The following is a 56949-nucleotide window of genomic DNA, read 5'->3' on the forward strand; positions in this document are numbered from 1 at the left end:
TCGACTTGCATGTATTAGGCACGCCGCCAGCGTTCGTCCTGAGCCAGGATCAAACTCTCCAATAAAGTTTGTTACTGGTTCAAAGCTGGCAAATCTTTTAATGATAGACTCATTAACGCTTTCGCTGTTCAGTTTTCAAAGAGCATAACCGCGCCGTAGCGCAGATTTCTAATTTAACATACCCGAACCACTCTATCAACCGACAATTTCTGCCATCATCTGTTCGAAGTATGTAATGGTGCCGGCGATAGGACTTGAACCCACAACCCCCTGATTACAAGTCAGGTGCTCTACCAATTGAGCTACACCGGCATTTGATTTGTTTTTTCGTTGTGTGCGTTTCGTGTGTGTCCCGCTCACGAGATTTAATATAGCACGTATAAATTTTAAATGCAATAGAAAATCTAAAATAATTTCATTCAAAATAAAAATCGGACGAAAAAAGAGCAGTGGAACAACTCCCCACCGCTCTTTTCTTCTATATATTATCCCGCTCATATTATCCCGCTCGAAAGCCCTCTCCCAACACTTCCTGAGCAGGGCACAAAATAATGAAGGCATCGGGATCCACCGAACGCACCATGATTTTTAGCTTGCTCACTTCACTTTGGCTGACAACTGCCATGAGCACCTTACGCGCGTCTCCAGTATATCCACCAGCACCATCAAGCAAAGTGACACCACGGTCCAAATCATACAAGATGGTTTCTCTCAGCGTATCTGTTTCATTCGAAATGATATAAGCGACTTTGGATGTATTCCAGCCCATCTGAACAATATCAATCGTCTTGCTGGTCACAAACAACGCGATAAGTGCATACAATGCTTTTTCCGGATCGAATACAATCCCCGCAAATAAGATCACTAGTCCATCAAAAACAGCTACACATGCCCCTAAGCTAATTCCTGAATATTTGTGGAGGATCTGCGATGCAATCGAAAAACCGCCCGTCGATCCTCTCCCCCGAAACACGATTCCAATCCCAAGCCCAACCCCGATTCCTCCATAAATACTCGCCAGCAGGAGATTCGTAGTTAACGGCTGCAGGTGACTGGTCAGCATGACGCACAAAGGGAGAACAATCGAACCAACCGCCGCCTTCATACTGTATTGCCGATCGAGAAGTTTAAATCCTAATAGAAACAAAGGAATATTCAATGCCCATTGCACCACTGCTGGAGAAAAACCAAACAAGTTATGCAAAATCGTAGACAGCCCAGAAACTCCCCCAGAAGCAATTTGGTTTGGATTCAGAAACAGATTGAAACTCGTTGCCAATACTAGCGATCCCAGAACCAGCATGCTGTATTCGAGTACTTTTCGCTGCGGACTGTTCATCTGGATTGCGGTTCGTCTTTTTCGTGCCACATGGTTCCACTCCTGACATTATCACGTAAGCAAAATCCGCACATACACTACCATGTTTTGGTGGAAAAGAAAACCCCTATTTGCTCATCCCTCTTATGTAAGATTTACGCATCCCCCAGAAACATGCACGCTAAAGCCATGAGCCGGATAAGATATGAAAAGAAAAAGTTGACTGCACACAAAATAAAAAGGATAATTATAATATAGTAATTATTATAATCTAAGAACGGAGTGACCTGTAATGGATCAGCATATTGTCAGTGTCACACAACAAGTCAAGCATCTAGGAAAAAGATTAACCATTCAAAGAAGAGCCGTACTCCTTCTTATGCTAACCACTCGGCAATACTATACAGCCAAAGACGTTTACCATACATTGAAAAACGAGATGCCAAACATCACGCTCTCAACCGTTTACACCAGCCTGCGCTTTTTCGTAAAAATGGGTATTCTCAAGGAGCATGTTCATCACGACTCCCCCAATCAATTTGAATGTATGGTAACAATGGACGACATTCAGTTGCCAGAGGTCATTTGATTCCTATTCCTTTTCCTCAACGCAAAAAACTCCTGAAATCATCAGGAGTTTTTTTGTATGCCGTCAGCTATTAAAAATCAAAGTTATCCGGGTCTGGACCAACACGGTGATTTTGGTTCAACGCATGAATCATTTCCATGTCTTCTTTCGACAGTTCGAAATCAAATACGGATGCATTCTCGACGATTCGATGCTCTTTGGTCGACTTCGGAATGGTCACGACGCCATTTTGCAAATCCCAGCGTATAATGATTTGGGCAATGGACTTCCCGTATTTTTCTGCAATTCCTTTCAGTACTGGATTGTCCAATAGCTGTCCTTGCATAAGCGGAGACCATGCTTCAAATTGAATCCCTTGCTCCTTGCAGTAGGCACGCAGTTCATCTTGGGACAGGCGCGGATGGAATTCCACTTGGTTGACCATCGGCTTAATCTCAGCGTCTTTAAGCAGTTCCTCTAAATGATGAATGTGGAAATTGCTTACCCCGATGGCTTTTACCATCCCTTTTTTGTACAGCGTCTCCAATGCTCTCCATGCGTCTTTGAACTTTCCTTCTACCGGCCAGTGAATAAGGTACAAGTCCAAGTATTCCAGCCCGAGTTTTTTCAGGCTCGTCTCATATGCAGCCAACGTGGACTCATATCCCAAATCCGCATTCCATACTTTCGAGGTAACAAAAAGATCTTCTCGAGTGATGCCCGCTTCCTTCAAACCTGCACGGATTCCACGGCCAACACCTTCTTCGTTGTTATAAATGGCGGCTGTGTCGATACTGCGGTAGCCGTGCTTGATGGCTGTCTTCACAGCTAGCTCGAGCTCCTCACCTTCCTCTACTTTAAAAACACCCAGACCCAACCAAGGCATTTTCACTCCGTTGTACAGCGTAGTCGTATCTTGCAAATGTTTTGGCATAACTTGTCTCCTCCATCCTGGTTCTCTATGTTAGTATGACTGTTTCCAGTCACCTAATGTGCTTCATGTCGTTTGACAAGTGTTATTATGAGATAGACTAACGAAAAGGAAAAGTACGCACTTTTTTGTATGATAGGCACTAAAAAGTACCTGTCATTCAGGAGGAAATCAACAATGAAGAAGAAGTATAACATATCAGTGGAAGCCACTCTCGAGGTCATCGGCGGTAAATGGAAATGCGTTATTTTGTGTCACCTGACTCACGGAAAAAAACGTACAAGTGAGTTGAAAAGACTGATGCCGGGCATTACGCAGAAGATGCTGACGCAGCAACTGAGAGAACTTGAAGACGATGGCATCATCAACCGGATTATTTACAATCAAGTTCCGCCAAAAGTGGAGTATGAGCTCAGCGAGTACGGCTGGACCTTGAAAAGTATTCTCGATTCGCTCTGCCTATGGGGCGAAAAGCATATCATTAAGGAATACGGCGACAAGTATGCTGTATTGGAAGAAAGTATCTTGAATCAATAAAAGAACAGGAGTAGGTGGAGTGACTTGGGTTTGCGGCAGATCGACGAAGCTTCCAAACAAGCTCTGTCCCTCAACAAATAAAAAAGCTGCCGATCTAATCGACAGCCAAAATGGCGTAGTCATACACAGCTCTTCCCAGTAATCCTAGTGTGTTCAGAGCGGATTGAGCGGTTACATCTTTGGATAAGGCCGTAATGGAAAAGCAGCGATTGTTCGTATACAGCAAGCCTACATCATGCTGTCTGCCCGTATCCCAGCCCGATTTACACGGCAGTTCCCATGCAGGAAAATTGAATTCTTCCTGATTTGGCAATTGGGACGGCAAACCATTACGAACTTGCTGCTTTTTCATAATGGCGATCATCTCTTTACAGGCGCGCTGAGACAGATAACTGCCCGTTGCTATTTGACCTAGCATACTCGCAATATCCCCAGCGGTTATCTTATTGTTTTCTGTGATATCGATTGGATAAATCATCAGCTTTCGTGAATAATAGCTTTGGCGCATTCCCAAATCAATCATGGTCTGTTCGATCTGCGCTTTTCCTACCAAATCAATCAGCATATTTGTCGCCGTATTGTCGCTCTGAATAATCATGAGGGTCACCAAGTCGCGAATCGCAAGCTTCAAGCCTGGAGATAGCGCGTACAAAATCCCCGATCCCCCCACCAGATCCTCTTGGCGTAGAACAAGCTGATCATCCAATCGAAAATGCCCCTGCTCACTTGCCGCGAAAACGGCTGCCATGATCGGCACTTTGATCACACTCTCTGCAATAAACAGCTCGTCCGGTACATGTTCAAAACGGGTTCCTTTAGCTGAGCCCTGTTCCTCCACAACGACACCCCAAGTCCCCTCCGCTTGACCGATAATGGCTGACAACCTTTTTTCCAGCTCCACAGCTTTTCTTCCCTTCTCCCGTTGCTCGTAGTTTCTTGCCGCTCTCCCTTTATCATACTATTCCGAAAACAAATCAGACAAGAGACGGTACCTACTCACAGTTCGTTTATCCATCCTGAACTTGGAAATAATACGTAAGATAAACCTACGGACAAGGTGAGGCATCGTGCAGAACTCCGATAAGATTGGCATTCGCCAATTTGTCATCCTCGTAACATTCATCACCATAGGAGATTCCATCCTGATCTTACCTTCCGTACCTGCGACTGAAGCGCGTCACGATGGATGGCTATCAGGATTGATCGGCATCGTACTGGGGCTGGCCATCGTATACTTGTATTGTGTAGTCGGTCGCATCTACCCCGAACAAACACTGATTGAAAAGAACAAGCTCATATTTGGACGTTGGCTCGGCACGTTCTTTTCTCTCTTCTTTTTGGGGGCTGTGTTAATCAACGGCGCTGTCTATATACGGACGATCGGAGAATTCATGACCACCCATATTATGAAACAAACACCCATTGATGCTGTCATGTTTTTACTCGTTGCCTGCGCAATATACGCTGTTCGATTAGGCCTTGAAACTTTTGCCCGGACCAGCGAAATTTTTTTCCTTTGGTTTGTCTTTACGTTCGTTTCGTTTTTTCTTTTGTTAAGCCCTCAGTTTCAATTCGAGAACCTTTTCCCCTTCTTGGAAAATGGCATTAAGCCCGTCATAAGAGGAGTATTTTCTGTGACCGCTTTTCCCTTCTCGGAGCTGGTTATTTTCCTTATGATTACTCCACTCCTAGATGCAAAACAAAAGCTCACGTCTGCTTTTTTGCGAGGAGCGATATACGGTGGAGTTTGTCTGCTTGCCATCATCTTCTTGTCGCTTTTGGTGCTCGGCCCGGATTTGGTTTCCCGAGAAAACTTTCCGAGCTATTCCCTCGCCAAACGAGTCCAAGTAGGGGAGTTCTTTCAAAGGCAGGAAGCGATGATGGCTCTCATGTGGTTTGTCTCCATTTATTTCAAAGTGGTACTGTATATGTACGGATTTTGCGTGGGTATAAAGCAGCTTCTCCATTTAAAGGAGCACCAGTCGCTCACCTTGCCCATATGCATCTTATTCGTTGCCATCGCGATTATCATCGTTCCAAACGGAGCTTTTTTATATGAAACGTATACGTACTGGCCTTTCTTTGATTTAACAAAAGGGTTCCTGTATCCGTTGATTCTCGTCGTTGGTTACTGGATACGGAAGCAAATGAACAACAAGCCGGCTTCCCTTCAGAAGTAAGGTGTCGGCTTGCTTTATGCTTACAGTAGTTGTTTGATGGCTGCTACTCGCTTCGCATCGACGTATCGGAGAGCCTGTCCTTCTTCTCGTACTGCCGATCCAAAATGAACCTCTTTGACACCCGTACGTTTTACGAGCTCTTCCACATTAGCCAGTGACAATCCACTCCCTGCCAAAATTGTGAGAGGTGTGTTCTCTGTCAGCTTGACGAGCTGCTCAATACAATCCGCTCCCTCGATTGCTGTTTTTTTGCCCCCAGAAGTAAGAATGGTACGGACCTGGGGATATTCCAGAAGAATACGCGTTGCTTCCATTTGATCCACAGCATCATCAAAAGCACGATGGAATGTCACATTCAATGCACCTGACACGCCAAGCAACAGCTCCAATCCCCGTTGATCGAGCCTATTTTCTGGAGTCAGCATGCCAAATACGACACCTGCTGCCCCAAGTTCACGGATGATACGTACATCCTGCCGCATGACCGCAAGTTCCTCAGCCGTATAGCAAAATGATTGGCTATGGGGTCGCACCATGACGTTTACCGGGATGGAAACCGCCTTGACCACTGCGTCAATCAATCCCCAGCTCGGAGTAATGCCTCCCTCCAAAATACCCGAAATGAGCTCCAGCCTGTCAGCTCCGCCCTGCTCCGCACGTTTTGCATCCTCTACTGAAGTCGCAATCACTTCTACTAGCATGATACTTCGCCTCCGTTTTTAGCATTTGTTCAAGACAAAAACTGGCCGTTTCTCCCCGACCACCAACTGATTGTCGTTTTTAATGGCTTTTGGTGCCAACGCATGCAGTCGGTCGATGGTTTCTTGGTTTTCATACTGAATCTGCTCCAAGATCGACGCGATAATAAGCGGCCATACTAATTCAGAGCCATTCAGTACCTTTAGCGAAAAGCTGAGTCTCTCTTTTTTCAAAGCAAAGCCGTATACGCCCATCGCTCCGCCTTTGGCGATTATATTTTCATCCATTAAAAGCGCTGTACAGATGAAGTTGTGACTGGCAATGATTTCGGGACTGCTCGTCATCCAGCCTGTCACTCTCTCTACTGCCTCACGTGTCTCGTGATCCTCGATCAGATCCGGGCAAGCGAGCTTTAGATATGCGATCGCCAGGTTTTTGAGCGGCAACGCAAAAACTGGGAAGCCACAACCATCGACGCTTAGCTGAACCTGTTCTTTTGGATAGTCAGCCAGGTTGGCAAACACCGCCAAGGCCTCCTGTTGGGCTGGATGCTCTGCCTTGTAGTAATCATGAGTGGAATCTCCTTGATCCTTCGACAGTGCCAAATACCCCAAATGCTTTCCTGCACAGTTGTGAAAAAGCCTGCGCTTTTCTATGCCTTGGGACAAGCAAGCAAACTTCGGCTCCTCGTTTAGCGGATAAGTCGGGCAGGTGAGCAATTCGTCTTCCTGAATGCCGGTCTTTCGTAAAATCGACTCCAAGCCTTCCATATGATAGGCTTCACCACGATGGGAGGCCGCAAAGAGTGCTGCTTCGCTGCTGTTCAGTCCGAATTTTTCATCAATTTTACGTTTGGCGATAGGAATGGCTTGAAAGGGCTTAGCTGCGGAGCGCAATAAGGTGATATGGTTCTCATCGCCTGCCCGATAAGCCACCTCTCCTTTTTCATTCACGCCGCACACGATGCCGTTATGTACGTTCTCCAGAATGCCTCCGCGATATTCTTCCACTAAAGGGACATCTCTCATCAAAATCACCCGCTCCACTCCATGTTGATCGATTATGAAAAAAACACTAGCAGTAGCACCCTCCATCCGTCAATCTTTTTCCAAGCGATAATCCCTCCACTTTGGCGTCGATTGTTGTATAATGTCTCAAGGCGCCCATTTGGGTTCCACAAATAAGAAATCCGTGCATCTGCACGGGAGAGGTTCGCGAACTCCCTCTATAAAAAACTAAGCTGGATAACAGTACCTTTCTTTGGTATTGTTATTGTTTTTTTGATGGAAAGTTCAAGAACTCTCTTTCTTCTAATTCAATTAAGAGGAGATGGAGAGCAATGAAAAAGGAAAAAGCCGTTGTTGTCTTTAGCGGAGGTCAGGACAGCACTACCTGCCTGTTTTGGGCCAAAGAGCAATTCGGCGAAGTAGAAACCCTCACATTTGATTACGGGCAGCGACACAAGCTGGAGATCGAGTGCGCCCAGCAAATAGCCGCAGAGCTCGGCGTCAAAAACTCCGTATTGGACATGAGCCTGTTAAACCAGCTCGCGCCCAATGCACTCACCCGCACAGATATTGACATTACCCAGGAAGAAGGCCAATTGCCATCCACGTTCGTCGACGGACGCAACTTGTTGTTCCTTTCCTTTGCGGGCGTTTTCGCCAAGCAACGAGGAGCACGTCACTTGGTAACCGGTGTATGCGAAACGGATTTTAGCGGTTATCCCGATTGCCGTGACGCCTTTATCAAATCACTCAATGTGACATTGAATTTGTCGATGGACTATCCGTTTGTGATTCACACGCCGCTCATGTGGCTGAACAAAGCACAAACGTGGAAGCTGGCGGACGATCTGGGTGCCTTCACCTATATTCGCGAAAATACCCTCACCTGCTATAACGGCATCAAGGGAGACGGCTGCGGCGAATGCCCTGCCTGCCACCTGCGAAAAGCCGGACTGGACACGTATCTTTCCGAGAAAAATCAACCTGGAGAACAAGCCTGATGAGCGCGAACTTTGATTTTCGTATCGTTGATCGCATGCAGGCACTGGGTACCCATATTCAAAAATCACAGCTTCGCTACCATAACAAACGCGTTTTGGTAAGCAAGGAATTTACTTTTGACGCTGCACATCATCTGCACGCTTATGAAGGAAAGTGCAAAAACCTCCACGGCCATACGTACACGGTCGTCTTCGGCATCAGCGGCTTTCCGGACGAGATTGGACTCGTGATCGATTTTGGCGACATCAAGCAAATCTGGAAAGAGCATATCGAAATTTATTTGGATCACCGCTATCTGAATGAGATGCTCCCTCCGATGAATACCACTGCCGAAAACATGGTCGTGTGGATTTTCGAAGAGATGGAAAAACAATTGCAGTCAGATGCCTACCGCGACCGCTACAACGGCGCTCGGGTGGAGTTCGTTCGCCTGTTCGAGACACCGACCAGCTATGCAGAGGCGAGACGGGAGTGGATGGTGGAATGATCCCGGTCTTGGAAATATTCGGCCCTACAATTCAAGGTGAAGGAATGGTTATCGGGCAAAAAACGATGTTTGTGCGAACAGCTGGCTGTGACTATCGTTGCAGCTGGTGTGACTCCGCTTTTACGTGGGATGGATCTGCCCGTGATGAAATCCGGCAAATGTCACCCGAGGCAATCTGGGAGGAGCTCACTCACTTAGGCGGGGACCGTTTTTCCCATGTCACGATCTCCGGGGGAAATCCTGCGCTTTTGGCTGGCATCGGCGAGTTAATCGCCCTGTTGAAGGAGCATGGCATTCGCACAGCAGTCGAAACACAAGGCAGCAAGTGGCAAGCGTGGCTTCCACAGATTGACGACATTACGATTTCGCCGAAGCCGCCTAGTTCCGGGATGGAAACAGATTTTCAAGCGCTTGATCGAATTGTGTACGAGCTGTTGGAACAAAACCATCCAGGACTCAGCCTGAAAGTCGTTGTTTTTGACGACGCCGACTTTGCCTATGCACGCACGATTCATCAGCGTTTTCCAGAGGTGCCTTTCTATTTGCAGCCAGGAAACAGTGATCTGACGGACGCTGATACGCCTCGGCTTCGGGATAAGCTTTTGGAGAGCTTTGAATGGCTGATCGATCAGGCGATGGCGACGCCTGACATGAATGACGCGAAGGTACTTCCCCAACTGCATGCACTTGTCTGGGGCAATAAACGAGGCGTTTAAACGATATTTCACTCTCATGGAAGAAAAGAGGACTGTACTCATATGGCACATCAACATGAACGCGATTTATCCTCCCTCACACTTTTGGGGAATCAAGGGACAACGTACAACTACTCCTATGACCCTAGCGTATTGGAGTCTTTTGACAACAAGCATCCGTACCGCGATTATTTCGTAAAATTCAACTGCCCGGAATTCACCAGCCTGTGCCCGATTACAGGCCAGCCAGACTTTGCGACGATCTATATCAGCTACATTCCTGACATCAAAATGGTAGAGAGCAAGTCGCTCAAGCTGTACTTGTTCAGCTTCCGCAATCACGGCGATTTCCACGAGGATTGCGTGAACGTCATCATGAACGACTTGATCAAACTGATGGACCCGCGCTACATCGAGGTATGGGGCAAGTTCACTCCTCGCGGCGGCATCTCGATCGATCCGTATTGCAACTACGGGAAACCGGAAACGAAGTACGAGGAAATGGCGAGCCATCGGATGATGAATCATGATATGTATCCGGAGAAAGTGGATAATCGGTAGAGTGATCAGGTGATGAGAAAGAAAAAACCCTTATTGTAAATAAGGGTTTTTTCCTTTTCCAATTAGAAATCAAGGTCGTGATCGTTGGTGTGATTCTATTCCTTCTGCTACGGTTTACTGCGGAAGGAGGTGATACTATGACCAAGCATCTGTATTTTTACGCAAGTTTCGAAGATGCAGCGCGACTCAATCGGGAGTTGATTCAGCTGGGCTACAGGAATTATTATCTGGAGCCGCACGAACACCTGGTTGCTTTTGTTTTCGAGCCTGTTACCGAGGTGAGCCACGCCATCTTGAAACACTTGTTTGATGCAGATGATCTGTCACACCTAGAAAACTAACTCTGCAGGGCTGGTGCTCCTCGAAAGGGGCATCAGTTCCTATTCCTTGGTTGCTGCTGTTTTTCAACTTTGATGAGCTGCCTAAGTGCTCCTTTAAAAAAGGGCGCTTTTTGGTAATATTTCTCACCTGAAAATATTGCTAAAATATGGATATGAAGGTAATGTATTATTGGATATCAATAAATTGGAGGTGGTAACATTGAAAAAATTTATCCAAACCACACTTCTCGCGTTATCTGCCATGCTTGTTATTCCGACCAGCGCAATAGCTAGCAGTGCCCAACCACAGTCTACAGAAGCGGTTGCTCCTGTTTCAAAGACCACAGAAGTTTTGAGTTACACTAAATTAGGAAGTAGAAGCTCTGTTGACTCTAAATTGTTCGAGATTGAATCCCCTGGAAACATTACTGTTCATGTAACGCAGAAAAGTAGGCTTTCTTCCATTACACCCAACTTGACCTATCGAATCTTGAGTTTTGGTCCAGATGGTAGTTCTACATTTGGTACTGGACGTTTTGACGGCAACGGGTCCTTTACATTTACAAACACCAAAGAATTACCCGCAGGAAAATACTATATATTGGTTAGGAACAGCGGAATCGGGAGAGCAATGGGAACCGTGTCTGTGACAATTCCTTAAATGTTTGGATTATTTATGGAGGCTTTCGCATATGAAAGCCTCTTTTCTCTACGCAACTAGTTGCTGACGGATACTTACTATCGACACTTAACCACTTAACGATTGTGTTCATCTCTCGTTCATATTCAACGATTACACTTACAAACGTAGTCAAAAGAAAATGATGCAGGAGATGATCTAACATGTTAACAGCGGCTGTCATTTTTATAAATCTCGCTCTACTTGCCTATACGATTGGCGTATGGAGCGAAAGACGTTCTGGAGAACTAAAGCTGAAACACCTTTTCTATTTTGGTTTCGGTTTAGTATTCGATACCGTCGGAACCACTTTTATGAAATTGCTCGCTGAGAGCTCCAGTTTCAATTTGCATGGCATTACTGGGTTGATCGCTCTGATCTTGATGTTCTTCCATACAGTGTGGGCGTGTGTCGTCCTGTGGAAAAAGAAGGAACATCAAATCAGGCAATTCCATAAATTTAGCCTGATCGTATGGCTTTTATGGCTTGTTCCTTATTCCATTGGCTTCGCTTTAAGCTTTATGAAATAGGAATGCTCTCTATTACGCACCGCGCGCGGACAATCTACCCTTACCTCAACCCTCTCAACCGATGAGAGGGTCTTTTGCTTTTCTCGCGGCTGTTCAACCTATCATCAACTTTGCCTACCATTCGACAATATCTCCTAAAGTAATCAGAACGATAATCGTATAAAATGTAATAAATTACTATTTTTAGAAATATAAAACTTTTAGCTACGACTCAATAATCGTTTTCTAAACAACATTCACCATTTCAGAAAGGTTGATGCTCATGTTTAAAAAAGCACTGATTATCCTGTCATTAAGTTCAGTCGTCGTAGTACCCTCTCTAGCCACACAAGTCCAAGGGGCAGCGCTCCCTACACAGGAAAAGGCAACCACCTACGCTTCCAATAAAAAAATCAGAAACGCCACGTATGGTGAAGAAATCTGGGTGTCGCTTACCTCACCTATTCCAGCCGGATGGGTTATCGTTAGAACTTTAGGAACGCAGAACCTGATCAAGAATGTGAACGGTGCTTCTTATGGCACGGAGGTAGAGGTGCTGCTAGCTTCGCCTATCCCAACCGGATGGGTCATGGTTCGAGCCTTTAGAGGATCGAATGTAATCAAGAATATGAACGGTGCTTCTTATGGTACGGAGGTAGAGGTGATGCTCGCCTCGCCTATTCCTGAAGGATGGGTCATGGTTCGAGCCTTTAGAGGATCGAATGTACTCAAGAATATGAACGGTGCTTCGTACGGCACGGAGGTAGAAGTGATGCTCGCTTCGCCTATCCCAAAAGGATGGATCATGGTTCGAACCTATGGAGGATCGAATGTGATCAGAAATGTTAATGATGCTCCTAACGGAACACAGATTGAGGTACTGCAAGCCTCGCCTGTTCCTGAAGGATGGATCATTATCAGTTCAGGTGGAAATTCGAAAGTGATCAGGAAAGTTGGCTAAAACAAAGCGCACATGACATGCATCTAGTCCGCAGGCTGACGTCGAAATGCAATCGGCATCAGCTTGTCGGCTTTTCTTTATTCATAAGTTTCCATCAATCGTGGAATTATAAGGGAAGCAAACGTCCTAAGGAGGCTAATGATGAGCACGTTTTACGAGAAATATGGTGGGGAAGATACGGTCGCAAAAGTAGTGGACTACTTTTATGATTTAGTTTTAGCTGATGACACCGTGAACCACTTTTTCAAAGACACCGATATGGAAAAACAGCGTAAACACCAAACAAAGTTCATCAGCTATGCCCTCGGTGGTCCGAATCAATATTCTGGCCAGTCTATGGCAAAGGCTCACGAAGGGATGAATCTGCAACCCATTCATTTTGATGCTATCGTTAGGCATCTGCGTGATGCCTTGACTCACTTTGGTGTCAGCGAAGAAGATATTGCCGATGCGCTGAGCAAAGTAGCGTCACTACGGGATGATATTTTGTATAAATAACCGAGCGACCAGGTGGATTACGTTCCTCTCAGTGGCCCTTCGTTATCGATTGGCCATTTTTAGTTTGCTCATACACATTTTGTAAAATTCTTAGCAACTCTATTTTCTTCCTTACGTATATGATAGGAGCAATATTTGAACAATGGAGGAAGTTTCGAAAATGGAAGATCAATATTTTGTTGGTTATGGTACATTGGCCCTCATCAACGCCGGACTAGCTCAAGGAAAAAATCGAAGCGGTCTTAACTGGTTTTTTCTCTCTTTATTCCTCGGCCCGATAGCAACACTAATCATTGTAGTCTGGGAAAAATTGCCCGAGCAGAAAGACTTGTCACAGTGAGCATGTTGATAAGGAGGCAGACATGATGCAAATCCGAAATGTACAAGAGCACGATTACCTCAAAGTTATTCCGGTCCTCAACGATTGGTGGGGTGGGCGACAAATGTCTGATATGTTACCCAAGCTGTTTTTTATCCATTTCCAGTCAACGAGCTTTATTGTTGAAGAGAATGGAGAAGTCATCGCTTTCCTCATCGGCTTCTTGTCCCAGACGTTGCCTGGAGAAGCTTACATTCACTTCGTTGGGGTACATCCGGACAAGCGAAAAGATGGGTGGGGACGCGAATTATACCACCATTTCTTTCAAACTGTAAAACAAAAAGGATGCGATACGATTCGATGCATTACCTCTCCTGTTAATAAAGGCTCAATCTCCTTCCACACCAAGTTAGGTTTTGCGGTTGAAAAAGGAGATAAAATGGTGGATGGAATTGCTGTGACCTCAAATTATGATGGAAAAGGAAATGACCGGGTTACTTTTGTTAAGAAGATCTAATCTTATGGCAACCCGTAATCACAGTTCAAATACCCAAAAAAGTAGGTCGTTCACATGCTTAAAGAACTTGGTTTCGGCGCTGTTTTGCAGATTCTCTGTATGATCATAGCGATAACGACGGGGAACATCGATCAAGCAGGCAATTATGCTGAGTACCTTGCATTTGGTCTCCTTACACTAGCTGGATTAATGGTTCTGTCCCCAGTGGCATTTTTGCTGTCATCTTTTCATTTACGTAACCAAAAAGCACCATTTCGCGTACTTATCAATAGCCATACCAAAGTAATCTTTCACGTGGAAGGATGCGGTCTGATTTGAAAAGCGTAAAAGAATTATGGGGCTGGACCAAAACGTTGGGCATCTCCATCTCACTCGCAATGCTGGTTAACATATTTGTCCTCCAACCATTTAAAGTGAATGGACAATCGATGGAGCCCACTTTGCAAAACGATGAACGCATCTATGTGTCGAAATTATCCCACACATTCTCTTATCTCCCTGAGTACAACGATATTGTCGTGGTCGACAGCCGTGTAAACCGGGATCGTACGTTACAAGATGACATCCTTGAAAATCCTTTACTCATGCTCGCCACGGGGAAAAGCGAAGCCAAAACATTCTGGGTAAAACGAGTCATAGGCAAACCCGGCGATACTTTGGAGTTTAAGAACGAGAGCCTGTATCGGAATGGACAGCCGTTAAACGAGCCGTACATAAAAGAAAAGATGGTCAACGTACCTGATGCTAAAATCGTCATACCGGAAAATCATGTGTTTGTGATGGGAGATAATCGTAACAATAGCGATGATAGTAGAGTCATTGGCGTGATTCCACTCGATCATATTATGGGAAAAAAACTGTTTTAATCAGATGAGAGCCTTTTCCAATGAGGAAGGCTCTCAGTTATTGAACGCATAGACGAATGTCCGTTTCGAAACGCCTGACAAACGCATTTACTAGTGATAAATGCATACAAAGGGGCGTTTCTTGATGAGCTCTCGGCACTCTCATTCCTTACGCTTTATTCGATTTGCCGATCGGCCCGGGCATTTTCATGGGTATGACACACTGACAAGCATTTCGGGTCGTCATCGTCACCGAATACGTGGCAGAACGTCACCCCCTCAGGGAATGAGAGATCGGCACGTCCATTACTACGAAGGTACCACTACATTTGATGATGGACATGTGCATCGCTACAGGGGATGGACGGGGCCGCCTATACCGCTGCCGGACGGAAGTCATTACCACGAGTTTTCAGGGCAAACCACCTATGATGACGGGCACACTCATTACTACCGGGGTGTAACCAGCGAGGCCCTATCTTAAGCGAAGAAGGCTGTTCCTCCCCGGAACAGCCTCTCGTTTCCTCTACTTATTTTTCCAACACTGACGCCAACGGACAGTCCAATGTATATAGGTTGCGATACCTTGGATTGTCCTGATACAACTGCTCATGTGTCCCCCGCATCGAGATGACTCCCTGCTCCATAAAAATGACCTCGTCCATTTGCTCTACACCGCTCAAGTGATGAGTCACCCAAATCAATGTTTTCCCGTGCAAGACACGAAAGATCGTTTCCATCAGATCGCGTTCAGTCAACGGATCTAATCCCACCGTCGGCTCATCAAGGAGAACGATCGGCTTGTTTTGCAGCAAAATCCGGGCAAGAGCTATACGCTGCCTTTCTCCGCCAGAGAAGCGCAGACCAGTTTCCTGCATCCGTGTTTGATAACCGTCCGGTAGGGATTCAATCAGCTGATCCAGACCGACTTGAGCTGTCACAGCACGAACCTCTTCATCGGACGCATTGGGCCGACCAAGCCTGATGTTATTGGCTACGGTTGTGTCAAACAAATACGGCTGCTGATTCAGCACGGAAAACAAACTAGCAGAGGCCTCTTCTGATTGGACAGGCTGCCCATTTACTGTCACCTGGCCCGCTTCCGGCTGTATGGCACCTCGAATTAAGTTCAGTATCGTCGATTTGCCAGCTCCGCTGCGACCGAGCAACGCGATTTTGCCCCCTTGAGCCACCTCAAAAGACACGTCCTGCACACTCCAATTGTTGGCTTGTGGGTAGCGAAAATGAACATGATCGAGCTTCAAACTGCCCCCCGCTTGATCTGCCACCTTTTCCTTCTGCGCTTTCACAATGGATTCACGACTACCCTCGATCTCCCGAAGCCGCTTCAGAGACTCCTTGTATTCTGGCATCCGCACAACCGCGTCAGAAATACGGGCAAACGCATCCATCAACGGAAATGCAACCAACCCAATCGCAGCAATCAACGTAACCGGAATCTGATTCGCAGCGGCAAGTCCGCCCGCCCAAATGACCAGTAAGACAATGGCACCACCGATTGCACACTGCGACATCCACTGTACTCGCCATTCTCCGCGTCGAATGGAGTTTTCGATCTCGGCGGCCGTCTTTTGCCGTCTTGTAAACAACTGGAGAAACTGCTGCGTACGACCACTGAGAATCCAGTCACTCATGCCAAAAACAGCATCAGTCAGCTCCCGGTATGCTGCCTGTCTCTCCTGCTTGAACTGACGACTCTTGGCAATGGATGACCACAAGACTACTGCCGGTGCAACAAACAGCAGAAAACCACAGTAAAGCGCCATCAGCAGCGCGAACATCCCGTCCATTCTTCCGAGTGCCACAATACCTGCCCCGTAGAGGAGGACCGCTGAGACGGCTGGCAGCACAAAGCGCAGATAGACATTCTGTAGTTGTTCGATATCATCTGCTAGTACGCCAAGTAAATCTCCCGTGCGAAAACGAGTGCGGAGGAGCTGCGCTTGCGGCTCGATGGCCTGGTACAAACGAACGCGCATACGCGACAACACACGCAAAGCTGCATCGTGTCCAACCAAACGCTCCAGGTACTGAATGACTGCTTTGCTAAAGCCAAAAGCCCGGACAAGTACGATGGGAACATAGACCATTAAGACGTTTTCGGGCTTGAGTGCGGAGCGGGAAATCAAATACCCGGACGTATACAGCAAAGCACCCGCACATGCCACTGCCAAGGTTCCCAGCAAAGCCGCTGCGGCAAACTGCCAGAAAAACTGGCGAAAGTATGGAAGAAACCATCCCTGATTGCCTTCTCGCGCTTCCTTCATCCTTTCTCCCCCTTGGCACCAGCTGTCAACAACCGATAAAATACGCTTTTTTGTGCAACGAGCTGTTCATAGGTACCCGCTTCTACCAGTCGTCCCTGGTCGATTACCCAAATCCAATCCATGTCTCGCATCCAATGTAAACGATGTGTAGCCAAAAATACGCGCCTGTCTCCCAACACCGACAACATGGTCTGTTTGAGCTCCCATTCCGTTTCAATATCTAAGTGAGCGGTCGGCTCATCGAGCAAAACCACTGGTCGATTGCCAAGCAGCGCACGTCCCAATGCAACCCGCTGTGCCTGTCCGCCGCTTAACGTACGTCCCCCTTCGCCAATGATTTCGTCACAGCCATTTGGCAAGCTGTCCATCAGCTCTCCCAGACCGACATCACGTATCACCTGCTTCACCTGTTCCTGCGTCGCTTCCGGCTCATAGAAGCGAATGTTATCCGCCAACGATTGATTGAATAAATACGGATGCTGTGGAATGTAAGCGATTTGCCGCTGCCACTCCTGCTTCGCATCCCCCGTAATGGGTTGCCCATCTACTTGAATCACGCCAGCTTCGGGATCAGAAAAGCCGCCTAGTACTCCGAGGAGGGTTGATTTTCCTGCCCCGCTCGCCCCAACAATGCCCACTCTTCTCCTATTGCTGCCCAATTCCGCAGATATCTCACCCAGTACCTGTCTGCCATCCTCACCGACGACTCGAATATCGGACAAGGTAATCGTTCCATCCCATACACCAGTCAGCGACGTCTGGCTATCCGTCGCCTGTGCTTTCTCTCTTTGTTCATCTGGAGCGCCAGTATCGATAATGGTACGAATAGTTCCCAACGCCTCTTTACCATCTAATGAGGCGTGGTAGTCCGATCCCAGCATCCGTACTGGCAAAAAGTATTCCGGTGCAAGAATCAGGATGACCAATGCCGTTTCAAAGCCAAAGTTTCCTTCAATCAGCCGCAACCCAAGACCGACCGCCACAAACGCAACCGACAGCATGCTGAAGAAGTCGAGTGCCAAAGAAGACAGGAAGGCGACACGCAACGTACGCATCGTAGCGGATCGATATTGATCGCTCACTCTACCGACGGTCTCCCCATGGTCTTTGCTGCGCCCCAAAAATCGGAGCGTCGCAAGCCCGCGAAGCGAATCGGTAAAATGATGAGATAGCATTCGATACGAGCGCCATTGTTTGTCCGCCTGTTTACGCGCCGCCAGACCGAGTACGATAAAAAATCCGACGAGAACAGGCATCGTTACCGTTAGGATCAGTCCAGAAATCACATCTTGCATGTAGACAAATGCCAGAAGCGGAAACGTAACAAAAACCATATCCAGCGTGCGCGGAACAGACAACTCTAGGTAGGTACGTACACGATCTACACCTTCCAGGACAAGCGTAACAAGCTTTCCGCTTCCTTCACTGGCGGCAAAACGTGGACCACGCTCGAACAATCGGGATAGAACACGGCCTTGCAAAGACTCACTGGAAGCTTCAGCAAAACGGCCGGCCACTTTCTTTTGCAGCCAAACGATGGTATGACGAGCGGCTATCATGACCAAAAACAGCGCAAGCGGCTGGTACGCCATCTGGACCGCTTGACCTTCAAACAAGATCGCGATCGACTTCGCCAAAAGCAGTGCCTGACCGATAATCGCCGCACTTTGCAGGAGGGAAAGACCGGCTAGCAGCAGCATAACCGGTCGGATTCCTTGTAATCGGAACAATTCCTTGTCCATTAGTACTCCAAATGATCCTTTTCAGTGACGCGTTTGTGGAAAACGAAGTAGCTCCAAGCCTGATAGGCTAGTACAAACGGTAAAAGCACTGCTGCAACAATGGTCATTGCTTTTAACGTGTATGGACTCGAAGCTGCATTATAGAGGGTCAAATCAAACGCGCTATCAATCGTGCTGACCATCACCCGTGGGAACAAACCGATAAACATAGAGACGAACGTCAGCAGGATCATCGCACCTGTCATCCCGAAAGCCCATCCTTCCCTGCCTTGTCTCAAGAAGTGGCGAGCCAGTACAAAAGCCACAACACCTAAGAGTACGGCTGCTGTCAACAAAACACCCTGGCGCTCAAACAGATCAGTTACCATGAATGTCCACCCTACAAGCACCGCCATGAGAACCGCTTGCATCGGCAACAGCTTCGCTGCCAGCACACGTGATTTTTCACGCAGCTCGCCCACAGTGCGCAGTGAGATGAAGTTGAGTCCGTGCAGCAAGCATAAGCCCGTTACTGTCACTCCTGCCCACAACGAGTATCCATTCACAATGTCCGAGAAGCCCGCAGTCATTTCCATATTCTGATCAATCGGCACCCCCTTCACCAAGCTGGCAAAGACCATTCCGAACAACATCGGCGGTACAAAGCTTCCAATCAGAATCGCTGCGTCCCACGTCTTTTTCCAAGCCTCGCCTTTCCCCTTGCCTCTAAATTCAAATGCCACCCCGCGTCCAATCAAGGCAAGCAGAATCAGCGTAAGCACGAGATAATATCCGCTAAACATCGTGGAATACCACTCTGGAAACGCTGCAAACATCGCACCAGCGGCTGTAATCAACCAAACTTCATTGGCATCCCAGAACGGGCCAATCGTATTGATCAAAACCCGCGTTTGCAAATCATTTCGTGATAGCAGGCGCGTCGCCATGCCGACACCAAAGTCGAAGCCTTCGAGAAAGAAAAATCCGGTAAACAGAACGGCAATGAGCAGGAACCACAGTTCATTAAGCTCCATAACGTTCACCCCTTACACGATCAAATGGATCCTGGAGCTGTAAATCCTCTACTTCCTCATGACTATCCATATCCGGTCCTTTTTTGGCTACACGAGCAAACAGATAAGCCAAGACGCAGAGCAGGATGAGATAAATCGTCGTGAAGGCGATCAGAGAGAACCATACCTCTCCTGTGCTAATGCTTGGCGAAACCGAATCTTCAACACGCAAAAGCCCGAATACCGTCCACGGCTGACGACCTACCTCCGTCATGATCCAACCTGCTGAGTTTGCGATGAATGGTAGTGAGATACCCGCAACCATCAACTGCATGAACCGCTTGTTTGGCTGTTCCAGCTTTTTGCGTAAAGCGAGATATGCCCCGTACAAAGCCAGCAAAATCATGGCACTACCGCCCGCTACCATGATGCGGAAGCTCCAGAAGGTAGTCCGAACTGGTGGAATGTAGTTTCCTGGACCGTAAGTTTTCTCATACTCTGCTTGTAGTTCCAACATGCCCGGTACAGAACCTGAAAGTGAGTTGTACGTCAGAACGCTAAGCAAATAAGGAATTTTTATTTCAAAACCGTTTTCTTGTTTTTCTGGATCAATCGTTGCAAAGACCGTCCAAGGAGCTGGGTCCGAGCTTGTTTCCCACAGTCCTTCACTCGCTGCCATTTTCATCGGTTGGGTAGCAACCAAATACTGTGCCTGACCATGACCGAATTGAGCAATAGCCAGCGAGGAAATCAATGCTACCACGATCGCGATTTTGAAAGATTGTACAAAGAATGTGACGTCTTGTTTTTTCAACAGCTTCCAAGCACTGATACCTGCTACCAAGAAGGCACCTGTCGCAAATGCCGCAAATACGGTATGCGGGAATTCATATAGTAATTGTCCATTGGTAAGGAGAGCGAAGAAATCGACCATCTCTGCACGTCCGTTATTGATAGCAAAGCCGACTGGCTGCTGCATGAACGAGTTGGCTGCCAAAATCCAGAGAGCCGAAAGAATCGTTCCGATGGATACGAGCCATATACATGCGAGATGCACTCCTTTGGACAAACGATCCCAACCAAACACCCATAGTCCAATAAAAGTCGATTCGAGGAAGAATGCTAAGAGGGCCTCAATCGCTAGCGGTGTCCCAAATACGTCGCCGACGAATCGTGAGAAATCAGACCAGTTCATCCCAAATTGGAACTCCTGCATAATCCCTGTCACGATCCCGACCGCAAAATTTATCAGCAAAAAGGTTCCCCAAAACTTGGCCATTTTTTTGTACAAGTCATTCTTTTTTACCACATACATCGTTTCCATAATGGCTACTAATAATGACAGCCCGATGGAAATCGGCACAAAAACAAAGTGAAAGATAGTTGTTATCGCAAATTGAAGTCGTCCCAAATCCACTATATCCATGTACAAGATCCCTTTCTATTCGCGTTTTGGCCTTTATGTACCGGAATTATACCAGTGGGGAAACCAGCATTTATGACGACTTTGTGAAAATAATCACAAATATATGTGAAAAAATTCACAAATGATTCTCTCTCTTGTAACCCCCTTTTCGCATTCATCTTCGTGAGAGAGTTTTTTGTTTTACCCTGTATACTTCCGGTCATGTATCATTGTAGCAGGACTTTTGACCCTAGAGGGTGTCCGATTCGTTACATGATTTTTAACACTCTGTGACTGTTTAGGATTTTCCTATCATCGGCGATTATCGTACGTAGAAAAGTTGGAGAGGAGATTTGATCCTCTTTTTTCATTCCCGAATTCTCAATATATCTTCCTCCACAGCCTTTCAGTCACACTTTTGCTTTTTTAGCAGATTATGAAAATACCCAGACGATCACCGACCTCGAAAAGCATTCGAAGTCGGTTGTGCCTGGGTACGTGGTGAAGTAACAACCGCTTATTTTTTGGCGGATTTCGTTGACAAGGAATCGATGATGTTGCCGATGGTCGCAGCATCAAAGCTCTTCTCTGCCATCTGATACAGCTCGTAAGTAAATCCTTCATGCTCCCAAATCACGATTCCGTTGGCGAAATAAACCTTTTTCCCGCCAATGGTTTCAATCTTGACACCCTCTGTCGTGCTGATGCCGTTTTCGCCACCATTTGAAATCAACAAGGAAATAAACTCTTTCTCTTTTTCATACTGAATTTCTACCATACCCTTGCCATGAACGACCGTGTTTTTATAGGAATAATGCTCTGACAACCATGTCGGTGCGGGAAAGTCCATTTTGCTGGCTGCGCGTGCTTCTTCCAATGTCATCTGTGGGGGGGCCTTGTGTTCTATAGGTATCTCGATTCCTTGGGTATTGGACTGTGCAGCAGGCAGCTCTTTATCGTATTGGGTAATTTCCATGTTCCCGACCTGAAAGCGTGCCAAGATCGTCTGGAGCATTCCTTGGGCAAACGATGTAGTCGAGAATGCACCTAAAAGGCAAACAACAGCAACAGCACTAATTGTGGCAGCTTTCCATTTATTCGTTTTCATATAGATCCCGTCCTTTTTGTTATCAGGTAGTTGTATGTTTCCTGATTCCAATTTGAATTTCAACCGATTGTATATGTTGGCTTTTGGAGTGGCGTCATCCAGCTCCAGATCAGTAAGCAAGTCGGTGAGTTCACGAAAATCGTCTAGATCATGCTTACTCTTCATAACGGAAGCCCCCTTTTTGCAATTCCATCTGCAGCTTTTTCAAGCATCTGTAGAGCACGACGCCAATATTTGAACCACTGACACCAAGAAGTTCTGCGATTTCTGCGTTTTTAAGACCAGCCGCATATTTCATGGCGATGATATTGCGCTCCTTGTCACTCAGCTTCGCCAGTGCTTGAAATAAGGCTTGATGATTATCGTCGCGGATCACGATGTCCTCCGGAGACGACTTCGGCAAGACCAGATTCAGAATCGAATCCAATGAAAAGCTATTTCTTTTTTTCTGTAAGCGAAAGTAATCTGTCACTGCGTTTCTGGCGATCGCAAACAACCAGACCTCAAAGTTTGATTTATCCGGCGAGAAGCTGCTGTATTTTGATATCACCATTTCAAACACATGACTGCATATTTCTTCCGCTGTGTAGTGATTATTGATACGATAGCAAATATATTTGTAGACGCGCTTATAGTACGCACCATAAATTTGGGCAAAAGTTTCGGTCGACATGCTTTCCGCTTGCCTTTCGTGTTCTTCTTTTTGGCAGATGCCTGTGTTCACTTGGGCAATCTCCAACTACTTCTCCTCCCTTCTGGATGGAATAAACAAATTGCGCAATTTGTTTGGATGTGAGCCTCACGATAGTTAATACGGCAAAAGTAGAAATGTATTAACAACGTTTTTCAAGATGGAGGAAATAACGTGTGGATACCCTATGAAGAAACGATGACACGAGCATAACAGGCATATTTGCCATCCATCCTGAATTTGAGGATGATCACGGAGCAATCATTTTAGATAACACAAGTCCTGTCCCTACAGAAGGAACTGCACGCATGTGGATTCTTTTTCCCCATATGTGTAAAGAGGTCCACACAAAAAGAATGGAGCATGGGGTGATCGGATATTTTATGGAAGGTCCGAGAAGGGTAGCTGTAGTCGAAACAATAGAAATAATCGGGTTGCATTCAAACCCTAACTCGTAAACTGCGTTTTGACTTGGAGGGAATCATATGTCTGGATTCATGGAAATTGCAATCGCACTGTTTTTTACGGACAATTCTAGTTCCCTTTTCTAGCAAAAAAAGCAGGCTGTCAACAAATGACATCCTGCTTTTGATTCCGTTATTTACCCCAGTGCGGTGGACGCGTAAACGAAGGTGGCAGCTTGGTGATTGCATCGCCCTTCGCCGCGTTGAGCTGAACCTGCGTGAGAAACAATGTCTCCGTCAAGTTCGCTCCGCTCACATCTGTATCGCGAAAATCTGCACCAATGAGATCAGCTCCCCGCAAATCCGCTCCTCTCAGATCAGCAGCTATCAAATAAGCGCCACGCAAATTGGCACCTCGTAAATCAGCGCCTTTGAGCTTGGCACCGATGAGATCAGCGCCTCGGCCATAGTTTTTTCCTTGCTTGCCCCCTTTGTACTTGGCAACCGCGTCCTTACGTACCAGTTCACTTGTCTGCAACAATAGTTCATTAACTTTTGCTCGATAAAAAGCGATGTCCAGCTTCAGGATGTCTTCAGGATTGCGATCCGTCAGGCGCTGTGTCTCCTCTAACGCTTCCTTCAATGCAGGATGGAGGGACTGGGCAGCTTGCTTGGTCAACGCCTCCGTTATATACCAAAGCAGCTCATGAAGCTGCCACATGATCGGAAATACTTCGTACATTTGCTTCGCTGATCCGGGTTCCTTCCGCCAATCTTGACCGCCATAAGTGACTTGAGACACCTTTTGACCAGCTCCAAAGCAATCGTAGACAGTACAACCACGAAAGCCTATCCCTCTCAGCTTTGTGTGAACACCACACCGGAAGTCTGCCTGTAAGTTGCTACAGGGCTTGCCTGCGTCTTTATTAATGGCAAAGTCAGAGGAAGCAGCAAAAGGCAATGCGACACAGCACAAGCCAAAGCAGCTTTCACAGTCACCTTGAAGATGACCGCGACTATTATCGTCAATAGATTGTATGTGTTCTTGATGCGTAGCCATAAATGATCCTCCTGGAAAAAAACACGATTCTCTCGCATGTGGCGAAAAGAATCGTGCTACTTTTAATTAAATGCGATTTGAGATTCGATCAGGTAATTCCCAAAGACTTCGGCAAAGGCTTCTGCTGTATTATAGCCTTCTTCCAAGGTGTTGTTCGTACCACCGAATTCCAAGAGCAGGGCTCCCTCAGAAATGGACTGATTGTACACCCCGTTCCCCTGATTTGAACCTTTCAGGATAATCCCCCGCGACAAACCGGGATAAGAGACTTCCAGACGGGCGTGCAGCTCTTCCGCCAGCTTTTTGTTGGCCAGATGGTTCGGATTCGCTGTTCCGATTACAAACAGCATCCGGGAATAGGTTTTGCCATTGATCGTGATCGCTACCTTGCTGCGCGGCTCGTCGCTGTCCCGATGAATATCGAAAATGTACTGCAAGTGCGGGCTGGTTGCAGCCGCTGCCGCTACCGCCTTGTACGACTCGGAATAAGACATCGAGTAGCTTTTATTTTGTTCCCTCAATCTCTGAGCGAAATCGTCCTGGCTCGCCATTGCCGAAATGCCTCTTGCTTGCAACAGCTCGCCCAGCCTTTTCCCAACAAGCGTGATGTTGATCTCAGGATCATCTACCGAGCTCCCTTGTTGGTTCCGTGCTACATTTCGCCAAGACTCACGGTTATGGGTGTGATAGATATACACTTTCTCGTTTCCAATCATCCCACTGTTGTACTCGTATGTAGCTCCTGTCGGTGGCAAAGTACCAGCTGGTTGAATCTTCTCTACAATCCACCCCGCGATATAGGCGGTCGAATTGTCTGCCAGCCTGATGATGTACCAGTCTCCTACTGTTTGCACAACCGGGAATACTTGTCCGGGTTGAACGGTTCCGATTATCGCATGATCGGTTGAGGGACCGTTGCGGATGTTAGAATCAGGATTTTTGACGCGAATCTGTAGTTCTTGTATAGAAGAGGGAGGCGGTGTTGTTGGCAAAGTCGCTGGTGCCCCCGGTGTTGAACTCGGCAGTGTTGGAGCTGTCCCAGTCTGTTCCATTGGTTTGAAGATATAGGCATAGGTCCCGTTAAAGTTAATGGTGTACCAACCATTTGCATATCCGTAATGATTGATTGTCATCCCGCCATGGATTTGACCAATGACGGTACCAAGAATATCTGGCTGTGCATAAACTTCATAGCCTTCGGTTAATACGATTGTCCCTTGCCCGAATTCACTCCCTGTATTGGATGGTAGTACAGGAGGGGGCGGTGCTGGAATTGTTGTCGGGTCCGGGATTTGTGCTGGTGCCTGGGGTGGTTTTGGTGGTGGTGCTGTTGTCTCCGTCAAGTAACTGGCTTTCACCCAGCCGTTCTTTTGATCAGACAGCTTAATTTGTGCCCATTCCCCTTGCTTTCTCACTTGCAAAAACACACCGTTTTTGTCGATGATCTGCAAAATTTGTGCAGTGGCATTTGGTTCTGCCCGAACATTCAGCATGTCCACATTGCTTTTGACATATTTGATCTGTGGAACTTCTATCATCTTGACATACTTATTATTGACCCATCCGGTATTGCCGTTCGGCAGCTTTACCTGGGTCCATTCTTTTTGCTGTTTGGTGATTGGCAACCGCGTCGCTTTTTTGAGTGTTGCGACGATCTGGGTAGTTGTACCTGGCTCGCTTCGAATATTTAACTGATCGACCGCCACTTCTACATGGGTGGCCGCTCGCGCAATGGACAGAGGCATCAGCAAAATCAGGAAGAAAACAGCTAGCAAGCTGACATTTACTCGTAAAAGCAAGTTCCTCGTTCCCCTCTGTTTTTTTCGTATTTTTGGAAAATCCAGCTAATAGAAAGAACTTCTCGATTCACCCGTATATTCCTTCATGTTTTGACATCTTTTGCTCTCAAAACAGCAATATCGTCACGCTCATTCTATCTCCTGAAAATAATGACGTTTTTGCTAGAAAAAAGTTACAGAAAAAAGGATGAAGCAAAAAGCTTCACCCTTTCTCTTTCGACTCTATTTCCTTCCTACCATTTCGCTGCCCAAGCTTCTATCTCCACTTTGAGCGAAGGGACAGCCAATGCTGGGACGTAAGACATAGTCATCGCTGGCGGTTTCCCCCCGTGGAACTTCTCCCACACCTGATTAAAATGCCTCCAATCCATTTCCTCGGTTGCCCATATATTGATTTTGATGATATGGTCCGCAGTTACTGACTCACTTTCAAAATTGCGCAGGATGTTCTGTAGCGTGTTTTCTACTTGTTCTTTCATATCTGTCGGCAACTCTCCGTGAAGGTCCATTCCTACTTGCCCAGAAAGCACGAGCAACTCGGCTCCTTTTGGAACGACGGTCAGATGTGTATAGGGTCCCATAGGCGGAGCAACTGTACTTGGATTTTTGCGCTGGACCATGGGCTTCACCTGGTCGGTTTGTTCTTCTTTCACGATCGCCAGTGTTTGATGATCTTCCCACCGGCCATTGATTTTCACGTTTTTCTTGGCAATCCCTTCCTTGTGAAAACCAGCTTTTAGCAGCACCTTAATCGAGCCTATATTATGCGGCATCACGCCTGCTTCCAAGCGGTGAAGACCTAATGTTTCGAACGCATAGTCAACGACGAGCTTTACGGCTTCGGTCATGTAGCCTTTTCCATTATGCTCTTTGTCCAGGAAGTAGCCGATCCAGCAGCTTTGCAGATTCTCTCTTACGACCTCTGAAAGGATGACTTCCCCAATGATTTCATCCTGTCCTTTTTCCGCAACGACAAAGACGTACCCTCTGTCTTCTTCTTTTAAAGCTGTCGCGCTCTTGATCCTGTCGATTTGTCCTTCCAGCGTGTAAAACGCCTCTTCTCTCGTCCCAGTGAAATTTTGAAAGAAGTCTCTGTTTCTCACTTCAAGCGCCAAGAGGCTCTGTGCATCCGATTCCTGTACTAGCCTTACGTAAATGTTCTCTCCGTTTCTTTGCATACAATCCATCTCCCTTTTTCGAAATAAAAAAACACCACAGGAAATCCTGCGGTGCCCAAATAGAAAACCACAGGAATGCGACCTGTGGCGTTTTTCCACTGTATCCTGATGAATCCCACTACATCAAAGGATGGTCGCTATATCCGTTTTTGGACATACTTCTCCCGTGATTTAGCCAGATCAAAGAAAACAGCGGTGGAGTATCCCATTCCTTTTGGCAAAGACATTAATGATCTTTTTTTCATGGGGATACCCTCCTTTCCGCTGTTTTTACGTGCATACCATTTCGATATAGAGACGGTTGTAGCAACAACCGTTACAATTTTAACCCATGAACTACTCCACAAGTATAGCGGCAAATGACGTTCGTGACAACATCCTCTCGCATATCTTATCCCATCCATAGCCTTTGATAAAATTCGCCGTCTTACTCCAACGAAGAGGAATAGATCCATTATTTTGTGGAACAATGAAAAGGAGAGAAGATTGTCATCATTCATAATCCGAGTGCAAGAAAGAAGGGAGCTACCTTTATGACGATTCAACGTTTTGTTCGGGAGTCTCGCACGTTCAAAGCAAGCCATGTGCTGCCCCCGGATACGAACAATCACAATACGCTGTTCGGCGGCAGGCTGATGGCGCATATCGACGATGTTGCTGCAATCTCTGCCATGAAGCATGCCCGGGGACCAGTCGTTACCGCCTCTACTGATTCCGTCGACTTTTTGCAGCCGATCCGGGTGGACAATGAGGTTGCCCTCGAAGCCTTCGTCACATGGACGCATAACACGTCGATGGAGGTCTTTGTCAAAATTGTTGCGGAGGATTTGCTAACGGGCATTCGAACCGTCTGTGCCACATCATTTCTTACGTTCGTCGCGATTGGCGAGGATGGGCGGCCTACCCCCGTGCCCAAGATCGTGCCAGAGACGGAAGAGGAAGTATTCCTGCACAACGGTGCTGACGAGCGAGCTGCGGCACGTAAAATACGTCGCAAGGATAACAAGCATCTCGCGGATATGCTTGGAACCAGACGCCCGTGGGAACCGTGATTGGACACCCCATAAACGAAAAAAAGTCCCTTTCCTTTTAGCAGGAAGGGGACTCTCTTGTGTTTTTAACGCCTTATTCTTTGGAAGCCCACTTGTAATCGACCACGCCTTGATGATCCATGACAACATCTTTTAGCTTCTCATCTTGAACCCAATGTCTGGTATAAAAGTATACCGGAGCAACGGGCATTTCCTCCATCAGGATCGCTTCTGCCTGAGCCAGCAGCTGCTTTCGTTTCTCAGGATCTTTCACCGTCACGGATTGATTCAAAAGCTCTTGATACTTTTTGTTTTCCCATCCGGTATCATTGCTGCTTCCATCCTTCTCCTTGAGCAGCTCCAAATAGTTGCTCGGATCATTGTAATCTGCATGCCAGCCCGTCCGTGCAATCTGATACTTGCCATTCTTTACATCTTCCAAAAACACTTTCCATTCTTGATCATGCAGTGTGACATCCACACCTAGTGTTTGCTTCCACTGCTTTTGAATCATTTCTGCGACCAAGCGATGATGCTCGGACTTGTTATAGGACAAGGTTATTGGCGGGAGCTTTGTCATTCCCAGCTCCTTCATGCCCTCGGCCAGCAGCTTTTTTGCTGTCTCCTGATCGTTGTCCTTGAAGTAGCCATCCTTTTTCAGGTTCATCGTAGGCGGCAGAGCACCTGTAGCAGGTATTTGCACACCATCGAGCAGCACCTCATCAATCGCCTGACGATTCATTGCATAGGCAAACGCTTTGCGAATCTTTGCGTTGGTAAACGGTGCCTGCTCGGTGTTGAACTTGTACCAGTAAACACCTGCAACCGGCTTTGTTTGCAATATTTCTTGGTAATTCAGTGCAGGCAACGCCTCGACGGGCAGAGATCCAAACGGAGCGCCTGCCCAGTCAGACTTGTAATTATCGAACATAGACAGCTGTTTATTCTCATCCTGAATCACGTCAAATTCCAGCTTGTCCAGCTTCACAGCCGCTTTATCCCAGTACAGGTCGTTTTTGACCACCGTGATTTTCTCTTTATCTGCGGAAACTAATTTGAAAGGTCCGTTCCCGACATGCGTCGCAGCTTTTCGGTACCATCCAGGGTTCTTCTCATCGAGCTTTTTGTTCACGGGGTAAAAAATCGGTGCTGCCGTTAACTCTGTAAAAAACGGTGTAGGCTGCTCTAACTCTACGCGCAATGTCTTGGCATCGATGGCTTTTACTCCTACCTCGTCCAGCTTCATCTCGCCTGTGTTGGCTTGCTCCGCATTTTTGATGGAATAGAGCAAATAGGAATAGGAACTATCTGTTTTCGGGTCTAGCGCACGCTTCCACGCATATTCGAAGTCATGGGCAGTGACTGGATCGCCATTGCTCCACTTCGCCTCACGCAAATGAAACGTATACGTTTTCCTATCATCGGATACGTCTATTTTCTGGGCGATTGATGGCTGAACTTTTCCATCCGGACCTAAGCGGACCAACCCATCAAACATCGTGTGCATCACAGAAAACATCGCTTCATCCTCAGCCATTGCGGGGTCCAATTGACCTGGCTGATCAATCAAGTTCAACCGCAAAACCTTATGTAAAGAGGTAGCACTTGTTTCCTGGGATTTTACTTCGTTCGCTGAAGCATATCCTACGGAGGAAGCCAACACTCCTGTCGACACCAGAATCTTCGCAATGATCTTGCCTGGACGTTTCATCTCTATCCCCCACTTCGCTCTATTAACAAACTTTCCATACAATACCAAATTATTACTTATTAGACAATGAACAAGCGATAGTGAAGAAAATCATCCGCGCTTTCCGGCTCCATGTCATAGGACTCGAATCCATTTTTCAACAATACTTTTTGTGATGAGATATTATCCGGTGTTGTTTTCGCACAGATCATTCTGACATTCAAGTGGGGAACATGCCCCTCCAAAAAGACCTTCAGTGCTTGCGAAGCCACGCCTTTTCCAGCGGTATCTTCCCCGACCCGATAGCCGAGATGTCCGATTCCTTCGTCTTTCTCGATGTCTACCAAATTCATTCTTCCCAAGATGTCACCCTGGCTGTTTTTGATGAGGCCAAAAAACGAGATTCCTTGCGCCTGCTCGTCGAGCAAGGCTTGCAGACCTCGTAAAAAATGGTCATATTGGTAGTAAGCGTCTCCCCGACTGGGAACCGATTTTTCGAAAAAGGCTCGATTACGGACTTCAAATTGAAACAAGCTGGCTGCATCTTGTATGCTTAATTTTTCAACAGCAATCATCATGGGTACGTATCCTTTCTTGAATCGAGGTGGAATGAATATGGCAGTTGCTTATTTGGAAGAGGGCACGTTTATCGCCTTTATTGCCTTTACGATATTTTTCTTTGTCGCTTACAAGCTCGATCAGATTTCGTTTGTCTCGTTCATTGTGTCCTTGGCCGTCACGGCTTGCGTTCACGCTGCCTTCTATTGGTTAATTGTAAAATATTGGCCGTTTTTTTAATAGTTTTTAATAACACAAAAAAGGCGCAGGATGAACATCCGCGCCTGTACGTTTATCTGCTCACAGCTTCGCTTCATAGGCCGCAAGCAATTGAGCCGCTTGCTTGTTGTACTGGTTAACCAAGCCTTGAATGGCTTTCTGCCACTCAGCTTGCGGGAGCGGCAATGGCAGTTGATTGGCTGGCTTGCCGTTCACGATCAGTGCTGTTGTGAGCATTTGCTGTTGTGCGTCACTGAGTGAAGTCGTCGTTAACACCTTTGGCTTGAGCACTTTTTTTCCTTTCAGGGAACGCATGAGCTCTGTCATCAAGATGTGCTGATACTCCGCGTATAAATTCATCGTCATGTAGTAGCTCATTCCCTCTCGCACCGGCACAATTCCCTGCTTCTGTGCCCACTCCAACACCTGTGGCGTCGTCATCGCTTGACTTGTTTTGCCTGTCGCCATGAAATAAGCCACTCGGAACATATCTTCGTCGCTCATGACAGAACGATCCTCATCAGCTTTGATGATACCCTTGGACACCAACTCAGAGAGGACCACTTGCTTGCCTGCATCCTTCGGCAGATTCAAATAAAGCGCCAGATTGGCAAAAAATTGGCTTTCGCTGTTGCCACCAGCTGGCCAGCTATACGGTTTGCCGAAATCGATCAGCTCAAGGGGACGGTATCGCAGCATATCCGAGTAGGCCGAAAACGCTTGGAATGTAATCGGGCTATAGGAGACCACTGGTTTTTTCGTCAGGAACCTTGTGGCAAACACCTCTTGCCCACCTTGACCGAGATAACCGAACTGGTCTTTGGTTGTGAATACATAAGGCAACTGATCCTCTGCCTTACTCCATACTTGTGAGAATACTTGGTTCGTTGGCAAAATCGCTTCATATTTGGCCGATGTCAGTACCTTTCCTTCCAGTGACATAAGGCCGTACAATCCCGTCTTGTTGTCCTGGTAGGCAATGGCACCCGTCTTAAGATCATATAAGTGCATGTACTTCATAGACTGATAATCGCCCGAGCTTAGGCGGAGCAGCTGTGGTGAATAGACGTCCCATCCTGTACTTGACTGAATCAATACCCGATCAAAATAAGATTCCGTGTGAAAACCTTTCACGCTAGTGAGCTTGTTAGCGAGCTGGTTCCCTTCTTGCGCCCATACATCCTGCGTGCCGTCCAACCGTGCTGTCATCACGATCTTTTGATTTTGTACTATCATTTCGTTTGCATCACGATACACAAAATCGCTCACGACCTGAAGCTGCCTGCCATCGACCTTGGTCATCGCCATTCCGACATTCTCCGCTCTCACACCCAAGGTGTAAACGGAGTCAGCAACTTTGATCAAGGTGAGAGGAGGTCTGTCGTTGCCTGACTTCCACAACGCGACTTTGATCTCCGTAGTCAATAGCTTGCCTTCAGGGGTATAAAGATCCGCCCCATCGTGATCCATTGCAACGATGAGATTGGTATCGGAATCCATGTAGACTGATTGGTAGAGCTTGCTGATCGGTTGGTTCGTCTTGCGGTCCACAATCATCTCGCCTTTTCCCGGCTCATACTTTTTCGTCAAATCATCGGACAACGGTATTGGATTTCCGGTTTCTACCGGTTTCCCGACGGAGTTGTATCGCAGCACCTTTCCATCCGGCTCAGTCACCAGCACCTGAATCGATGCTTCCTCATAGCGAATGACACGATTCTCAACAGGAGCCAAAACCAAGCCTTCATTTTCAGAATAAAGTCCGATTTTGTTTCCGTCCTTGATGCTAAGCATGCTGTAGCTGCCCAATGTCACATACGAGTCGAACCAAAAATCAGGCTCCTTGACTTCTTTATCCCAGCCTGGGAGGATTGCTTTTTTCCCGTCTCTACGAACGAGCAAGCGTGCGGCTGGAGGACCTTCTACCGAAGAATAAGTGAACGGTATGACCGTTCCTCCTCCAACCTGGACGACTCCGTACAGATTCGTCTTAGGGTCCTGTCCCAGCACATAGCTGCCATGCAAAAACTGGGCACCTTTTTTCAATGGATGCGACGTACCTTTGGATCTAGAATGATAAGTAATGACATCTCCAGAAACCGTGTAGTACACATCCGTATTTTGCTCGATCGCCACTTCTTTATATATGGGCTCTGCTAGCATCCGTCCGTCCTTCCACAGCCCTTGTCCTTTGGGCCCAATCACCTGAAAGTATCCATTATTCCAAATATAAATCGAGGTGTATTTGGGCTCAAGTACGTACTTACCATTGCGATCAATCAAGCCTTCTTTTCCACCGGATCGCACCTTGAGATATGCAGTGTCAGGACCGCCTTCGTTTGGAATCAGTTCTGCTTTTGGCAGCGCAAACAGCTTTTTGCCGGAAGCAGGATCGTACATGATGAGCTCTTTTGGAGTAGTCGCGACGAAATAACGCACATTTTCCGCCTCTTTATTTTCCGTCTGATCAGGAGCAACGAGTTCAACCATCGACAGCTTGCCTGCAACTGGCGGAATCAGCACCTTTCCATCTACATGGAGCACCATGGATGATTTCCCCAAGAACATAATCGCCATCCCCTGCTCTTTGGACAAATAATACGGATGCGCCCCAGCAAACTTCATGGTCGACAGCTTGTGCGTCTTCAAATCGATATATTGGAACCAGCCGCCTTTTTGAACAATGGCGATATTTTTGGAATCCGGAATGTCGATATAATCCCAAATCGCGGGAGTTATTTCTTTCCCTGTCCGCGCGTCGAGAATTCCTTTTTTACCGCCCTTTGTTACGATCATGTTTTTGGAAGATAGCTCAAAATCATCATAAATAGCCTGTGTGACCAGCTTGTTACCGTCCGTAAAACCGATCTTGTAGTCTGTTATATACGGCTGAATCTGGGAAAACGTAGCCGCATGGACAGAAGAAGTCCACGCACTTACCCCGAGTATGACCGCGGTAACCAGACTCACGGTTTTTGTTTTTATATTCATTGGTGATTAGCCTCCCTTGGCAAACATTCCCTTCCTTTGACGCTTCGTGGGGTGAAATAGTTTCGTTGCACTTTTTCAAACAACTGGAACCTTTTCTTTCAATCAACTCGCTTTTAAGCGTGCTATAATTGTTCACACCGACGCAGTATAATCATCGTATACGGATGGGAGTGCTTTTAAGAGCACTTGGAAAGGATGTTCCCATGAATTTCTTTGCTGCCGCCTTGCAAAAGCCGGATGTCAGACGATTTGGGATTTTGGCGTTGTTTTGTTTGCTGCTGTACTCCTTGGGAAGTATGCTGAACATGGTTTTGCTAACCTTTTTAGTTACCTATTTAATGAATCGGCTGCATCAATACCTCACGAGTCTCACACACAAAGTCGTGCCGATCCATCCCAAGCTGATTCTCATTTTTCTCTATATGCTGCTGACGTTCTTTCTCGTTGTGGGTGGGATGAAAGCCATTCCGGCTCTTATTCACCAAACTGGACAATTGTTCCATCTCATCGAGCAAGTGTACCACCAAAATCAGCACAATGAGTTTGCCCCTTATCTTATGTCTGTTGTTGGGAAGCTCGATATGAAGGGCATCGTTCAGGGCAGCCTTGATTTTCTCGCAGTGGTCAGAAACGTTGGGTTCAATGTCTTTCTGGCGATTATTCTGAGTCTGTTTTTCCTGCTCGGCAAAGACAATGTCGTTACGTTTACCGCTCAATTTCGCACGAGCAAATTATCCTGGCTGTACAACGAAATCGCTTATTTCAGCCAAAAATTCATCCTGACCTTTGGCAAAGTAATCGAAACACAGCTGTTGATCGCCTTATTCAATACGACCTTCACCGTCATCGGATTATGGATCATGGGCTTTCCGAATCTATTGGGACTCGCGATTATGGTCTTCATACTGGGGCTCATTCCGGTTGCAGGTGTCGCCATTTCATTGATTCCGCTCAGTGCCATCGCCTATAGTGTCGGTGGTATCGCAACCGTCGTCTATTTGCTCATTTTTATCATGGTGATTCACGCGCTTGAGGCCTATGTGTTGAATCCTCGCTTGATGGCAACCAAGACTCACTTGCCGATCTTCTATACGTTTGTCGTCCTGATCTTTTCCGAGCATTTCTTTGGCGTATGGGGGCTGATTGTCGGGATTCCGTCCTTTGTTTTCTTGCTAGACATCTTTGAAGTGAAGAAAATGGAGCAACCCCCTGCCAAAAATAGATCCGTTCCAAAAGATGTACAAGTCAACACGTGACAGATAGACATAGAGAAAGGAGCCCCTCGTGAGAAGGGCTCCTTTTTGTTTTTATTTGCCTTCAAACCATTTGATCAAGGCTTGTGTGCCGCTATCAGCCTCACCGTTCGCTGCCAGTTCTTCATAGAGCGATTTGGAGAGTGCGAGTCCTGGTGTCATCAGCCCCATTTCCTCCGCTGCTTCCAATGCAATCCCCATATCCTTGATAAAATGTTTGACGTAAAAACCAGGTGCAAAGTTGCCGGCGATCATGCGCGGCGCCAGATTCGACAGCGACCAGCTGCCTGCGGCACCCGCTCCAATGCTCGTCAGCACTTTCTCCGGGTCCAGACCTGCTTTTTTCGCATACGCGATCGCTTCACACACACCGATCATGTTTGTGGCAATACAAATTTGGTTGCACATTTTGGTATGCTGGCCTGCACCTGGTCCACCCTGCAACACAACGTTTGTCCCCATGATCCTAAACACAGACTCCATCGCCTCAAATACTTCCTGATCGCCGCCAACCATGATGGTCAGGCGCGCTTCCCGTGCCCCCACATCTCCACCGGAGACAGGCGCATCCAGGGAATGCAGCTCGTGCTTTTTGGCTTCCTCATAAATATGTTTCGCCAGCGACGGCTTCGATGTCGTCATATCGATCAAATAAGTGCCCGGCTTCGCATTTGCCACAATTCCGTCCGCGCCAAGATACACTTCCTCGACATCAGATGGATAGCCGACCATTGTGATGATGACATTTGCCTCTTTTGCCAGCTCACTGACATGTTCCTTCCAAATCGCACCGGCTGCCAGCAAATCTGCCGCTTTTTCCTTTGTACGCGTGTACACCAGCACTGTATATCCTGCTTGCAGAAAATGGTTTGCCATGCTTTTCCCCATGACACCCGTTCCTACAAATCCAATGATTCTATCACTTACAGGCAAAGCCATGTGAACCACTCCTTCGTTTCTCTCTTTCCTGTTATCTCGACAATTGTACTTCTCGAATCTATCCGAATATTCCTGCTACGCGTCTTTATGTGTTTAAATGGAAAAAAGGACATATGTCCTTTTTTTTCGTGCGCAAATGCCTTTTACTAAAGAGGGTATAGCCTGCAAGCAAACGAGCAGGAGGCTTGATACATGAAAGAACTTCACGACCGCACCCTTTTGCATACGCTGGTGCAAACTAGTCCTTTGCCCGATATTTTTGATGGCGTTACCCTCCATGAAATCCGCCTGTATCAGGCTGAGAAGGGTGACATCCTCTGTTCGAAGGGCGACCAGCTTCACCACATGTACTTCATTCTGAAGGGAAAAATCAAAATTTTCACGACGCTTCCTAACGGAAAATCTTTGTTGCTGCGCTTTAACAATCCACTCGCGATTATCGGAGACGTCGAATATGTCACACAATGCGAGGTCCGCAATACGGTTGAGTTTGTCCATCGCAGTCTCGTGGTCAGTCTTCCCTTCAAAGTTTTGCAAGAAAACTACCAGAACCACCCGCCCTTTTTGCAATTCATTCTCCATAAAATCAGTCACAAGCTGCATACATCATCGAACTCCACCAGCCTGAATCTGCTGTATCCCGTTGAAAATCGCTTTGCCAGCTATTTGCTCTCCACGCTGTCCAGCGACACAGGGTCGACTGCTTCCGAGGAGCTAAAGACGGCGAAGCTGACAGAGGTAGCCGAGCTGTTGGGCACCAGCTACCGACATTTGAACCGGGTGATCCGCAACCTTTGTGCAGCATCCGTGATCGAACGCAAAAAAAGCGCACTGATTATCAAGGATCGAGAAAAAATCCGTGCGCTTGCGAGCGGAAACATTTATGAGTGATCAACCATATAGGAGGTCATATTGTGCAAGGCATTCTCTTTTCGTTACTCGCTGGCGTTTTTATTTGTCTGCAAGGCGTGTTCAATGCGCAAGCCAGTACAAAGCTCGGACTGTGGCAAACCAATGCGATTGTTCACGCCTTGGGCTTTCTTGTATCGTTCGCGATCTTTCTCTACGTTCGTGATGGCGATTGGAAAAGCATCGGGGAAGTCAACAAGTTGTATCTGCTTGGAGGCGTTTTCGGGGCCTTCATCGTTTTTAGTGTCATGAAAGGCATTACGGCTATCGGCCCTGCCTACGCCGTATCGATTCTGCTCATCTCACAATTGCTCGTCGCCCTCCTCATTGATTCTCTCGGCCTGTTCGGTGTGCAAAAGGTTCCGATCACCTTGAACAAGATCATCGGAATCGGCATCATGATCGCAGGCGTAGTGGTTTTCAAACTCAAATAAAGGAGGAGGGCATCATCGCCCTCCCCTACAGGATCAATTGCTCCGGATTCAGCCCCATTAGCGCCTCATGCACAAACCTTCCGTCTTTTCGAATGAGCACATCGTCAAACCAGATTTCGCCGCCACCGTATTCCGGGCGCTGAATGCAAATCAGGTCCCAGTGAATCGCGCTGCGGTTGCCGTTATCCGCCTGATCATAGGCACGACCCGGTGTGAGATGAAAGCTGCCGGCGATTTTTTCATCAAACAAAGTATCCCCCATCGGGTCCAAAATGTACGGGTTAAACGCAATGGCGAATTCACCGATGTAGCGTGCACCCTCGTCCGTGTCCAATATTTCTATGAGCTTGTCTGTATGGTTAGCGTACGCCTCGACAATCTTTCCTTCCCGAAAAGTAAACCGGACGTTTTCAAACGTTGTTCCTTTGAAGTTGCTGGGCGTATTGTAGCTGATCGTCCCGTGAATCGAATCGCGCACGGGAGAGGTATACACTTCGCCATCGGGAATGTTTCGTTTGCCTACCGCTGTCCGCGTCCCAATCCCTTTGATCGAAAACGTCAAGTCTGTCCCTGGCCCGACGATGCGCACCTTATCCGTTTTGTCCATGAGTTCGTACAACGGCTGGCACGCTTCGGCCATTTTTCGATAATCGAGTGAACATACGTTGAAATAAAAATCTTCAAATGCTTCTGTCGTCATGTTGGCCTTTTGGGCAAGGGCCGAGGTCGGGTAATTAATGCGCAGTCCCGTAATCTGATTATCAACATGATGGAAAATAGAATCATACGCTTCTGCGTACAGACGGTACTTCTCCTGCGGAACATCCTTCATCTCACTGTCATTGGTCTCGCCATGAACTCCGATATAGCCTTGCATGCCAAACCACATGTCCTTTTCCCACTGAACCGTCTGGGCAAGCTGCTCTTTGGTTAGCCCTTTCAACCATTCCCGCTGGACTTTAGGCCGTACAAAGCGCAGGTGGGGATACGCTCCCTTCGCATACAGCCGCTTCACCAATTCCATTGCCAGCGGCTCTCCTTCATCCACGACCATGATCATAATATGCTGCTTGGCTTGCACATCCAGGCTGTACGAAATTAAGTTGTCTGCTATTTTTCCCAGTCTTTCATCTCTCATCGTGCACGCCTCCTTTCCAGATTTTCATTGCTCTTCCAGCATAACGCGCGTTTGTCAGAGGAATATCATCTGAAAACAAGTGATCACCACACTGTTGTGGTCGGGAGAAGCCCTGCCACATGTTTTCCAGTCGCCTATATCCTCTCTTCGTTCGGGCGGTCTCCTTCCAAACATGTGGCAGGGCTTTCGTACAGCAGTAAATTCCTTCGTGTTATTAAAACGTTTTGCAAGTTAACGCAAGGAAGCTTGTGAAAGTCAATTCAGTTGAAATAGAACATCTTAGAACCACTTTCAACGAATGAACGAATAGCTACGTAGGAAGAAGCGAATTTCCAGTCCAAGCGCCTCTGGAGCCCAACCTAGCGTAGGAATAAATGGCGGGGAATTTAAGCTTTTATTACATACAAAAACGCATTCGCGTTTTCTGGTTTGAAGCGCTCCCGCCATTTATTCCGAAGCGGACAGTCTTACCTCCCCTTGCAGGGCGGAGGCCGAAGCGCAGACTGGAAATTCGCTTCTTCCTCCCACTACAGCTCCTGCAAAAAGTAAAAAGCGATGCCAATGCACCGCTTCTCCATGATTCACTTTCCTAACCGCTTGTGCTGGACATCTTCCACACGCTGACTGATCCTGGCGAGTACAAAGGCGATGATGACCGAGAATATCACAATGCCGTAAAATCCGGCTCCGATCCCTATGCCAATCCCTCCAGCGAAAAAGATCATGGCTGCGGAGGTCAGTCCTTTTACTTTCAAGCCGTCCTTCAAGATGACGCCTGCTCCCAAAAAGCCAAGACCTGTGACAATCTGTGCAGCCAATCGCATCGGGTCCATCATCGTTCCGTTGCCAGGCGCGCTGTATAGCTTTGTGCTGTAAATGGAAACAAGTGTGATGAGCGTGCAGGCCACGGACACATACATATACGTTTTCAGCCCGGCAGGCTTGTTTCTATGCGAGCGATCCCACCCGATGAATAAACCGAGAATCGCACTCACCACTACCCGCATATACATTTCCAAGTCATACTGCACATACAACCATTGTAGAGTCTCCATCCTCGTCACCTTCTTATAGCGATAGAGACATGATATGTGCAGATTCGAAAAATAGACCGCCTTCTTCTATATCTTATTTCCTTTCAATCTTCACTTCTGGCCCGACAAAGACTTCAAACAACCGCTCCCAAGGAAGCTTGATCTCCCTATCTGTTAATTCGACGATTTCGCCTTCAAACGTATTCTTGCCTCGCTTCCCGATAACCAGCGATTGATTGGCAAAGTAGTTTTCGTACCATTCGTCCGCATGTGGTGTCAGTGCATCCCTCACAAACTCATTGACTTCGTCATAATCATCTCCGAGATTCCATTCATTTCCGTTTAACTCTTTAACGAGATCGCGTGCTTCTGCCATGACTTCATTGCGGTAATGATGGTCATTTACAAACGATGACAAGAGCAGATTGATATGGGTTTCTGCCGCATCCACCGTTAAGGGCACACCGAACTGATTTCCTTTTTCCAAAAAGGCTGATCGTTGCAACGCCTGTCCCAACGCGCTTCCCATATTGTTTCCCGCCGTTCCCCATGCCGTGTACGCGAACAATTCCGGCAGCTTTACTTCTTCTTGTAGTCGCTCGATCAACTCAGGGTCAGCTTTGTTTGTAATCGTCACGTCTGTAATGGCGACCTGCTTTCCTTCCTCCAGAAGCTCGTTGATTTCTTCGACGAACTCATCCAGGTCTTCGCGTCTCTCTGCGTTGCTCTGTCCTTTTTTCTTCGGCGAATTGATCATTAACACGATATCTGCGTCGTCTTCGTCCCGGACTGGTTTGCCGCCTGCTGCGATGATATGCTTCTCGACATTTACATCAAAGGTCGTGTCTTCAAACGGCGCCGTCCACTCACTGCCGTCTATACCCGAATACTCGACTGCTACTTTTGGATGGATGCGCATTTCATTCAAAGCGAATCTGCTCAACAAGACCGTTCCTACTTCGTCTGCTCCAGGGAAAATCGCTACACGATCCTCTACATCCAGCTCCTTTGCTTTTTTGACCAAGATCTCCCGCTCTGCCCGGTGAAGACCATGGGGAGCAGCGTCATCCTGAGCCAGCACTAAATAATCAATGGTCCCGTCCTTTACCCAGTCGATCAACAAGGAGTTAATCTTGTGGTTACGCTCGCGGGCGTTCAAGTAATCTTCCAGCACAGACTCGGGAATCTCCCTTTCCAACTGATCGAGCCGGTCCTTTTTTTCCGTCATGCCGAGGTTGTGCACTTCATCGTATAAAATGGCCCATTCTCTGATTTGCTCATAGTACTTCAATGTTTCGGGATCAGTCGCCGTCACCGCCAAGCGTTGAATCGTATCGAAGACGTAGATCGGCTTTTTGGAATGTTTATCTCTCAGTCTCTTAATGGCTTCGATATTCGACAGGGCATCTTCATAGGACTGTTGATCGGTACGGGACGCAACCAGCCCGCCATATGCCAGCATGCTGACAGAGATGACTGAGCCGTCCACTTTGCTTGCTTGTTTGATCAGCCAATCGCCAATTTCTTCCCCATCGCCCGGGGTCATAAAGTGACCCAGCATGTCTTCATCCGGCATAATCGCCTCCATCCCGCCTGCCCGTGCTGACATTTTCGGAAAATACGTATTGACCGGGCGATCATCGAGGGGAACAAGGGCGACGTTGGCAATTGGCTTTGGTGACGCTTTTTTCGCCGCAACTGTACTCGTCTGCGCAAATGGAACCATGCCTGTTACTAGTGCTGCCATAGCCAGTGTCGAAATGACAACGCGCAACTTTTTCATAGATCCAATCTCCTTTCAACGTGAAAAGGTTTAATCAAGGACGGCATTCGCTAGACGCAATTGTTCCTGTAATTTCGCTACGTGAATCAAACGCGGAGTGGTCTTGTCGTGAAACGCAATGGCCGCTGCTGTACCTGCTGCTTGCCCTGTAGCCATACAGCTCGGGGTAAGCCTGGTCGTAGCCAACGCCTCATGCGTCGTAGAGATACAACGCCCCGCCGCAAGCAGGTTGTCGATAGACTGAGGGAGCAGGCATCGATATGGAATGTCATAAGCGCCCTCCCCTTCAATATCTGCTGCTACTACGCCTTTGCCAGAAGGATCGTGAATGTCAACCGGATAGCCGCTTCGTGCGACGACATCCGGAAAACGCCTGCCCGCAACCACGTCTTCGATCGTCAAACTGTACTCCCCGACGATTCTGCGTGTCTCACGGATGCCAATTTGCGTTCCGACTGCGGAGATGGATGCTTTCGCAAAACCCGGAACTTTGTTTTTTAAAAATTCAGACACCATTAACACTTGACGTCTCCCTTCTTCCTCTGCTTCCGTCAAATCCTCGACATCTGTTCCATCCAGCCCCTGTACCCGCGTGCAATTGATCAGAACTTCATCGCTCTCAGGCCCTGTGAAAAACAGAACTTGATCCCGATTAATCGGAACACCTGACATCTTCCAATGCGTATAAAAGCCTTGGACACCTGTCAGTGGAATGGACGGCAATTGTGCAAACGGCGTCTTATGATAAAACTCATCCGGATGATCGAGCATATACTCTTTCACCTGCTCCAGATCGACGCCGCGCATGCGAAACTTCATGGTCATCGGCTGTGTCAGCCCATCTGCATCTCGACCTTTGCTCGTCGGCGCTCCCGATAAATAAGCAATATCTGCATCGCCTGTAGCATCGACGAACACCTTGGCCTTGATTTCATACTTGCCCGATTTGCTGGTGAGCGTAACCGAAGTAATCTCTGTCCCCTCTACCTTCACCTGATCGACAAAGCTATGGACAAACAGCTTGACGCCCGCTTCCTTGAGCATTTCCACAGCTACCAGCTTGTAAATTTCCGGATGATACGGCGTGACTGTACTGACGAATCCCACCGTATCCTGCAAATGTCCAGGCGATCCCCCCTTTTCTTGCAAGCGGTCGACGATTTCCTGTGCAATTCCTTTGATGACTTGCTCGCCTTTCTCCGTATGAAACGTCATCCACGGATAAACGAGCGCAATCGTCGACATCCCTCCGAGAAAGCCGTAACGCTCGATCAGGATCGTTTTGGCTCCCAATCGCCCGCTGGCGAGAGCGGCACTGATTCCTGCCGGCCCCCCGCCTACTACGACTACATCTGCTTCCACTACTCGCTCCATCTGCACTCACTCCTTGTTCAACTTCCTTTAATCTTTTAGACCCGTCATCGATACTCCCTCGATAAACTGCTTTTGGGCGAAAAAGAACACGATCAAAAGCGGCAAGGTCGCCATGACGGACGCACTCATCAGATGATGCCAAGCTGTCCCTACTTCATCGGTAAACAAGGACAAAGCGAGCGGCAGCGTCATCAGCTCTCTGTCGTTGATGAAAATGAGCGGATCGTAAAACTCGTTCCAGCTCGTCAAAAACGTAAATATCGTCAGCGTCGCGATGGCTGGCTTCGCCAGTGGCAGCATAATGCTCCAGTAAATCCGCCAACGCGAGCAGCCATCAATCATCGCCGCTTCCTCCAGTTCTTTCGGAATCCCGAGGAAAAACTGACGCATGACGAATACACCAAAAATTCCGCCTGCCCCGAAAATGGGAAGCACGATCAGTGGCACATGCGTATTGATAAACCCAAGCATGCGCATGAACAAAAACATCGGAATCGACGTCACCTCATGCGGGATCATCATCGTCGACAATAGCACCAGAAAGACGATATTGCGTCCGCGAAACGGAATACGGGCAAACGCATATCCCGCAATCGAGGCAAATAAAACCGTTCCAACCGTGACCAGAATCGCAATGTACAGGCTGTTCCAATAGAACAGATGAAACGGCGTATTCGCCAAAACCTCCTTATAGTTCTCCAAGCGGATCGACGAAGGGATAAACTCTGGCGGAAAGACGAATATTTTGGCTGGCTCTTTTAACGATGTAGAGAGCATCCACAAAAAAGGCACCAGCATCAGTAGGGATATCGCTCCTAACGCTACATAGTGACCGCCAATCCCCAATAACTTGCCCGCATGTAATCCGTGGCGATTACTCTTCATGGAACACCCACCTTTTTCTAAACTGCCACTGCAAGAGCGTAAACACTAAAATGATAAAGAACAGCACAAAGGCAAGTGCAGACGCATAGCCGAATTCAAAGTTTTTGAACGCACGCTCCCAAATGTAATAGACGAGCACCTTTGTACTGTTATCCGGACCACCCTGAGTCATGACGTAAATCTGCCCAAATACCTTGAGTGAGCCGATGATCGTCAACAACGTGGTTAAAAAAACCGTCGGACTGATCATCGGAATCGTAATCTGAAACAATTGACGCGTCCGACTAGCTCCATCAATGCGTGCCGCCTCATATAAGTGAACGGGCACCTGCTGTAAGGCAGCGATGAACAGAACCATGTTCAAGCCCACATTTTTCAGGACACTCGTCACGATCACCACCGGCATTGCCAGCTTTGGATTGTAAAGCCACGAGGGACCTGTAATCCCGAACATCTGCAAGATTTGATTGATAAACCCTGTGTCTGTCGCAAACAAATACTTCCACACAATTGCCCAGACGATCAGTGATGTCATGACCGGCACAAAAATGGCCGTGCGGAAAATCCCGATCCCCGGCAGCTTGCGCACAAGCAGCAAGGCCAACCCCAACGCCAACACGATGTTCAGGGGGACGAGTCCGGCCGAGAACGTAAATGTATTGCCCACGACCGTCCAAAATTCGGCATCCTGAAAGATCGCTCTGTAATTTTCCAAACCAATAAATTCGGCTTCCCCTAGTAACGGCCAATCCGTAAAGCTCATGTACAGCGCGAGCAAGAGCGGGCCTAGCAACAGCGCCACAAACCCGATGACCATCGGACTTATAAACAGCCATCCTGTCAGATTCGCTTCCCGGTTGAAGGATTTTTTCCTTGTGCCACTTGTTCTCTTGTCAGGAGAGAGCGGGACATTCAACTTGCTCTCCATACGATCCCTCCTTATTTTTCAATCGCATTCCGCAATGCATGGATGGAACGGCGAATTTCATCCTCGGTTCTCCCGATCGCCATCGCTCCTGCTAACAGGACACGTACCCCCGTTTCCCGCAGAGCTTCCATATCCTCTGCCACAATTTTTCGCTGTGTCGGGACGATAATGGGAATGCCTGCCTTCTCTACGATGTACCGATAGGTGAGCAGGTCGGCAAACGTAAGCCTCGTGCCATATTCACTCCCCGGAATAATCGACGCCTCCAATGCGGTCATGGGAAAATGCTTCACAGCTTCCAATCGGTTCAAATCAAACTGATCATCGATGGCAAACGTACTCGTCACCCCTCCGATTTTCAAAAGGGAGGCTGGCAAATGATGACCATAGATGGAGATGAAGTCGATTCCCAGCGAATCGAACTGCTTGATTTCCTCGGGATTGAGCTCCTCCATTGACCCGCCCGGGACAATGCCAATCGGCCCTGCGAACTGGCTGCGTATCGTTTGGAGAAAGTCCGTATATTCAGCCAAAGGACCGAACCGATTGCCACTGGCACGGTGGTACACATTGATGTGCATCTTCAAGCCATCTGCACCTTCCTCCATCGCTGCTCTGGCCAAGGTCTCATCATTTTGCGGGAGACTGACCATGAGCAGAAACGGCTTCTCTTCCAGTGCCTGTTGAAAACGATTCATCGTAACCTCCCTCTCAAGTCACAACGGCCTGTATCCCAGACCGTTGTGACGAGCTTACTTTTTCATGATCGGATTGACTTTCTCTTCCAGCGCCTTCACGATATCCGCAGGCTGTGCCGTTTGACCAAATAATTGATCAAATCCAGCCAGTATCGTCGTGTCGATTTTTTGCCAGTCCACATGCCCTGGTTGCAGATGTGCCTTAGGCATTTCGTCGATAACCGCCTGCTTGATGTGTGCAGGGTCTGGGTTGCCTGGAACATTCAAAAACGGATCGGAATTTAGAACAGACAAACGCGGCGGTACAAAGTACGTCGAGGTCTCCTGGACACCCTGCTCACTCGCGAGAAACTTGAGGAATAGCTTAGTCTCCTCCAAATGTTTGGTTCCTTTGAAAATCGAATACCCTGCCTGACCAAGCATCGGTGCCGAGCCTTGTGAACCCGCTGGCATCGGAGCAATGTCCCACTTAAAGTCCTTGATCGTCCGTGCCTTCGAAACGTAGCTGTACACATCAAAGAACATGCCAATTTTGCCTGATTCAAAGCTGACTTGCTCTCCAGCCTTCGGATGCGACCCATCGGTAAACATCATCCGTTGGAGCATGCTGAGTGTCTCCACCCCGTATTGGTCATTCCACGTAAACTGATTCATTTCTTTGTTGAACGGGCCGCTGCCATTTGACCATGAATAGGAAGACAGGATGATCCACGTTTTCCAATCTCGGAAGAAGTTGGCCCCGTAGATTTTGCTCACCCCGGTTCCGCTCGAGATCGCTTGCGCCGACTTTTCGAACTCCTCCCACGTCCATTTTCCTTCTTTCGCTAGGTCGTTCGGCGATTTCAACCCAGCCTTGTCAAACAAGTCTTTGTTGTAAAACATCACGGTAGGCGGGGTAGAAAACGGCAGTCCGTACAATTTGTCGTCTTTTTGGAACAGCTCAAGCGTCGACGGAATAAAGTCGTCCAGCTTAAAAGCAGCATCGTTCTTTACATCCGAGACATCTTCCAATATCCCATTCTCCATAAACTGTGGGACCATTCTCTCAGACACCCACCCGATGTCAGGCAGCTCCTGACCAGCAGCCAGCACCGTCACCTTTTGCTGGTAATCGGGGAATGGCACAGATTCCAGCTTCACCTTGATGGTCGGGTTTTGTTGGGTAAATTTTTCAGAGAGCTTCGTATACAGGTCCAGGTGGGCTTGGTTGCCCCATGTCAAAAACGTAAGCTCGACTGCTTCTTTCTTGCCCGTTGTGGAGTCACCGGGAGTTGTCGCGGTGTTGCTGCACCCAAATGTAAACGCTGTCAAAGCAGTAGACAATGCCAACAGGATTGCCTTTTTCATGGCGTACCTCCTTATCTGTTTTCCCTGTCACCAGTATAGAATTGAGTGAATAGTGAGATAAATCACGCGGTATTTAGATTTGGTATGAGATTTAAAGATCTTCAGTACCTACGCTGTCTCGGTAGCCTCCGGGTGTCATCCCGACTTCCTTTTTGAATACCAGCATGAAATGCTTCGCGCTCTGATACCCTACTAAGCGGGCGATATCATACACCTTCAGCCTCGTCTCGTGTAACAGCTGCTTGGCGCGGTTCATCCTCACCTGCGTGATGTAGTCAGAAACATTTTCCCCCGTCTCGGTCTTGAACAATTGACTCAAATAAATCGGATTCAAATGAACAGACTCCGCCAGCGTCTGGAGTCTCAGATCCCCGTCCAAATGATCGTGAATGAATGCTTTTACCTTGCGAATGATTTGTCTTTCTTCTCTGTGGCTGCCGTCGACAGTGTTTTCTTCTTCCCGGACTTTCTTTTTGCGATCCAACACTTGCCTGATTTTTGCGAGCGTGCTTATCAGTTCTAATCGATCAATAGGCTTCAAAAGATAGTCGGAGACTTTGTACTTCAATGCTTTCTGTGCGTAGTGAAAATCACCATAGCCACTAATAATCACGATCGGCAACTCCTCATACATCTCCCGAATTTTCCCGATCAGCGCCAAGCCGTCGACTTCCCGCATGCGGATATCTGTCACAATCAAATCAGGCATTTCCGTGCGCAGATAATGCAGGGCATCCTTCCCATTTTCCGCTTCTGCCATAACGGCAAAACCAGATGTTCCTTTTTCAATTAACATTTTCAAGCCTTCCCGAATCATTCTTTCATCTTCCACCAGCAATACTTTGTACATGGCGTGATTCTCCCTTCTGGAAATCGAGTGGAATCCTCATCGTAATTTTCGTGCCTTGATCCGGTCTGCTCTCAATCGTTAGCCCGTACTCTTCCCCGAACAATAAGGTCAGCCGCTGGGAAATGTTTCGCAATGCTGTCCCATTGTGTGCGTTGCCTGTCATCTCATGCTGCTGCATAGGCGTATGCAGACTTGTGAGCAGATGACTCAATGATTGCTCAGACATTCCCTTGCCATTGTCCCTCACGCTGATTTGCATGACACCCTCCTGACAAAACGCCGTGAGCCATATCGTCCCGCCCTGTTCCTGATGCTCAATCCCGTGTGCAATTGCATTTTCAAGCAAAGGCTGTAGCAGCAGCTTCGGGATACGCTGATCCGACAGGCTCTCTTCTACGTCCATAAACACTTGAAGGCGCTCTCCCAGACGAATCTTTTGGATACGGACATAGGATTCTAACGACGCCAGTTCTTGCGTCAGCGTAACGTGCCCATCCTCTCGAGCGACCGTATAGCGCATGAGCTTTCCGAGCGAAGAAACCATGTCGGACACATCGTAATTACCCGAGCGGATCGCCATCATATTGATCGATTCGAGTGTGTTGTAAATAAAATGCGGATTGATCTGGCTCTGCAAGGCCGCCAGCTCCGCCTCCCGCTCACGCAAGCTGCTAAGATACACCTCATTGACAAGGCGGTTGATTTCCTCGACCATCTGATTAAATTGCTCGCTAAGCTTCCCGATCTCGTCTTGGGACTCGACAGGAACTCGTTCATGGAAATTACCTCGCTTTACTTGCAGCATCTTTTCTTTCAATTGAACAAGCGGCTTGCTAAGCGAATAGGAAAAATAAATCGCGAGTCCGCCAGCGACGAGTAAAAACATCGCCGCAATCAGCATCGTAAAGCTGCGCAAGCTATTGGATTCTGCGAGCAGGATATCGAGCGGTATCAGACTGATCACCACAAGCCCCGTCTCTCTCGATTGATGATCCACGAAGAGATATCGCTGTCCCTGAATCATCATCTGGTTCGCATCCCCACGATTGATTCCTTCGGTTTCTTGCAGCAAAGTACGATAGCCCGGTGAGCCTTCGCTCTCCCTCTTTTCATAAAACAGCTCGTTTCCCTCATTTACGATGATCAAGCTCCCATCCTTGGTAAAAGGCATATCGGACAAGATTTGGTCAAACATGTCCATCTTCATATCGATTTTAATAATCCCGAGCGGTACTTTCGTATACGGCTCTCGCAATAACCGAGCCACTGACACATAGCGCTCACCAGAGGCATCCAAATAATACACGGGCCGATGCTGTGGAATAATGACGGCTGCCCCCTGTTCCCTGATCACACGCGAATACCATCCCTCTTCTGCCAAGTCTCCCTTGCTCTTCATGATGGAAGGGTCCAGATTGGAAAAAATCATGCCATTCCCCGCGATGATTTGAATGCCTTTTACTTCTGGTCGGCTATAGGAAAGACTGGAGATATACAGCGTCATCTTCTCCCTTTTTTCCATGGAGAGAAAAGAAGTAGCTGACGTATTTGTCTGAATTTCCTTTAAAATGGACAGGACTTCTGGATCGTAGAGCGGCATGAGAGATAAACGCTTCATCTCCCGTATATTGCGCTCCAGGTTGCGATTGATCTGCCCCACAATCTGCCCTGTGTATTCAGCCGTCCTTGATTCCGTTGAAGCTGAAAACTGGCTGTACGTGATGATTCCTTGCAAGCTTAACGGGATTGCAATCAAACAGAGAAAAAGCGTGAGAATCTTCGCCCGCAGTGTACTTTGCAAAAAAAGCGCCGAGACTTTTCTTTTCATAATGGCCCCTTTCCACTTGTTTGAATAATCAGTATTTTTTCATGAAAAAAATCCGTCAGATCAAAATCCTGACGGGCTGTTCCTCAGTTTATTTCGATGCCCATGGAGAGACAATCGTAGAAGGTATCCTCAATCAAAAAAATTCTCTCGTCACGCTAATCCCGAATTCTCTGCGTCAGCGATTTTTCCTAAACGGATGATGACCTCTTGGCCAGACCTAAGCTTGGATATCTTCATAAGAGCCTCCCAGCATGGAAACTTTTCATACTATTTAAACAGAAAAACGGACGCCTGTTAACCGTCCGCTTGTAGCTTGTTCGACTATTCTATTGTTTTAAAGTAAAGGACGGTATCATGCAGGCTGCCATCAGCCGATCGGGCAAACCCCGGAATGCGTCCTGCTTCCTGGTAGCCCATCGACTGATACAACTGGTTGGACGGATCTCCCGCTCGTGTATCCAAAACGAGGAGGCTGCGGTTTTCAGCAAGGGCCCTTGCCTCTGCCAGCAGCATCAGTCCACGTCCAATCCCTTGACGCTGCGCTCTAGGATGAACCATCAGCTTGGCGATTTCTGCCCGATGCAATCCATTTGGACGACTCACCAGATTCAGCTGGATGGTTCCGATGATGACCTCTTCCTGTACAGCTACCCAAATTTTCACATGTTCTTGGGGCACCGAAGTCCAATAGGCGCGTGCTTCCTCCAGCTGCATAGGCGGTAAAAAGCCAAGGGAAGCCCCATCCTCCACGACATCGATCAGCAACTGGGACAGCTGACGCAGTTCTTCCTCTGAAAACTCGATTCCTTCCCGATAACAAAGCGCTGGCTTCATGTAAGCCCCTCCGAATTGTTTTTAAGGTCGATATCCGTACATACTGAAAACAAACAGCAAGCATAGATAGATAATCGCTGCGGGTACAATGGTAAGAGCAATGAAAAACCTTTTCTTCACACTGTTGTTATTTCGAAACAACCAAAAGTAGATGAACAGCAGGATGAGGAGAAATGGGACAAAATAAAAACCGAGCATGAATCCAACCCAATCCGAGTTGGTTTCCCAGAACTGCTCCGGCACGGGCACCCGATGATATTCACTATATATCTGTTCTTTACGAGAGATAAATAGGTAGGATAGCACGAGATAGTAACCGAATATAACGAATTTCAGCCACGGCTTGATCTGTTTGGCGGCAAGTGTTATAGAAAAGATGATCCCCACGATAAACCATAATGCCAAGTATTCCATCTGGATCCCTCCTACGAAGGATTATAGGGATCGGATCTGCTGGAGATAAGTACCAACTTTTTTTGGTACCTCACCCTCACATGATTGCAAGAGTCGACAAAATTTGGAATACTCCCTATAATAGACTTGTCAAACAACACGGTATGCGAGTATCTTTTTCAATAGAAAGCTCACTACCTGTAGGAGATGGTCACGATAACGTACGCTCTTTCGTTTTTCCTGTCGTTTTGTATCGTTATGGTGCTGATTCCGCCTCTGGCTAAATTGGCATTTCGACTTGATTTTGTGGACAAGCCTCGCAAAGACGTGGAAAGAAAAATTCACCGGGAGCCTATCCCATTGACAGCCAGCTACGCTATTTTTGTCGGCTTTGCTGCATCGTTTTTGCTCTTCTCGAAAGAATCAACCGGGCAAACGATCGCTGTTCTGTCAGGCTCACTACTGCTGCTTATTATCGGTACCATTGATGACTGGTACAAGACGCAAGGCAAGGATTTTTCCGCCCTGCCCAAGCTGATCGTCCAAGTATCGGCCGCGGTGATTGTCTACTTGTCGGGTATTACTTTTTCCGGCTTTTACAATCCTTTGAGTGGCGAATACATATTGCTCCCGGAATGGTTGCAGTTCATTCTGACCATCCTGTGGATTTTCGGAGTAACGACGGTCATCAATTTTTCGGATGGCATGGATGGTTTGGCTGGAGGGCTTTCTGCGATCTCCGCAGGCACGCTCTTTGTGGTCGCTTTGGTAAAAGGACAAAGCACATCTGCGATTATGGCGATCAGTCTGATCGGTGTTGCCTTGGCTTATCTGCGGTACAACAAGCCGCCGGCCAAAATTTTCATGGGAGATGCAGGCGCGACCTTCCTCGGCTTTATCTTGGCAGTCATCGCGTTGGATGGTGCCTTTAAGCAGGCAACGGTTCTCTCCTTGTTCATTCCGATTTTAGCACTCGGTGTGCCGATTTTCGATAATCTGTTTGTGGTGACCAAACGCTTCCTTCAAGGTAAGCCGATCTATCAAGCAGATGCCAGCCAGGTTCATTATCGCCTGCTGCGTTCTGGACTCAATCCAAAGCAGGTCGTCACCTTCCTGTGCTTGATCAGTGTTTGCTTTAGTCTGACGTCCATTATCCTGCTCCTGCTCGGAGTATAGGTTATCGGTCACAACGAAAAATGCCGCTCGGGTCTAATTCCGGCGGCATTTTTTTATGAGCGGATCACGCGAAGTCTCGCTTCGCTGTCGTGGTCGTCTGAAACGTTTGAAAGCCTGTCCGTTCGTACAACGCAATCGCAGGTTCGTTATGGGTGCCTGTGACGAGATACGGCTGCAAGCCCTTTTCCAGCGTTCGGTTCACAAAAAAACGGACAAGCTCTTTGCCGTAGCCTTTGCCTTGATGCACGGGATCTACGAACACATCGTAAACCTCGCCATGTCCTGTGATGATCAAGGACCCTACGAATACTCCCTCATGCTCGAATAAGTAAATGTCTTCTCTCATATCGTTCAGGAGCCATTTCTTCCATGCGTTCATCGTTTTCTCAGGATAGTCTGCCAAACGGTATGGCTGAAGATCAATGCCTTTGCGTACCTCATAGTAAGCGTCACTCTGCGATTGGATGTACATATCCATATCGGACTCGGTGAATTTTCGTACGTCGAGTGTCGGTTCCGGCCCGATCTCTCCTGTGTATTTCATCAGATGATGTCCCCAGATAGAAGCAAAGCCTCTCTTGGCAAAAAAATCAGCACCCTGCCCGTGGTCTACGCGATAGGTAGCCATGACTGCCGTCGGCTTCTCCTCGTGCTGTTGCAATTCCAGCCAAAGCTTCTCGAACAGCCGGGAGCCGATTCCTCGCTTTCGATGGTCTGGTCGGGTATAGACGTATATTTCTGCTGTCCCGTCTTCACCGGAGGAGTTCAAATCATATGTGCAACAGCCGATGATTTGCTCGTTTTCCTCCCAGATGTAAACTGTAGCTTTTTCCACGATATCGCCAATCTCTTCGGTCCTCCAAAGCATGCCTTCGCCAATCATCGTCACGATTGTCTCTTTGTCTTTTGATTGTGCTTGTCGGATCATCTACGCACTCCTCCGTTCTCTCCCGTTAGCTCTGTTGGACGGTTGCTGCTTCTGCGGCTTTTTCCAGCTTCTTGCGATGTTGCAGGCAAGCTTCGCATCTTCTGCTTTTTCGCCCAAAAGCCGTGTAGTATTTGCTTTTTTTGCAAGATCGGCACGTAATGTACAGCGAGCTCGACAAATTGTAGTTCTCTTCTGGCGTGTTTTCCTTCAAGTGTACCGTCTTGTTGTATTTGATGAGCAAATGAGCCGTATGGATGGCATCGACCAAGGCCGAGTGCAGCCTGCCCTCCTGGATGATTCCTGCCGTGTCAATCGCTTCTTTCAGACTCATCTGCTTGCGATCAGCCAAAAGCATGCTAATTGGCGGCTGGATGTCGTTGTAATTGCGCATCCAGTTGAAGTCCAATCCGAATCGCGCACAATGCTCGATCATCAGCCGCTTGTCGTCTTGCCCCCATGTGCACAGGTAGTACTCAGAATCGTTGCCAATCCACTTCATAAATTCTGCGAATGCCCGCCGAAACGGGATGAAGGTTGGCATGTTCTCTTTATCGAGACCGATGAACTTGCGCGTTCTCTCTGTGATTCGGCGCTCAATGGCTGGAAACGTGTAGCGCTGAAATGTGTCGACCTCTACGCCATTTTTTCCGGGTACGACTTTTGCCGCTCCGATCTCAATAATTTCCGGGATCTTGTCTTTCTGATAAGTCAGTGTCGTTTCAAGGTCAAAAACAATGATCTGCAAGCGTTATCACATCCTGTATGTATTGTCTCTATTATGGCTCGGATCGGGCATAGAAAGCAAAACAAAGACAAAAGCGGCTGCCTGATTGAAACGAAAAAGGATAAGAACCCCATAGGATTCCTATCCTTGTGTTTAGTTGTTTAGCTTGGCGATTTTGTGGTCTCTCTCGTCAACTGACGCAATCCGTAGCCCATCCTCGCTACTTGCCCGTCTTCATCCCGGAAAAACTCAATCCAGGGGACGGAGTCTCTTTTTTGGAAAACGAAGCTGTCTTTTTGTACCGGTATCAGTGGGTACGAGAGACCATCCACCTCAAGGAATAGCTTGCCTTCGTTTTTGGCTATCGATGCGCTTACCCATTCCTGCGAAGAGTAGCGACCCTCGTACAGTGACAACTGCTCATCGTCGACCGCGTATGGATCATAGGCATAGACCGGAGCTCCGGCTGGTCTTGCAAAATAACTGTTTAAAAAGCCGAGGACCAACTCCCGGACGCTCACGCCATCGAGATTGACCAGAATCACGCCCGTAATCCCTTGACTGGGAACCGAAAAAATGTGCGAGCTGATTCCCTTCAACGATCCGCCATGCTCTACCAGCAAGCCATCTGGAAAGGCAGGCGAAACCATCAGACCATAGCCGTAGGAGCGGTGCCCGTCTACACGAGCAAAGGGAGTGAGCATCTGCCGAACGCTATCGGCAGACAGAATCGGTGTCGGGTTTCCCGCTGCACCCAAACGAAAGACTTCCAAATAAGCGAGCAGGTCATTTACAGTTGATTTGAGGAAACCGGCTGCTCGCATCGCCGGGGCATCGTGCCAGATGGGTGCTGCAATGATTTCGTTTTCGTCCTCGATTTTTTTGTTGGTATACAAAATCGTGACGTCATCTTTGTCAGCCAATTCATCTACGAAGAAAACGGTTCTGTCCATACCCAGCGGCTGCAAAATATGCTTCGCAACGTAGTTTTCATACGTCTGGTTGCTGACCCGTTCAATGATCGCCCCCAAAAGCCCGTACGCATCGTTGTTGTAGCTAAAGGCACCCCCTGGCTCTGAGAGCGGCTTCCCTTCGAATCCAGCAATGGCTTCCATGACTTCTTCGTACGTATCCAAGTAAGGCACTGTCTTCAGTTCTTCCTCTGCCTTGGTTCCAATGACAGCAGGATCATTCTCCATACTCCGCCTCATTGCGCCGTCTAAGTAAGGCATGGGCGCTATTCCAGGCGTATGTGTCATGAAGTGATGAATCGTCATGCGCGCTGTCAGCTCGTGGTCGCCCGCCCGAAACTCAGGCAAATATTTCACAACCGGATCGTGGACAGACAGCTTTCCTGCCTCCTGCAGCTGCATGATCGCAACGCAGGTAAACGATTTGGTGATGGATGCGATGCCAAAAACGGTGTCGCGGGAAAGTGGCAGTTGCTGTTCTCTGTCACGAAAACCGAACGTCCCCTCGTACAAAAGCTCACCATCACGTGCAACCGCAATAGCTGCACCCGGAGCCTTCGCCTCGTCCAGCAGCTGCTGTGCATACGCCTGGAACTGTTCCTTCCATGCCGTCATTTTTATCAACTCCCCATCGCTTGCTCATAAATCGCTTTTGCAACACGGGCGATGGTTAGCTCTGCGGCTTCTTTGTCAGTCACACCGCGTGATAGTGCCGTGATTGCAATCATCCCTTTTCCTTCGGGCAAATAAATGATGCCAGCATCGTTGACGACATCATTGACGGTTCCTGTCTTATGAGCGACCTTTGTTCCTTCTGGCAGCAAGTACGGCAGACGGCTGTTGTAATGCTGACGTCGCATGATGTCCAGCATCAGCTCGCAGGAGGCTTCCGTGAGAATTTCTTTTCGCGCAATCATGATTAGCAGACGGTTCAGCTCGGCTGGTGTGGCTACGTTATTATCACGGGTAGGCATCGAAACATCGTGGATCAATTCGTAATTGCCTGACTCTTCCCGTCGCATGAACTCATCGAATCCTTCCTGAGAAGGTGTGGGCTCGTTCATACCTACACAGTGGTTGAGAAGCACCCAGCAATTATGACGCAAATGAATCTGCGAAAGACCCAGTTCGTGCATGTGCTCATTCACCTTGTCGATACCGCCGATCAGCTCGAGGATTTGGTCTGTCGCGTAGTTATCGCTGACAATCGTCATCAGTGTCGCCAAGTCTTTGACTGTTAAGGCCGCTCCAGCATCCAGCTCTTGCAAAATGCCTGACCCCGGCACGCGATCCTCCCATTTCAGTGTTACCCGCTGGTCGAGGCGGATTTGTCCTGCTTCCACCTCGCGCATCAAGGTGACCATGATCGGAATTTTGAATGTACTTGCCAGTTGAAACAACTCTTCATCCAGATGCCCTACTGTCTCTCCTGTTTCCAGATGTACAGCTGCGATCCCATAAATACCGGGAGCTTCCTTAAGCACGTTCTCTACTGCTTGCTGCCATGTCATGAAAATTCCTCCCCCATCGCTTGTGAAACGGCCCACACATGGATTTTCGTGTCGGCCATTTCCTTTGACGCGCTATTGTTCTTTGTATCCCCACTTGAAGTCGATGTACCCTAAAGGATCGACCGTGATACCTTTTACCTTTTCATTTTGTACCCATGAATTCACGCTGGAATAGACACCTGTGACCGGCATTTCTTCCATCAGGATGCTCTCCGCTTCGACCAGATACTGATTGCGCTTGGCCTCATCTGGCTCGGCGTACGCCTTTTTCACCAGCTCTACGTATTTCTCGCTAAACCAGAAGGTAGAGTTATTGGAGCTGTACTTCTCCATCATCAGCTCCAGGAAGTTGACGGAGTCATTGTAATCTCCCGTCCAGCCTGTTCGGGAAATCATGTACTTCCCTTGCTCCTGATCATCAAACATGACCTTCAATTCTTTATTGATCAGCTTGACGTCCACACCGAGAGATTGCTTCCATTGAGCCTGCAACGCTTCGGCAATCTTCTTGTTGAGGTCGGACGTATTGTAAAGATAGGTGATTTCGGGCAGCTTGGTGATGCCCATCTCCTTCATTCCTTCTGCCAATAACTGTTTCGCCGTCTCCACGTCGTTATCCTTGAAATATCCTTCCGGCTTCAGGGAGGCGGAAAGCGGGACAAAGCCCATCAAGGGAGTCTGTCCGGCTTGACCGATGTTTTCTGCGATGTCACTGCGGTTGATCGCGTAGGCAAACGCTTTGCGGATTTTGCTGTTCGTAAATGGCGGCTTTTCCGTCTGGAACAAGAGATAGTAGTTGGTGGCACGTTGCATGGTTTGCAGCTTGCCTTCGTCGCGCAACGGTCCAATGGCATCCGCAGGCAGTCCGCTAATCGGGCCGCCAGCCCAATCCAGCTCACCGCTATTGAACAGCTCCAGCTCGGTATTCGTATCCTCTATCATGGAAAACTCGATTTCGTTAAACTTCACGACGTCCTTGTCCCAATAGTGCTCGTTCTTGGCCAGCTCAATCTTGTTTTTATGCTCCCAATTCACCAGCTTGAACGGCCCATTGGTCACGATGGACGCGGGCTTTTTCGCCCAATCGGGATTGGCTTCTACCACCTTTTGATTGACCGGATAGTAAAAGGTCGCAAGTGTCAGGAAGTAAGGGGTAGGGTTTTCCAAGGTGACTTGCAGTGTCTTGTCATTGACGACCTTGATGCCGACATCCTCCGCTTTCG

General features: G+C 47.8%; 58 protein-coding genes, 1 tRNA gene, 1 rRNA gene and 1 riboswitch (1 of these 61 only partly in view). Of the genes, 23 read left to right on the forward strand and 37 right to left on the reverse strand.

What is annotated here, in order from left to right:
* The 3 genes from FB479_RS26790 to FB479_RS26800 all read right to left on the reverse strand — a co-directional run.
* Positions 1 to 65, reverse strand: a 16S ribosomal RNA gene (locus FB479_RS26790); the annotation flags it as partial.
* Positions 66 to 236: 171 nt separating this feature from the next.
* Positions 237 to 312: transfer RNA gene (locus FB479_RS26795), tRNA-Thr, on the reverse strand.
* A 187-nt stretch (positions 313 to 499) separates the two neighbouring features.
* On the reverse strand, positions 500 to 1369 hold the full coding sequence (locus FB479_RS26800; protein ID WP_106657796.1) for a YitT family protein: 870 nt from the start codon (positions 1367 to 1369) through the stop codon (positions 500 to 502).
* Between the two features lie 241 nt (positions 1370 to 1610).
* Between FB479_RS26800 and FB479_RS26805 the strand changes: the two genes are divergently transcribed.
* Positions 1611 to 1907, forward strand: a complete 297-nt coding sequence (locus FB479_RS26805; RefSeq protein WP_106657795.1) for a Fur family transcriptional regulator — start codon at positions 1611 to 1613, stop codon at positions 1905 to 1907.
* Between the two features lie 70 nt (positions 1908 to 1977).
* Here the strand turns inward: FB479_RS26805 and FB479_RS26810 are convergent, their stop codons facing one another.
* Complete coding sequence (locus FB479_RS26810; protein WP_106657794.1) at positions 1978 to 2820, reverse strand: aldo/keto reductase; 843 nt, start codon at positions 2818 to 2820, stop codon at positions 1978 to 1980.
* Positions 2821 to 2994: 174 nt separating this feature from the next.
* Between FB479_RS26810 and FB479_RS26815 the strand changes: the two genes are divergently transcribed.
* Positions 2995 to 3354, forward strand: a complete 360-nt coding sequence (locus FB479_RS26815; protein ID WP_017251146.1) for a winged helix-turn-helix transcriptional regulator — start codon at positions 2995 to 2997, stop codon at positions 3352 to 3354.
* 94 nt (positions 3355 to 3448) lie between these two features.
* Here the strand turns inward: FB479_RS26815 and FB479_RS26820 are convergent, their stop codons facing one another.
* Positions 3449 to 4255 (reverse strand): serine hydrolase, encoded by an 807-nt coding sequence (locus tag FB479_RS26820; RefSeq protein WP_142067302.1) that lies wholly within the window; start codon positions 4253 to 4255, stop codon positions 3449 to 3451.
* Between the two features lie 166 nt (positions 4256 to 4421).
* On the opposite strand from FB479_RS26820, the gene FB479_RS26825 reads away from it, so the two are divergent.
* A complete protein-coding gene (locus FB479_RS26825; protein ID WP_106657792.1) occupies positions 4422 to 5534 on the forward strand; it encodes a GerAB/ArcD/ProY family transporter in 1113 nt (370 codons plus the stop codon).
* Between the two features lie 20 nt (positions 5535 to 5554).
* Here the strand turns inward: FB479_RS26825 and FB479_RS26830 are convergent, their stop codons facing one another.
* Both FB479_RS26830 and FB479_RS26835 read right to left on the reverse strand, forming a co-directional pair.
* The gene (locus FB479_RS26830; protein ID WP_142067303.1) at positions 5555 to 6235 is read right to left on the reverse strand and encodes a copper homeostasis protein CutC; all 681 of its coding nucleotides are present in this window, start codon (positions 6233 to 6235) and stop codon (positions 5555 to 5557) included.
* 18 nt (positions 6236 to 6253) lie between these two features.
* On the reverse strand, positions 6254 to 7261 hold the full coding sequence (locus tag FB479_RS26835; protein WP_185746431.1) for an asparaginase: 1008 nt from the start codon (positions 7259 to 7261) through the stop codon (positions 6254 to 6256).
* Between the two features lie 173 nt (positions 7262 to 7434).
* A riboswitch (PreQ1 riboswitch) is annotated at positions 7435 to 7478 on the forward strand.
* A 94-nt stretch (positions 7479 to 7572) separates the two neighbouring features.
* On the opposite strand from FB479_RS26835, the gene queC reads away from it, so the two are divergent.
* The 14 genes from queC to FB479_RS26905 all read left to right on the forward strand — a co-directional run bounded on the left by queC (position 7573) and on the right by FB479_RS26905 (position 15117).
* Positions 7573 to 8241: a 7-cyano-7-deazaguanine synthase QueC gene (queC, locus tag FB479_RS26840; RefSeq protein WP_017251152.1), complete on the forward strand. Its 669-nt coding sequence runs from the start codon at positions 7573 to 7575 to the stop codon at positions 8239 to 8241.
* A complete protein-coding gene (gene queD, locus FB479_RS26845; RefSeq protein ID WP_106657790.1) occupies positions 8241 to 8729 on the forward strand; it encodes a 6-carboxytetrahydropterin synthase QueD in 489 nt (162 codons plus the stop codon). Before queC ends, queD begins: the two co-directional genes overlap by 1 nt.
* Positions 8726 to 9445: a 7-carboxy-7-deazaguanine synthase QueE gene (gene queE / locus FB479_RS26850; RefSeq protein WP_142067304.1), complete on the forward strand. Its 720-nt coding sequence runs from the start codon at positions 8726 to 8728 to the stop codon at positions 9443 to 9445. Before queD ends, queE begins: the two co-directional genes overlap by 4 nt.
* A gap of 42 nt (positions 9446 to 9487) precedes the next feature.
* Entirely contained in the window at positions 9488 to 9985 is a 498-nt protein-coding gene (gene queF / locus FB479_RS26855; RefSeq protein WP_142067305.1) for a preQ(1) synthase, read from the forward strand.
* Positions 9986 to 10122: 137 nt separating this feature from the next.
* Positions 10123 to 10326, forward strand: a complete 204-nt coding sequence (locus FB479_RS26860) for a hypothetical protein (protein WP_056491295.1) — start codon at positions 10123 to 10125, stop codon at positions 10324 to 10326.
* A 199-nt stretch (positions 10327 to 10525) separates the two neighbouring features.
* The gene (locus tag FB479_RS26865) at positions 10526 to 10966 is read left to right on the forward strand and encodes a hypothetical protein (RefSeq protein ID WP_106653932.1); all 441 of its coding nucleotides are present in this window, start codon (positions 10526 to 10528) and stop codon (positions 10964 to 10966) included.
* Between the two features lie 182 nt (positions 10967 to 11148).
* Positions 11149 to 11514 (forward strand): HsmA family protein, encoded by a 366-nt coding sequence (locus FB479_RS26870; protein ID WP_142067306.1) that lies wholly within the window; start codon positions 11149 to 11151, stop codon positions 11512 to 11514.
* A gap of 262 nt (positions 11515 to 11776) precedes the next feature.
* Positions 11777 to 12454, forward strand: a complete 678-nt coding sequence (locus FB479_RS26875; protein WP_106653930.1) for a hypothetical protein — start codon at positions 11777 to 11779, stop codon at positions 12452 to 12454.
* 141 nt (positions 12455 to 12595) lie between these two features.
* Positions 12596 to 12952: a group I truncated hemoglobin gene (locus tag FB479_RS26880; protein WP_106653929.1), complete on the forward strand. Its 357-nt coding sequence runs from the start codon at positions 12596 to 12598 to the stop codon at positions 12950 to 12952.
* Between the two features lie 160 nt (positions 12953 to 13112).
* Positions 13113 to 13292, forward strand: coding sequence for a hypothetical protein (locus tag FB479_RS26885; protein ID WP_106653949.1), 180 nt, complete (start codon positions 13113 to 13115; stop codon positions 13290 to 13292).
* A gap of 25 nt (positions 13293 to 13317) precedes the next feature.
* On the forward strand, positions 13318 to 13788 hold the full coding sequence (locus FB479_RS26890; protein WP_142067415.1) for a GNAT family N-acetyltransferase: 471 nt from the start codon (positions 13318 to 13320) through the stop codon (positions 13786 to 13788).
* Between the two features lie 54 nt (positions 13789 to 13842).
* On the forward strand, positions 13843 to 14106 hold the full coding sequence (locus tag FB479_RS26895) for a hypothetical protein (RefSeq protein ID WP_142067307.1): 264 nt from the start codon (positions 13843 to 13845) through the stop codon (positions 14104 to 14106).
* On the forward strand, positions 14091 to 14654 hold the full coding sequence (lepB, locus tag FB479_RS26900; protein WP_106653926.1) for a signal peptidase I: 564 nt from the start codon (positions 14091 to 14093) through the stop codon (positions 14652 to 14654). The genes FB479_RS26895 and lepB overlap by 16 nt, the downstream gene beginning before the upstream one ends.
* 124 nt (positions 14655 to 14778) lie before the next feature.
* Positions 14779 to 15117: a YmaF family protein gene (locus FB479_RS26905; RefSeq protein WP_106653925.1), complete on the forward strand. Its 339-nt coding sequence runs from the start codon at positions 14779 to 14781 to the stop codon at positions 15115 to 15117.
* Between the two features lie 46 nt (positions 15118 to 15163).
* Here FB479_RS26905 and cydC read toward each other — a convergent pair whose 3' ends face one another.
* The 9 genes from cydC to FB479_RS26950 form a co-directional block, all read right to left on the reverse strand.
* Complete coding sequence (cydC, locus tag FB479_RS26910) at positions 15164 to 16921, reverse strand: thiol reductant ABC exporter subunit CydC (protein WP_142067308.1); 1758 nt, start codon at positions 16919 to 16921, stop codon at positions 15164 to 15166.
* On the reverse strand, positions 16918 to 18663 hold the full coding sequence (cydD, locus tag FB479_RS26915; protein WP_142067309.1) for a thiol reductant ABC exporter subunit CydD: 1746 nt from the start codon (positions 18661 to 18663) through the stop codon (positions 16918 to 16920). The genes cydC and cydD overlap by 4 nt, the downstream gene beginning before the upstream one ends.
* On the reverse strand, positions 18663 to 19676 hold the full coding sequence (gene cydB / locus FB479_RS26920) for a cytochrome d ubiquinol oxidase subunit II (RefSeq protein WP_142067310.1): 1014 nt from the start codon (positions 19674 to 19676) through the stop codon (positions 18663 to 18665). The genes cydD and cydB overlap by 1 nt, the downstream gene beginning before the upstream one ends.
* The gene (locus tag FB479_RS26925) at positions 19666 to 21081 is read right to left on the reverse strand and encodes a cytochrome ubiquinol oxidase subunit I (RefSeq protein ID WP_142067311.1); all 1416 of its coding nucleotides are present in this window, start codon (positions 21079 to 21081) and stop codon (positions 19666 to 19668) included. The genes cydB and FB479_RS26925 overlap by 11 nt, the downstream gene beginning before the upstream one ends.
* A gap of 496 nt (positions 21082 to 21577) precedes the next feature.
* Entirely contained in the window at positions 21578 to 22333 is a 756-nt protein-coding gene (locus FB479_RS26930; RefSeq protein WP_142067312.1) for a hypothetical protein, read from the reverse strand.
* Positions 22323 to 22907 (reverse strand): sigma-70 family RNA polymerase sigma factor, encoded by a 585-nt coding sequence (locus tag FB479_RS26935; protein ID WP_142067313.1) that lies wholly within the window; start codon positions 22905 to 22907, stop codon positions 22323 to 22325. The genes FB479_RS26930 and FB479_RS26935 overlap by 11 nt, the downstream gene beginning before the upstream one ends.
* Positions 22908 to 23456: 549 nt before the next feature.
* The gene (locus FB479_RS26940; RefSeq protein ID WP_142067314.1) at positions 23457 to 24323 is read right to left on the reverse strand and encodes a pentapeptide repeat-containing protein; all 867 of its coding nucleotides are present in this window, start codon (positions 24321 to 24323) and stop codon (positions 23457 to 23459) included.
* Between the two features lie 62 nt (positions 24324 to 24385).
* Entirely contained in the window at positions 24386 to 26122 is a 1737-nt protein-coding gene (gene spoIIP, locus FB479_RS26945) for a stage II sporulation protein P (protein ID WP_142067315.1), read from the reverse strand.
* A gap of 233 nt (positions 26123 to 26355) precedes the next feature.
* On the reverse strand, positions 26356 to 27300 hold the full coding sequence (locus tag FB479_RS26950) for a GNAT family N-acetyltransferase (protein WP_142067316.1): 945 nt from the start codon (positions 27298 to 27300) through the stop codon (positions 26356 to 26358).
* A gap of 533 nt (positions 27301 to 27833) precedes the next feature.
* On the opposite strand from FB479_RS26950, the gene FB479_RS26955 reads away from it, so the two are divergent.
* Positions 27834 to 28352, forward strand: coding sequence for an acyl-CoA thioesterase (locus FB479_RS26955; protein WP_142067317.1), 519 nt, complete (start codon positions 27834 to 27836; stop codon positions 28350 to 28352).
* Positions 28353 to 28425: 73 nt separating this feature from the next.
* Here the strand turns inward: FB479_RS26955 and FB479_RS26960 are convergent, their stop codons facing one another.
* A complete protein-coding gene (locus FB479_RS26960; RefSeq protein ID WP_142067318.1) occupies positions 28426 to 30042 on the reverse strand; it encodes a peptide ABC transporter substrate-binding protein in 1617 nt (538 codons plus the stop codon).
* Positions 30043 to 30101: 59 nt separating this feature from the next.
* Positions 30102 to 30599, reverse strand: coding sequence for a GNAT family N-acetyltransferase (locus FB479_RS26965; protein ID WP_106653913.1), 498 nt, complete (start codon positions 30597 to 30599; stop codon positions 30102 to 30104).
* A gap of 37 nt (positions 30600 to 30636) precedes the next feature.
* Here FB479_RS26965 and FB479_RS26970 point away from each other — a divergent pair, with 37 nt between their 5' ends.
* Positions 30637 to 30819 carry a hypothetical protein gene (locus tag FB479_RS26970; RefSeq protein ID WP_047074121.1) on the forward strand — a complete coding sequence of 61 codons (183 nt, stop codon included), beginning with the start codon at positions 30637 to 30639 and terminating at the stop codon, positions 30817 to 30819.
* A gap of 60 nt (positions 30820 to 30879) precedes the next feature.
* Here the strand turns inward: FB479_RS26970 and FB479_RS26975 are convergent, their stop codons facing one another.
* Positions 30880 to 33789, reverse strand: coding sequence for a WG repeat-containing protein (locus FB479_RS26975; RefSeq protein ID WP_142067319.1), 2910 nt, complete (start codon positions 33787 to 33789; stop codon positions 30880 to 30882).
* A 203-nt stretch (positions 33790 to 33992) separates the two neighbouring features.
* Here FB479_RS26975 and FB479_RS26980 point away from each other — a divergent pair, with 203 nt between their 5' ends.
* Complete coding sequence (locus FB479_RS26980; protein WP_142067320.1) at positions 33993 to 35045, forward strand: AI-2E family transporter; 1053 nt, start codon at positions 33993 to 33995, stop codon at positions 35043 to 35045.
* 51 nt (positions 35046 to 35096) lie between these two features.
* Here the strand turns inward: FB479_RS26980 and FB479_RS26985 are convergent, their stop codons facing one another.
* On the reverse strand, positions 35097 to 35981 hold the full coding sequence (locus FB479_RS26985; protein WP_106653910.1) for an NAD(P)-dependent oxidoreductase: 885 nt from the start codon (positions 35979 to 35981) through the stop codon (positions 35097 to 35099).
* Between the two features lie 192 nt (positions 35982 to 36173).
* Here FB479_RS26985 and FB479_RS26990 point away from each other — a divergent pair, with 192 nt between their 5' ends.
* Both FB479_RS26990 and FB479_RS26995 read left to right on the forward strand, forming a co-directional pair.
* The gene (locus tag FB479_RS26990; RefSeq protein WP_142067321.1) at positions 36174 to 36872 is read left to right on the forward strand and encodes a cyclic nucleotide-binding domain-containing protein; all 699 of its coding nucleotides are present in this window, start codon (positions 36174 to 36176) and stop codon (positions 36870 to 36872) included.
* Positions 36873 to 36895: 23 nt separating this feature from the next.
* A complete protein-coding gene (locus tag FB479_RS26995; RefSeq protein ID WP_142067322.1) occupies positions 36896 to 37324 on the forward strand; it encodes a DMT family transporter in 429 nt (142 codons plus the stop codon).
* 25 nt (positions 37325 to 37349) lie between these two features.
* Here FB479_RS26995 and FB479_RS27000 read toward each other — a convergent pair whose 3' ends face one another.
* The 12 genes from FB479_RS27000 to FB479_RS27055 form a co-directional block, all read right to left on the reverse strand.
* Positions 37350 to 38462 (reverse strand): aminopeptidase, encoded by a 1113-nt coding sequence (locus tag FB479_RS27000; RefSeq protein WP_142067323.1) that lies wholly within the window; start codon positions 38460 to 38462, stop codon positions 37350 to 37352.
* 581 nt (positions 38463 to 39043) lie between these two features.
* Entirely contained in the window at positions 39044 to 39517 is a 474-nt protein-coding gene (locus FB479_RS27005) for an MgtC/SapB family protein (protein ID WP_142067324.1), read from the reverse strand.
* Between the two features lie 73 nt (positions 39518 to 39590).
* Positions 39591 to 41279, reverse strand: a complete 1689-nt coding sequence (locus FB479_RS27010) for a DUF4127 family protein (protein ID WP_142067325.1) — start codon at positions 41277 to 41279, stop codon at positions 39591 to 39593.
* 30 nt (positions 41280 to 41309) lie between these two features.
* Positions 41310 to 42653, reverse strand: coding sequence for an FAD-dependent oxidoreductase (locus FB479_RS27015; protein WP_142067326.1), 1344 nt, complete (start codon positions 42651 to 42653; stop codon positions 41310 to 41312).
* 27 nt (positions 42654 to 42680) lie between these two features.
* A complete protein-coding gene (locus FB479_RS27020) occupies positions 42681 to 43538 on the reverse strand; it encodes a carbohydrate ABC transporter permease (protein ID WP_142067327.1) in 858 nt (285 codons plus the stop codon).
* A complete protein-coding gene (locus FB479_RS27025; RefSeq protein WP_106653901.1) occupies positions 43528 to 44466 on the reverse strand; it encodes a carbohydrate ABC transporter permease in 939 nt (312 codons plus the stop codon). The genes FB479_RS27020 and FB479_RS27025 overlap by 11 nt, the downstream gene beginning before the upstream one ends.
* Positions 44467 to 44477: 11 nt before the next feature.
* Complete coding sequence (locus FB479_RS27030; protein ID WP_142067328.1) at positions 44478 to 45164, reverse strand: hypothetical protein; 687 nt, start codon at positions 45162 to 45164, stop codon at positions 44478 to 44480.
* A gap of 54 nt (positions 45165 to 45218) precedes the next feature.
* A complete protein-coding gene (locus FB479_RS27035; RefSeq protein ID WP_142067329.1) occupies positions 45219 to 46511 on the reverse strand; it encodes an ABC transporter substrate-binding protein in 1293 nt (430 codons plus the stop codon).
* 91 nt (positions 46512 to 46602) lie between these two features.
* Positions 46603 to 47361 (reverse strand): response regulator transcription factor, encoded by a 759-nt coding sequence (locus tag FB479_RS27040; RefSeq protein WP_142067330.1) that lies wholly within the window; start codon positions 47359 to 47361, stop codon positions 46603 to 46605.
* Positions 47333 to 49189: a cache domain-containing sensor histidine kinase gene (locus tag FB479_RS27045; protein ID WP_142067331.1), complete on the reverse strand. Its 1857-nt coding sequence runs from the start codon at positions 49187 to 49189 to the stop codon at positions 47333 to 47335. The genes FB479_RS27040 and FB479_RS27045 overlap by 29 nt, the downstream gene beginning before the upstream one ends.
* 321 nt (positions 49190 to 49510) lie before the next feature.
* The gene (locus tag FB479_RS27050) at positions 49511 to 50023 is read right to left on the reverse strand and encodes a GNAT family N-acetyltransferase (protein WP_142067332.1); all 513 of its coding nucleotides are present in this window, start codon (positions 50021 to 50023) and stop codon (positions 49511 to 49513) included.
* A 21-nt stretch (positions 50024 to 50044) separates the two neighbouring features.
* Complete coding sequence (locus FB479_RS27055) at positions 50045 to 50437, reverse strand: hypothetical protein (protein ID WP_142067333.1); 393 nt, start codon at positions 50435 to 50437, stop codon at positions 50045 to 50047.
* Positions 50438 to 50623: 186 nt separating this feature from the next.
* Here FB479_RS27055 and FB479_RS27060 point away from each other — a divergent pair, with 186 nt between their 5' ends.
* A complete protein-coding gene (locus tag FB479_RS27060) occupies positions 50624 to 51592 on the forward strand; it encodes an MraY family glycosyltransferase (protein ID WP_106653894.1) in 969 nt (322 codons plus the stop codon).
* Positions 51593 to 51656: 64 nt separating this feature from the next.
* On the opposite strand, the gene FB479_RS27065 is transcribed toward FB479_RS27060, so the two are convergent.
* The 5 genes from FB479_RS27065 to FB479_RS27085 all read right to left on the reverse strand — a co-directional run.
* The gene (locus tag FB479_RS27065; protein ID WP_142067334.1) at positions 51657 to 52520 is read right to left on the reverse strand and encodes a GNAT family N-acetyltransferase; all 864 of its coding nucleotides are present in this window, start codon (positions 52518 to 52520) and stop codon (positions 51657 to 51659) included.
* Positions 52521 to 52545: 25 nt separating this feature from the next.
* On the reverse strand, positions 52546 to 53265 hold the full coding sequence (locus FB479_RS27070) for a 3'-5' exonuclease (protein ID WP_106653892.1): 720 nt from the start codon (positions 53263 to 53265) through the stop codon (positions 52546 to 52548).
* Positions 53266 to 53405: 140 nt separating this feature from the next.
* Positions 53406 to 54830: a serine hydrolase gene (locus FB479_RS27075; protein ID WP_142067335.1), complete on the reverse strand. Its 1425-nt coding sequence runs from the start codon at positions 54828 to 54830 to the stop codon at positions 53406 to 53408.
* Between the two features lie 5 nt (positions 54831 to 54835).
* Complete coding sequence (locus FB479_RS27080) at positions 54836 to 55726, reverse strand: serine hydrolase (RefSeq protein WP_142067336.1); 891 nt, start codon at positions 55724 to 55726, stop codon at positions 54836 to 54838.
* A gap of 72 nt (positions 55727 to 55798) precedes the next feature.
* On the reverse strand, positions 55799 to 56949 hold the 3' portion of the coding sequence (locus FB479_RS27085) for a peptide ABC transporter substrate-binding protein (protein WP_142067337.1). It continues 493 nt past the right edge of the window; the window shows 1151 of its 1644 coding nt (coding positions 494-1644); its start codon lies beyond the right edge, outside the window; the stop codon is at positions 55799 to 55801.

The sequence above is a fragment of the Brevibacillus sp. AG162 genome (genome assembly GCF_006715575.1).
Lineage (GTDB): Bacteria > Bacillota > Bacilli > Brevibacillales > Brevibacillaceae > Brevibacillus > Brevibacillus brevis.

What these genes read in the sequence shown, in the direction of transcription:
- FB479_RS27080 (WP_142067336.1), bottom strand. Translation starts at nt 55,726, where the DNA reads ATGACATGGCAGCAAGCAGTAGAGAACGTGCTTAAGGAAGCTCCCGGT.
- FB479_RS26880 (WP_106653929.1), top strand. Translation starts at nt 12,596, where the DNA reads ATGAGCACGTTTTACGAGAAATATGGTGGGGAAGATACGGTCGCAAAA.
- FB479_RS27025 (WP_106653901.1), bottom strand. Translation starts at nt 44,466, where the DNA reads ATGGAGAGCAAGTTGAATGTCCCGCTCTCTCCTGACAAGAGAACAAGT.
- FB479_RS27050 (WP_142067332.1), bottom strand. Translation starts at nt 50,023, where the DNA reads ATGAAGCCAGCGCTTTGTTATCGGGAAGGAATCGAGTTTTCAGAGGAA.
- FB479_RS27060 (WP_106653894.1), top strand. Translation starts at nt 50,624, where the DNA reads ATGGTCACGATAACGTACGCTCTTTCGTTTTTCCTGTCGTTTTGTATC.
- lepB (WP_106653926.1), top strand. Translation starts at nt 14,091, where the DNA reads ATGCGGTCTGATTTGAAAAGCGTAAAAGAATTATGGGGCTGGACCAAA.
- queF (WP_142067305.1), top strand. Translation starts at nt 9,488, where the DNA reads ATGGCACATCAACATGAACGCGATTTATCCTCCCTCACACTTTTGGGG.
- FB479_RS26980 (WP_142067320.1), top strand. Translation starts at nt 33,993, where the DNA reads ATGAATTTCTTTGCTGCCGCCTTGCAAAAGCCGGATGTCAGACGATTT.
- FB479_RS27030 (WP_142067328.1), bottom strand. Translation starts at nt 45,164, where the DNA reads ATGAATCGTTTTCAACAGGCACTGGAAGAGAAGCCGTTTCTGCTCATG.
- FB479_RS26970 (WP_047074121.1), top strand. Translation starts at nt 30,637, where the DNA reads ATGGCAGTTGCTTATTTGGAAGAGGGCACGTTTATCGCCTTTATTGCC.
- FB479_RS26875 (WP_106653930.1), top strand. Translation starts at nt 11,777, where the DNA reads ATGTTTAAAAAAGCACTGATTATCCTGTCATTAAGTTCAGTCGTCGTA.
- queE (WP_142067304.1), top strand. Translation starts at nt 8,726, where the DNA reads ATGATCCCGGTCTTGGAAATATTCGGCCCTACAATTCAAGGTGAAGGA.
- FB479_RS26815 (WP_017251146.1), top strand. Translation starts at nt 2,995, where the DNA reads ATGAAGAAGAAGTATAACATATCAGTGGAAGCCACTCTCGAGGTCATC.
- FB479_RS26940 (WP_142067314.1), bottom strand. Translation starts at nt 24,323, where the DNA reads ATGGCTACGCATCAAGAACACATACAATCTATTGACGATAATAGTCGC.
- FB479_RS27045 (WP_142067331.1), bottom strand. Translation starts at nt 49,189, where the DNA reads ATGAAAAGAAAAGTCTCGGCGCTTTTTTTGCAAAGTACACTGCGGGCG.
- FB479_RS26895 (WP_142067307.1), top strand. Translation starts at nt 13,843, where the DNA reads ATGCTTAAAGAACTTGGTTTCGGCGCTGTTTTGCAGATTCTCTGTATG.
- FB479_RS27055 (WP_142067333.1), bottom strand. Translation starts at nt 50,437, where the DNA reads ATGGAATACTTGGCATTATGGTTTATCGTGGGGATCATCTTTTCTATA.
- cydD (WP_142067309.1), bottom strand. Translation starts at nt 18,663, where the DNA reads ATGGACAAGGAATTGTTCCGATTACAAGGAATCCGACCGGTTATGCTG.
- FB479_RS26805 (WP_106657795.1), top strand. Translation starts at nt 1,611, where the DNA reads ATGGATCAGCATATTGTCAGTGTCACACAACAAGTCAAGCATCTAGGA.
- FB479_RS27065 (WP_142067334.1), bottom strand. Translation starts at nt 52,520, where the DNA reads ATGATCCGACAAGCACAATCAAAAGACAAAGAGACAATCGTGACGATG.
- FB479_RS26930 (WP_142067312.1), bottom strand. Translation starts at nt 22,333, where the DNA reads ATGAAGAGTAAGCATGATCTAGACGATTTTCGTGAACTCACCGACTTG.
- FB479_RS26985 (WP_106653910.1), bottom strand. Translation starts at nt 35,981, where the DNA reads ATGGCTTTGCCTGTAAGTGATAGAATCATTGGATTTGTAGGAACGGGT.
- FB479_RS26925 (WP_142067311.1), bottom strand. Translation starts at nt 21,081, where the DNA reads ATGGATATAGTGGATTTGGGACGACTTCAATTTGCGATAACAACTATC.
- FB479_RS27040 (WP_142067330.1), bottom strand. Translation starts at nt 47,361, where the DNA reads ATGTACAAAGTATTGCTGGTGGAAGATGAAAGAATGATTCGGGAAGGC.
- FB479_RS27015 (WP_142067326.1), bottom strand. Translation starts at nt 42,653, where the DNA reads ATGGAGCGAGTAGTGGAAGCAGATGTAGTCGTAGTAGGCGGGGGGCCG.
- FB479_RS27075 (WP_142067335.1), bottom strand. Translation starts at nt 54,830, where the DNA reads ATGACGGCATGGAAGGAACAGTTCCAGGCGTATGCACAGCAGCTGCTG.
- FB479_RS26870 (WP_142067306.1), top strand. Translation starts at nt 11,149, where the DNA reads ATGTTAACAGCGGCTGTCATTTTTATAAATCTCGCTCTACTTGCCTAT.
- FB479_RS26960 (WP_142067318.1), bottom strand. Translation starts at nt 30,042, where the DNA reads ATGAAACGTCCAGGCAAGATCATTGCGAAGATTCTGGTGTCGACAGGA.
- FB479_RS26860 (WP_056491295.1), top strand. Translation starts at nt 10,123, where the DNA reads ATGACCAAGCATCTGTATTTTTACGCAAGTTTCGAAGATGCAGCGCGA.
- FB479_RS27010 (WP_142067325.1), bottom strand. Translation starts at nt 41,279, where the DNA reads ATGAAAAAGTTGCGCGTTGTCATTTCGACACTGGCTATGGCAGCACTA.
- FB479_RS27035 (WP_142067329.1), bottom strand. Translation starts at nt 46,511, where the DNA reads ATGAAAAAGGCAATCCTGTTGGCATTGTCTACTGCTTTGACAGCGTTT.
- cydC (WP_142067308.1), bottom strand. Translation starts at nt 16,921, where the DNA reads ATGAAGGAAGCGCGAGAAGGCAATCAGGGATGGTTTCTTCCATACTTT.
- FB479_RS26885 (WP_106653949.1), top strand. Translation starts at nt 13,113, where the DNA reads ATGGAAGATCAATATTTTGTTGGTTATGGTACATTGGCCCTCATCAAC.
- FB479_RS26830 (WP_142067303.1), bottom strand. Translation starts at nt 6,235, where the DNA reads ATGCTAGTAGAAGTGATTGCGACTTCAGTAGAGGATGCAAAACGTGCG.
- FB479_RS26810 (WP_106657794.1), bottom strand. Translation starts at nt 2,820, where the DNA reads ATGCCAAAACATTTGCAAGATACGACTACGCTGTACAACGGAGTGAAA.
- FB479_RS27005 (WP_142067324.1), bottom strand. Translation starts at nt 39,517, where the DNA reads ATGGAGACTCTACAATGGTTGTATGTGCAGTATGACTTGGAAATGTAT.
- FB479_RS26990 (WP_142067321.1), top strand. Translation starts at nt 36,174, where the DNA reads ATGAAAGAACTTCACGACCGCACCCTTTTGCATACGCTGGTGCAAACT.
- queC (WP_017251152.1), top strand. Translation starts at nt 7,573, where the DNA reads ATGAAAAAGGAAAAAGCCGTTGTTGTCTTTAGCGGAGGTCAGGACAGC.
- FB479_RS27000 (WP_142067323.1), bottom strand. Translation starts at nt 38,462, where the DNA reads ATGAGAGATGAAAGACTGGGAAAAATAGCAGACAACTTAATTTCGTAC.
- FB479_RS26835 (WP_185746431.1), bottom strand. Translation starts at nt 7,261, where the DNA reads ATGAGAGATGTCCCTTTAGTGGAAGAATATCGCGGAGGCATTCTGGAG.
- FB479_RS26975 (WP_142067319.1), bottom strand. Translation starts at nt 33,789, where the DNA reads ATGAATATAAAAACAAAAACCGTGAGTCTGGTTACCGCGGTCATACTC.
- FB479_RS26890 (WP_142067415.1), top strand. Translation starts at nt 13,318, where the DNA reads ATGCAAATCCGAAATGTACAAGAGCACGATTACCTCAAAGTTATTCCG.
- cydB (WP_142067310.1), bottom strand. Translation starts at nt 19,676, where the DNA reads ATGGAGCTTAATGAACTGTGGTTCCTGCTCATTGCCGTTCTGTTTACC.
- FB479_RS26965 (WP_106653913.1), bottom strand. Translation starts at nt 30,599, where the DNA reads ATGATGATTGCTGTTGAAAAATTAAGCATACAAGATGCAGCCAGCTTG.
- FB479_RS27020 (WP_142067327.1), bottom strand. Translation starts at nt 43,538, where the DNA reads ATGAAGAGTAATCGCCACGGATTACATGCGGGCAAGTTATTGGGGATT.
- FB479_RS26955 (WP_142067317.1), top strand. Translation starts at nt 27,834, where the DNA reads ATGACGATTCAACGTTTTGTTCGGGAGTCTCGCACGTTCAAAGCAAGC.
- FB479_RS26950 (WP_142067316.1), bottom strand. Translation starts at nt 27,300, where the DNA reads ATGCAAAGAAACGGAGAGAACATTTACGTAAGGCTAGTACAGGAATCG.
- queD (WP_106657790.1), top strand. Translation starts at nt 8,241, where the DNA reads ATGAGCGCGAACTTTGATTTTCGTATCGTTGATCGCATGCAGGCACTG.
- FB479_RS26905 (WP_106653925.1), top strand. Translation starts at nt 14,779, where the DNA reads ATGAGCTCTCGGCACTCTCATTCCTTACGCTTTATTCGATTTGCCGAT.